This is a genomic window from Microbacterium sp. 3J1 (assembly GCF_001049495.1).
Taxonomy (GTDB): domain Bacteria; phylum Actinomycetota; class Actinomycetes; order Actinomycetales; family Microbacteriaceae; genus Microbacterium.
This window is the reverse complement of record NZ_CDWI01000008.1, coordinates 223986-279895: the sequence shown is the minus strand read 5'-3', so window position 1 is coordinate 279895 and position 55910 is coordinate 223986. Positions and strand designations below refer to the sequence as shown.

General features: G+C 69.7%; 54 protein-coding genes and 1 pseudogene (2 of these 55 cut by a window edge). 25 read left to right on the top strand and 30 right to left on the bottom strand.

What is annotated here, in order from left to right; genetic code table 11:
* A protein-coding gene (locus BN2660_RS06335; protein WP_091228698.1) for an AI-2E family transporter crosses the window boundary here: on the top strand, positions 1-36 show its final stretch. Its footprint begins 1218 nt before the window's first position; the window shows 36 of its 1254 coding nt (coding positions 1219-1254); the start codon falls outside the window, past its left edge; it ends in the stop codon at positions 34-36.
* Positions 37-118: 82 nt separating this feature from the next.
* Here the strand turns inward: BN2660_RS06335 and BN2660_RS06330 are convergent, their stop codons facing one another.
* From BN2660_RS06330 to BN2660_RS06295, 8 genes are all read right to left on the bottom strand, one after another.
* Positions 119-1042, bottom strand: coding sequence for an ABC transporter substrate-binding protein (locus BN2660_RS06330; protein WP_091228694.1), 924 nt, complete (start codon positions 1040-1042; stop codon positions 119-121).
* A gap of 51 nt (positions 1043-1093) precedes the next feature.
* Positions 1094-1843, bottom strand: coding sequence for an ABC transporter permease (locus BN2660_RS06325; protein WP_091228691.1), 750 nt, complete (start codon positions 1841-1843; stop codon positions 1094-1096).
* Positions 1840-2520 carry an ABC transporter permease gene (locus tag BN2660_RS06320; protein WP_091228688.1) on the bottom strand — a complete coding sequence of 227 codons (681 nt, stop codon included), beginning with the start codon at positions 2518-2520 and terminating at the stop codon, positions 1840-1842. Before BN2660_RS06320 ends, BN2660_RS06325 begins: the two co-directional genes overlap by 4 nt.
* Entirely contained in the window at positions 2517-3404 is an 888-nt protein-coding gene (locus BN2660_RS06315) for an ABC transporter ATP-binding protein (protein ID WP_091228684.1), read from the bottom strand. Before BN2660_RS06315 ends, BN2660_RS06320 begins: the two co-directional genes overlap by 4 nt.
* Before the next feature lie 64 nt (positions 3405-3468).
* Positions 3469-3771 (bottom strand): DUF427 domain-containing protein, encoded by a 303-nt coding sequence (locus BN2660_RS06310; protein WP_091228680.1) that lies wholly within the window; start codon positions 3769-3771, stop codon positions 3469-3471.
* A 166-nt stretch (positions 3772-3937) separates the two neighbouring features.
* On the bottom strand, positions 3938-5371 hold the full coding sequence (locus tag BN2660_RS06305; protein ID WP_091228676.1) for a dihydrolipoyl dehydrogenase family protein: 1434 nt from the start codon (positions 5369-5371) through the stop codon (positions 3938-3940).
* A 303-nt stretch (positions 5372-5674) separates the two neighbouring features.
* Positions 5675-6784: a lactonase family protein gene (locus BN2660_RS06300; protein ID WP_091228672.1), complete on the bottom strand. Its 1110-nt coding sequence runs from the start codon at positions 6782-6784 to the stop codon at positions 5675-5677.
* Positions 6785-6788: 4 nt separating this feature from the next.
* Positions 6789-8075, bottom strand: coding sequence for an adenylosuccinate synthase (locus BN2660_RS06295; protein ID WP_091228669.1), 1287 nt, complete (start codon positions 8073-8075; stop codon positions 6789-6791).
* A 220-nt stretch (positions 8076-8295) separates the two neighbouring features.
* Between BN2660_RS06295 and BN2660_RS06290 the strand changes: the two genes are divergently transcribed.
* The 9 genes from BN2660_RS06290 to BN2660_RS06250 all read left to right on the top strand — a co-directional run bounded on the left by BN2660_RS06290 (position 8296) and on the right by BN2660_RS06250 (position 16583).
* Positions 8296-9228, top strand: coding sequence for a DMT family transporter (locus BN2660_RS06290; RefSeq protein WP_091228665.1), 933 nt, complete (start codon positions 8296-8298; stop codon positions 9226-9228).
* 64 nt (positions 9229-9292) lie between these two features.
* Positions 9293-9988 (top strand): Pr6Pr family membrane protein, encoded by a 696-nt coding sequence (locus BN2660_RS06285; RefSeq protein ID WP_091228662.1) that lies wholly within the window; start codon positions 9293-9295, stop codon positions 9986-9988.
* Between the two features lie 122 nt (positions 9989-10110).
* Positions 10111-11208, top strand: a complete 1098-nt coding sequence (locus tag BN2660_RS06280) for an AAA family ATPase (protein ID WP_255305057.1) — start codon at positions 10111-10113, stop codon at positions 11206-11208.
* 11 nt (positions 11209-11219) lie between these two features.
* Positions 11220-12173, top strand: coding sequence for a DUF58 domain-containing protein (locus tag BN2660_RS06275; protein ID WP_091228659.1), 954 nt, complete (start codon positions 11220-11222; stop codon positions 12171-12173).
* Complete coding sequence (locus BN2660_RS06270; RefSeq protein ID WP_091228656.1) at positions 12160-12651, top strand: hypothetical protein; 492 nt, start codon at positions 12160-12162, stop codon at positions 12649-12651. The genes BN2660_RS06275 and BN2660_RS06270 overlap by 14 nt, the downstream gene beginning before the upstream one ends.
* Positions 12642-13628: a vWA domain-containing protein gene (locus BN2660_RS06265; RefSeq protein WP_255305056.1), complete on the top strand. Its 987-nt coding sequence runs from the start codon at positions 12642-12644 to the stop codon at positions 13626-13628. The genes BN2660_RS06270 and BN2660_RS06265 overlap by 10 nt, the downstream gene beginning before the upstream one ends.
* Positions 13625-14710 (top strand): VWA domain-containing protein, encoded by a 1086-nt coding sequence (locus BN2660_RS06260; RefSeq protein WP_091228653.1) that lies wholly within the window; start codon positions 13625-13627, stop codon positions 14708-14710. Before BN2660_RS06265 ends, BN2660_RS06260 begins: the two co-directional genes overlap by 4 nt.
* On the top strand, positions 14707-15477 hold the full coding sequence (locus tag BN2660_RS06255; RefSeq protein WP_091228650.1) for a hypothetical protein: 771 nt from the start codon (positions 14707-14709) through the stop codon (positions 15475-15477). Before BN2660_RS06260 ends, BN2660_RS06255 begins: the two co-directional genes overlap by 4 nt.
* Positions 15471-16583, top strand: a complete 1113-nt coding sequence (locus BN2660_RS06250) for a DUF4064 domain-containing protein (RefSeq protein WP_091228647.1) — start codon at positions 15471-15473, stop codon at positions 16581-16583. The genes BN2660_RS06255 and BN2660_RS06250 overlap by 7 nt, the downstream gene beginning before the upstream one ends.
* A 20-nt stretch (positions 16584-16603) precedes the next feature.
* On the opposite strand, the gene BN2660_RS06245 is transcribed toward BN2660_RS06250, so the two are convergent.
* The 5 genes from BN2660_RS06245 to BN2660_RS06225 form a co-directional block, all read right to left on the bottom strand.
* Complete coding sequence (locus BN2660_RS06245; protein ID WP_255305055.1) at positions 16604-17599, bottom strand: helix-turn-helix domain-containing protein; 996 nt, start codon at positions 17597-17599, stop codon at positions 16604-16606.
* A gap of 73 nt (positions 17600-17672) precedes the next feature.
* The gene (locus tag BN2660_RS06240; protein WP_091228640.1) at positions 17673-18641 is read right to left on the bottom strand and encodes an alpha/beta hydrolase; all 969 of its coding nucleotides are present in this window, start codon (positions 18639-18641) and stop codon (positions 17673-17675) included.
* Between the two features lie 136 nt (positions 18642-18777).
* Positions 18778-19485, bottom strand: coding sequence for a ZIP family metal transporter (locus BN2660_RS06235; protein ID WP_091228636.1), 708 nt, complete (start codon positions 19483-19485; stop codon positions 18778-18780).
* A gap of 114 nt (positions 19486-19599) precedes the next feature.
* A complete protein-coding gene (locus BN2660_RS06230; protein WP_091228633.1) occupies positions 19600-20388 on the bottom strand; it encodes an NAD(P)H-dependent oxidoreductase in 789 nt (262 codons plus the stop codon).
* 14 nt (positions 20389-20402) lie between these two features.
* Positions 20403-21803 (bottom strand): MFS transporter, encoded by a 1401-nt coding sequence (locus tag BN2660_RS06225; protein ID WP_141651252.1) that lies wholly within the window; start codon positions 21801-21803, stop codon positions 20403-20405.
* Positions 21804-21902: 99 nt separating this feature from the next.
* On the opposite strand from BN2660_RS06225, the gene BN2660_RS06220 reads away from it, so the two are divergent.
* The 6 genes from BN2660_RS06220 (at position 21903) to BN2660_RS06195 (ending at position 29936) form a co-directional block, all read left to right on the top strand.
* Positions 21903-22283: a winged helix-turn-helix transcriptional regulator gene (locus BN2660_RS06220; protein ID WP_091228918.1), complete on the top strand. Its 381-nt coding sequence runs from the start codon at positions 21903-21905 to the stop codon at positions 22281-22283.
* Between the two features lie 35 nt (positions 22284-22318).
* Positions 22319-23764, top strand: a complete 1446-nt coding sequence (gene argG / locus BN2660_RS06215) for an argininosuccinate synthase (protein ID WP_091228628.1) — start codon at positions 22319-22321, stop codon at positions 23762-23764.
* 220 nt (positions 23765-23984) lie between these two features.
* Positions 23985-24608: a TetR/AcrR family transcriptional regulator gene (locus tag BN2660_RS06210; RefSeq protein WP_091228625.1), complete on the top strand. Its 624-nt coding sequence runs from the start codon at positions 23985-23987 to the stop codon at positions 24606-24608.
* Positions 24605-25309 carry a hypothetical protein gene (locus BN2660_RS06205; RefSeq protein ID WP_176697107.1) on the top strand — a complete coding sequence of 235 codons (705 nt, stop codon included), beginning with the start codon at positions 24605-24607 and terminating at the stop codon, positions 25307-25309. Before BN2660_RS06210 ends, BN2660_RS06205 begins: the two co-directional genes overlap by 4 nt.
* Complete coding sequence (locus tag BN2660_RS06200) at positions 25306-27153, top strand: YhgE/Pip family protein (RefSeq protein ID WP_091228620.1); 1848 nt, start codon at positions 25306-25308, stop codon at positions 27151-27153. The genes BN2660_RS06205 and BN2660_RS06200 overlap by 4 nt, the downstream gene beginning before the upstream one ends.
* Positions 27154-27287: 134 nt before the next feature.
* Positions 27288-29936 (top strand): penicillin acylase family protein, encoded by a 2649-nt coding sequence (locus BN2660_RS06195; RefSeq protein WP_255305054.1) that lies wholly within the window; start codon positions 27288-27290, stop codon positions 29934-29936.
* Between the two features lie 37 nt (positions 29937-29973).
* On the opposite strand, the gene BN2660_RS06190 is transcribed toward BN2660_RS06195, so the two are convergent.
* Positions 29974-31332: an MFS transporter gene (locus tag BN2660_RS06190; protein WP_255305053.1), complete on the bottom strand. Its 1359-nt coding sequence runs from the start codon at positions 31330-31332 to the stop codon at positions 29974-29976.
* 112 nt (positions 31333-31444) lie between these two features.
* Here BN2660_RS06190 and BN2660_RS06185 point away from each other — a divergent pair, with 112 nt between their 5' ends.
* Complete coding sequence (locus BN2660_RS06185; protein WP_091228613.1) at positions 31445-32206, top strand: alpha/beta fold hydrolase; 762 nt, start codon at positions 31445-31447, stop codon at positions 32204-32206.
* Between the two features lie 68 nt (positions 32207-32274).
* On the opposite strand, the gene BN2660_RS06180 is transcribed toward BN2660_RS06185, so the two are convergent.
* The 9 genes and pseudogenes from BN2660_RS06180 to BN2660_RS06140 all read right to left on the bottom strand — a co-directional run bounded on the left by BN2660_RS06180 (position 32275) and on the right by BN2660_RS06140 (position 41437).
* Complete coding sequence (locus tag BN2660_RS06180) at positions 32275-33177, bottom strand: type IV toxin-antitoxin system AbiEi family antitoxin domain-containing protein (RefSeq protein WP_141651251.1); 903 nt, start codon at positions 33175-33177, stop codon at positions 32275-32277.
* 360 nt (positions 33178-33537) lie between these two features.
* Positions 33538-33927, bottom strand: a complete 390-nt coding sequence (gene mnhG / locus BN2660_RS06175; RefSeq protein WP_091228607.1) for a monovalent cation/H(+) antiporter subunit G — start codon at positions 33925-33927, stop codon at positions 33538-33540.
* A complete protein-coding gene (locus tag BN2660_RS06170) occupies positions 33924-34193 on the bottom strand; it encodes an MrpF/PhaF family protein (RefSeq protein ID WP_091228603.1) in 270 nt (89 codons plus the stop codon). The genes mnhG and BN2660_RS06170 overlap by 4 nt, the downstream gene beginning before the upstream one ends.
* The gene (locus tag BN2660_RS06165; protein WP_091228600.1) at positions 34190-34801 is read right to left on the bottom strand and encodes a Na+/H+ antiporter subunit E; all 612 of its coding nucleotides are present in this window, start codon (positions 34799-34801) and stop codon (positions 34190-34192) included. Before BN2660_RS06165 ends, BN2660_RS06170 begins: the two co-directional genes overlap by 4 nt.
* Positions 34798-36351, bottom strand: a complete 1554-nt coding sequence (locus BN2660_RS06160; protein WP_091228597.1) for a Na+/H+ antiporter subunit D — start codon at positions 36349-36351, stop codon at positions 34798-34800. The genes BN2660_RS06165 and BN2660_RS06160 overlap by 4 nt, the downstream gene beginning before the upstream one ends.
* Positions 36352-36656: 305 nt before the next feature.
* Positions 36657-37151 (bottom strand): annotated as a pseudogene (locus tag BN2660_RS06155) (Na(+)/H(+) antiporter subunit C); the annotation flags it as partial.
* Complete coding sequence (locus BN2660_RS06150; protein WP_091228595.1) at positions 37151-40093, bottom strand: Na+/H+ antiporter subunit A; 2943 nt, start codon at positions 40091-40093, stop codon at positions 37151-37153. The pseudogene BN2660_RS06155 and the gene BN2660_RS06150, both read right to left, overlap by 1 nt.
* Positions 40094-40211: 118 nt before the next feature.
* Positions 40212-40928 (bottom strand): GntR family transcriptional regulator, encoded by a 717-nt coding sequence (locus BN2660_RS06145; protein WP_091228592.1) that lies wholly within the window; start codon positions 40926-40928, stop codon positions 40212-40214.
* A 5-nt stretch (positions 40929-40933) separates the two neighbouring features.
* Positions 40934-41437 carry an aldo/keto reductase gene (locus tag BN2660_RS06140; RefSeq protein WP_369690538.1) on the bottom strand — a complete coding sequence of 168 codons (504 nt, stop codon included), beginning with the start codon at positions 41435-41437 and terminating at the stop codon, positions 40934-40936.
* Between BN2660_RS06140 and BN2660_RS06135 the strand changes: the two genes are divergently transcribed.
* The 3 genes from BN2660_RS06135 to BN2660_RS06125 all read left to right on the top strand — a co-directional run bounded on the left by BN2660_RS06135 (position 41436) and on the right by BN2660_RS06125 (position 44244).
* The gene (locus tag BN2660_RS06135) at positions 41436-42323 is read left to right on the top strand and encodes an alpha-L-fucosidase (RefSeq protein ID WP_218054100.1); all 888 of its coding nucleotides are present in this window, start codon (positions 41436-41438) and stop codon (positions 42321-42323) included. The genes BN2660_RS06140 and BN2660_RS06135 overlap by 2 nt on opposite strands.
* A 14-nt stretch (positions 42324-42337) precedes the next feature.
* Entirely contained in the window at positions 42338-42664 is a 327-nt protein-coding gene (locus BN2660_RS06130; protein WP_091228583.1) for an L-rhamnose mutarotase, read from the top strand.
* Positions 42665-42741: 77 nt separating this feature from the next.
* Complete coding sequence (locus BN2660_RS06125) at positions 42742-44244, top strand: hypothetical protein (RefSeq protein WP_091228578.1); 1503 nt, start codon at positions 42742-42744, stop codon at positions 44242-44244.
* Between the two features lie 23 nt (positions 44245-44267).
* Here BN2660_RS06125 and BN2660_RS06120 read toward each other — a convergent pair whose 3' ends face one another.
* Positions 44268-45332 carry a LacI family DNA-binding transcriptional regulator gene (locus BN2660_RS06120; protein ID WP_091228574.1) on the bottom strand — a complete coding sequence of 355 codons (1065 nt, stop codon included), beginning with the start codon at positions 45330-45332 and terminating at the stop codon, positions 44268-44270.
* A 59-nt stretch (positions 45333-45391) separates the two neighbouring features.
* On the opposite strand from BN2660_RS06120, the gene BN2660_RS06115 reads away from it, so the two are divergent.
* The 3 genes from BN2660_RS06115 to BN2660_RS06105 all read left to right on the top strand — a co-directional run bounded on the left by BN2660_RS06115 (position 45392) and on the right by BN2660_RS06105 (position 48103).
* A complete protein-coding gene (locus tag BN2660_RS06115; RefSeq protein WP_091228571.1) occupies positions 45392-46642 on the top strand; it encodes an MFS transporter in 1251 nt (416 codons plus the stop codon).
* Between the two features lie 31 nt (positions 46643-46673).
* The gene (nucS, locus tag BN2660_RS06110) at positions 46674-47369 is read left to right on the top strand and encodes an endonuclease NucS (protein ID WP_091228568.1); all 696 of its coding nucleotides are present in this window, start codon (positions 46674-46676) and stop codon (positions 47367-47369) included.
* A gap of 68 nt (positions 47370-47437) precedes the next feature.
* Entirely contained in the window at positions 47438-48103 is a 666-nt protein-coding gene (locus BN2660_RS06105) for an HAD hydrolase-like protein (protein ID WP_091228565.1), read from the top strand.
* Between the two features lie 811 nt (positions 48104-48914).
* On the opposite strand, the gene BN2660_RS06100 is transcribed toward BN2660_RS06105, so the two are convergent.
* Entirely contained in the window at positions 48915-49121 is a 207-nt protein-coding gene (locus BN2660_RS06100; RefSeq protein WP_017203899.1) for a cold-shock protein, read from the bottom strand.
* Between the two features lie 587 nt (positions 49122-49708).
* On the opposite strand from BN2660_RS06100, the gene BN2660_RS06095 reads away from it, so the two are divergent.
* The gene (locus BN2660_RS06095; RefSeq protein ID WP_255305062.1) at positions 49709-50506 is read left to right on the top strand and encodes a shikimate 5-dehydrogenase; all 798 of its coding nucleotides are present in this window, start codon (positions 49709-49711) and stop codon (positions 50504-50506) included.
* On the opposite strand, the gene BN2660_RS06090 is transcribed toward BN2660_RS06095, so the two are convergent.
* Positions 50490-51683, bottom strand: a complete 1194-nt coding sequence (locus tag BN2660_RS06090) for an MFS transporter (protein WP_091228560.1) — start codon at positions 51681-51683, stop codon at positions 50490-50492. The two genes, BN2660_RS06095 and BN2660_RS06090, sit on opposite strands and share 17 nt — an antisense overlap.
* 112 nt (positions 51684-51795) lie before the next feature.
* Between BN2660_RS06090 and BN2660_RS06085 the strand changes: the two genes are divergently transcribed.
* Positions 51796-52245 (top strand): MarR family winged helix-turn-helix transcriptional regulator, encoded by a 450-nt coding sequence (locus tag BN2660_RS06085; protein ID WP_091228558.1) that lies wholly within the window; start codon positions 51796-51798, stop codon positions 52243-52245.
* A gap of 3 nt (positions 52246-52248) precedes the next feature.
* On the opposite strand, the gene BN2660_RS06080 is transcribed toward BN2660_RS06085, so the two are convergent.
* The 4 genes in view from BN2660_RS06080 to BN2660_RS06065 are tightly spaced (at most 28 nt apart) and all read right to left on the bottom strand, a layout consistent with a single transcriptional unit that may run on beyond the window.
* Positions 52249-53109, bottom strand: a complete 861-nt coding sequence (locus tag BN2660_RS06080) for a phytanoyl-CoA dioxygenase family protein (protein ID WP_091228554.1) — start codon at positions 53107-53109, stop codon at positions 52249-52251.
* A 28-nt stretch (positions 53110-53137) separates the two neighbouring features.
* Complete coding sequence (locus BN2660_RS06075) at positions 53138-54133, bottom strand: glycoside hydrolase family 43 protein (protein ID WP_091228549.1); 996 nt, start codon at positions 54131-54133, stop codon at positions 53138-53140.
* Positions 54130-54999 (bottom strand): carbohydrate ABC transporter permease, encoded by an 870-nt coding sequence (locus tag BN2660_RS06070; RefSeq protein WP_091228545.1) that lies wholly within the window; start codon positions 54997-54999, stop codon positions 54130-54132. The genes BN2660_RS06075 and BN2660_RS06070 overlap by 4 nt, the downstream gene beginning before the upstream one ends.
* Positions 54996-55910, bottom strand: the 3' portion of a protein-coding gene (locus BN2660_RS06065) for a carbohydrate ABC transporter permease (RefSeq protein WP_091228540.1). It continues 60 nt past the right edge of the window; only the last 915 of its 975 coding nucleotides appear in the window; the start codon falls outside the window, past its right edge; its stop codon occupies positions 54996-54998. Before BN2660_RS06065 ends, BN2660_RS06070 begins: the two co-directional genes overlap by 4 nt.

Genomic DNA, 55910 nt, shown 5'->3' with positions numbered 1-55910 from the left:
CAGGTGCTCGTCCCCCGACAGGATGCGCGCGTCTGAGGCCCCTTGACCTCTGAGGCGCTGAGACGCAGAAGTGCCCGGACCCTGAGGGGCCCGGGCACTTCGTCGAGACGACTCGCGATCAGACGAGCTCGTTGTCCTCGAGCCACTTCGTCGCGATGTCCTCCGGCGACTGCTGCTCGACCGTGCTGAGCACGTTGAGCGAGACCAGCTCCTCGGCGGTCAGCTTCGCGCTGATCGCGTTGAGCACGTCGGAGACGTCTTCAGCGATGTCGCTGGAGACGATCGGCACGACGTTCGAGGAGATGATCAGGTTCTCCGGGTCCTCCAGAGCGACGATCTCCTCGGTCTCGAACGCGGGGTCGGCGGTGTAGATGTCGGCCACCTGGATCTGACCGGCGAGCAGCGACTCGAGCGTGGTCGGGCCGGTGGCCGAGAACGCCAGGTCGACGCCGTAGACCTCCTTGGCGGCCGCGGGGCTGTACGGACGCTGCTCGAACTCCGGAGCCGCGCCGATCGTGACCGGGGTGCTCACCTTGGAGAGGTCGCCGATCGTCGTCAGGTCGTTCTCCTCGGCGAAACTCTTGAGCACCGTGTAGGAGTCCTGGTCCGACGCCTCGGCGAAGTCGAGGGCCGTCAGGCCCTCGGGCAGGGCGTCCTGCAGAGCCGCGTAGACGTCATCGGGGCTGGTGACGTCGACCTCGTCCTCCGAGATGTACTCGAGCAGGCTGCCCGTGTACTCGGGGAAGACGTTGATCTCACCCGACTCGACGTCGGGCATGTACGCATCGCGCTGCCCGATGCTGAACTGGCGGTCGACGGTGAAGTCGGCCGCCTCGAGCGCCTGAGCGTAGATCTCGGCGATGATCTCGTTGGAGTAGTACGCCTGCGAGCCGACGACGATCGTGCTGCTGTCGCCGGACGATTCGCCGGAGTCGGCCGGCTCGCCGAGCGACTCGCTCGATCCGCAGGCCGTCAGGGCGAGTGCCGCGGCGGCGACAAGGCCGACGGCGGCGACGGAGCGCTTGCCTCGTGCTGTGAACATGACTTCCTCTTCTCTGGAACTGCTGTGTGGGACGACTCGGAGTGCGGGGGATCAGGCCGGTGCGGGCGCCGGGTTCGACGCTGTCGGCGCTGTCGCGGAAGCGGACTCGCGGGGGCGGCGGCGCGATGGGCGACCGGTGCGCAGGCCCGCGGGGACGGCGGCGTGCTGTGCGGCGGCGAGGAGCAGGTCGACGATGAGGGCGAGGACGGCCACGAGGATCGCACCCGCGAGCACCTGGTCGAACCTCTGCAGGGGGATCCCCTGGAGGATCGGGTACCCCAGGCCTCCGAGGCCGATGTACGCCGCGATCGTGACCGTCGCGATGACCTGCAGGAGCGCCGAACGGATGCCGCCGACGAGCAACGGGAGTCCGAGGGGCACCTCGACCTTCCAGAACACCTGCCAGCCCGTCATGCCCATCGCCTTGGCCGCGTCGAGCACGCGGCGGTCGATGGCCTCGAGGCCGGTGTACGCGCCGGCGAGCAGCGACGGGATCGCGAGGAGCACGAACGTCGTGATCGCCGCCTCGGGAACCCGGAGGACGCCCAGCAGCAGCACGAGCAGGATCATGAGGCCGAAGGCCGGGATGGCACGCGCCGCACCGGAGACCGCCACCGCGATCTCACGTCCCTTGCCCGTGTGGCCGATCAGCCACCCCAGCGGCACGGCGATGAGGGCGGCGATCAGCACCGAGACGGCGGTGAGGGTCAGGTGCTCGCCCAGGAGCTTCGGCAGCGCGTAGTTGCCCGTCCACTGCTCGGGCGCGACCATCCAGGCGAGGGCGTCGAGGAAGAGGTTCATGCGGGTGCCCCCACGGCGATCGCACGGGCGGCCGTCGACTTCGAGGCCGCCTTGGTCCACGGCATGAGAGCGCGGCCCACGAGCAGGAGGATCAGGTCGATGATGAGGGCGATGACGACGACCGCGACGACACCCGCGAACACCTCGGCGATGATGCGACGATCGAGGCCGTTGGTGAAGAGGTAGCCGAGGTTGGAGACGCCGATCAGGATGCCGACCGTCGCGAGTGAGATCGTGCTGACCGCCGTGACACGGAGACCCGCGAGGATCACCGGCCCCGCGAGCGGGAACTCGACCGCCCAGAACCGCCGGAACGACCCGAAGCCGGTGGCGGTGGCCGCCTGGCGCACGTCGTCGTCGACCGAGTCGAGTCCGTCGGAGACCGCGCGGACGAGGATCGCGATCGCGTAGATCGTCAGCGCGATGATGAGGTTCTGCGGGCTGCGTGCCGAGTACCCGGCGACGGACGGGAGCAGGATCAGCAGCGCGAGCGAGGGGATCGTGTAGAGGAGCCCCGTGAGCACGATGATCGGGCCGCGGACGAGACGGAACCGCCAGGCGACCCATCCGAGCGGGAGCGACAGCACGAAGCCGAGCACGATCGGGATTGCGCTCTGCTGAAGGTGCACCAGGGTCAGACCGAGGATCAGATCCAGGTTGTCGGAGACCCAGCTCACGTGAGACCGCCCTGCACAGCACCCAGCGCTGCGGCATCCGGACCCGCCAGGGGCCCGTCGGACCGCTCGACATCCGCGACGATCGCGCCCTGCGTGCGCCCCTCGGAGTCGACGACGACGGTGCCCTGCGGGGTCTTCTTCAGGTGCAGCGCCCTGCGGCCTCGGTCGGCACCGATGAATGACGCCACGAAGTCATCGGCAGGGCTCTCGATGATCTCGCTGGGACTGCCGACCTGCACGATCCGGGCACCCTTATCGAGGATCACCACCTGATCGCCGAGAAGGAACGCCTCATCGATGTCGTGCGTGACGAACACGACCGTCTTGTCGAGCTCTCGCTGCAGGCGGAGCGTCTCCACCTGCAGGTCGGCGCGCACGATCGGGTCGACGGCTCCGAACGGCTCGTCCATGAGGAGAATGTTCGGGTCGGCCGCCAGGCCGCGTGCGACTCCGACGCGCTGCTGCTGCCCGCCGGACAGCTGGCTCGGGTACCGGTCGGCGAGCGACTGGTCGAGTCCGACGGTGTCGAGGAGCGTGCGTGCGCGCTGGTGGGCGTCGGCCTTCTTGACCCCGGTGAGGCGGAGAACGGTGGAGACGTTGTCGATCACCGTGAAGTGCGGCATGAGGCCGGAGTTCTGCATCACGTAGCCGATGCGGCGGCGGAGCTGCACCGGGTCTCCGGCGAGGACGTTCTCGCCGTCGATCTCGATGTCCCCGGAGGTCGGCTCGACCATCCGGTTGATCATGCGCAGAAGAGTGGTCTTCCCGCAGCCGGAGGAGCCGACGAAGACCGTGGTCTTGCGAGACGGGAGCACCAGGCTGAAGTCGTTCACGGCGAGCGTGCCGTCGGGGAATCGCTTGGTGACGTTACGGAATTCGATCATGGCTGTTCTCCAGGCATTCGATCGACGAGACGGGCATCGGCGCCCCGGCGCCGCCAGACGGAGCTCACTGCTCGATCTCGACGCCCGGTGCGAAGGCGACGTACCCCGAGAAGTCCTTGCCCACGCGGTCGAACGCGCTCGGATACGGGTTCGGATACGACCAGGCGAGGTCCTTATGGACACCTCCTCCGGCGTTCACGGAGTAGTACTGGCACACGCCCTTCCACGGACACGTGTACGGCGTGGGGCTCTCGACCAGCGCTCCCTCCGCGACGGATGCCGGCGGGAAGTACCAGTTGCCCTCGATCTTGATGAGATCCTTCTCATCGGCTTCGGCGATGACGGTTCCTGCGAGTACAGCCTTCATGGTCCTGCCTCCTCGGATGTGGGTTCGAGCGTATAAGAGGTGTGCGACATCCGTCTCGAGCTTCCGCTCTCGGACGTCAACAGCGGAAACAATCGGGTCGCGGGCGCGCCCGGCGTGCCCTTCTCCGTCTGTTCGGAGCGGTGGCGGGATCGGATGGGAGAGACCGTCACGCGGAATCCCGCCCGTAGCCCTCGAGCAGTCGCAGCCAGACCTCGCTCACGGTCGGATACGCCGGAACGGCGTGCCACAGCCGGGCGATCGGCACCTCGCCGACGATCGCGACCGTGGCCGTCTGCACGAGCTCGGCGACCTCGGGACCGACGAAGGTCGCGCCGATGATCACGTCGCGCTCCGTGTCGATCACGAGCCGCGCCTGTCCTTCGAAGCCATCCTCGTACAGGCTCGCGCCGGCGACCGATCCGAGGTCGTAGTCGACGACCTCGACCTCGTGGCCGGCCTCGCGCGCCTGCGACTCGGAGAGCCCCACCGAGGCCACCTCGGGGAACGAGAAGGTCACCTGCGGCACCGCCGCGTGATCGGCGGTCGCGACATGACGCCCCCACGGAGCATCGTCGACGGCATCGCCCTTCGCGCGGGCGACGATCACGTCGCCGACCGCCCGTGCCTGGTACTTGCCCTGGTGGGTCAGCAGCACCCGGCCGTTCACATCGCCGACGGCGTACAGCCAGTCGGATCCGGGGACACGCAGGGTGTCGTCGACCTGGATCCAGCGACCCGGCTCGAGGCCGACGACGTCGAGGCCGATGTCGCCGCTGCGCGGCGAGCGCCCCGTGGCCGCCAGGACCTCGGATGCCGTCACGGTCGAGCCGTCGGAGAGCACGATCTCGACGCCTTCGGAGGTGCGGGTCACGCTCGTCGTGCCGGTGTCCGTGCGCACGTCGACGCCGAGTTCCTCGAGACCCGCCGTCACACGCTCGCCGGCGAAGGGCTCCATGGTGCCGAGCAGCCCGCTGCGTGCGATCAGGGTGACCGTCGCACCCAGCGCCGCATAGGCGGTCGCCATCTCGACCGCGACGACACCGCCGCCGATGACCGCCAGCGAATCGGGCAGCTCCTCGGCGCTCGTCGCCTCGCGGCTGGTCCACGGCGACGCCTCGCGAAGGCCGTCGATCGGCGGGATGACGGCATCCGACCCCGTGCTGATCGCGACGGCATGACGGGCGCGGAGCACGCGCGTGCCGCCGTCGGCATCCGTCACGGTGACCTCCCGCTCGCCGGTCAGGCGTCCGTGGCCGCGGGCGAGATCGATCCCGGCCGAGTCGAGCCACTTCACCTGTCCGTCGTCCGACCAGTTGCTCGTGAACGAGTCGCGCCGGTCGAAGACCGCGCGCACGTCGAGCTTTCCGGTGACAGCCTCCTTGGCGCCGGCCACGTGCTGCGCCGCCCGCAGGGCCTGCGCCGAGCGGAGCAGCGCCTTCGACGGCATGCACGCCCAGTACGAGCACTCACCGCCCACGAGCTCGCTCTCCACGATGATCGCGGTCAGTCCGCCCTGGACGGCGCGGTCTGCGACGTTCTCGCCGACCGGACCTCCGCCCAGCACGATCAGGTCGTATTCGTCGGTTCTGTCAGCACTCATGCGTCGCACCTCTCCGTCACCCAGTCTTGCCTATGACCAACGCCGAGTCACGGGTGTGTTGTTCCGCGGGCGCGCGGCCCGGGCGGGTCGGTCGCCCGCTCCGGAGAGCCGACGCGAGGAAGCCGGAAGCCGGCCGATCGGGCCGGGCCGCGGCATTCCCGGGAGCCGCGGCAGGCGCGGCGCCCGTGCACAACTCAGCAAGAACGGGCCGTTCCGGCCCGGAACGCCGCCGATCCGGCCGGTCCCGGCCATCCGTGCTGAATTGTGCACACCAGCCGGCGCACACCGGAAGGCCAGCCCGCGTCAGCGCACGGGCAGGAAGTGCGTCGGCGTCGGCGCCGGGGCCTGATGACGGATGCCGAGCGGAGCGCCCGTGCGCTCATCGAGGTCGAGCAGGGCGATCGTGTCTGAACGCTGCCCCGCGACGAGCATCTTGCCCTCGTGCACGAGGTGATGACGCGGCCAGTCCACGCCCGAGTCGGCCAGCGCGAACGGCTCGAGGCTCTCGCCCGCGCCGCGCACCCGCAGGGCGGCGATCGTGTTGCTGCCGCGCAGCGCCGTATAGAGGAACTGTCCGTCGCGACTGCGCGCGAGCTCGGCCGGGAAGTCCGTGCCGACCTCGGCGATGGGGCTCGACAGCACCGATGACACGATCGCCCAGGTGCCGTCACGGCCCGCCGCGAGCGTGAACACCTCGCACGAGTACTCGGTGACGACGTGCAGATGCCCGCTCGGGTGCACGACCATATGCCGGGGGCCGGTGCCCTGCGGCAGCACGACCTCGTGATCGAGCGCGAGGCCCGACGCGCCGGGTCGCCAGATCCGCACGAGGTCGAATCCCAGGTCGGTCGTCGCGATGCGTCCGTCGCGCAGGAACGCGGCGGCGTGCGCGTGCGAGACGCGCTCGGCGTCGGAGGATGCGCGCGACGTGGCCCACGGATCGGATGCCGCGGCGGCGACGCCCGCCGGGGCCGACGTCTCGAGCGGCTCTCCGAGGAGCGCCGCGCGCAGATCGGCCGCCTTGTTCACGGCGTCCGGGATCAGACGCCCTTCGGAGTCGATGCCGATGCGCACGACCCGGCCGTCGCCGTAGCAGCTCGCGACGAGGAAGTCGCCGCGCGGCGAGACCGCGACGTGACAGACCGAGTCCCCCGCCTCGACGGGTTCGCCGAGGGGCCGCAGCGTCGATTCGCCGGTGCGCACGAACGCCTGCACCGCGGCATCCCCCTCCAACGCCGCGTAGACGACGTCGAGGGTCGGATGCTGCGCCAGCCAGGAGGGTGAAGGGGTCTGCGTCACGGCGCCCCGGTACGAGAGCGCCGTCGCCGCGGTCTCGTCACCCGAGAGCAGGCCGATGCCGTCGGCGGATCCGTCCATCGCGGCACCGTAGCCGCCGAGCCAGAAACGGGTCACGTGCTCAGTCGACGAGGTCGTGGCGAACGACGACCTGGTCGCGCTCGGGGCCGACGCCGATCACGGAGATCCGCGTGTTGCTCATCGACTCGAGTGCGAGCACGTAGTCCTGTGCGTTCTTCGGCAGATCGTCGAAGGTGCGTGCCGTCGAGATGTCCTCCGACCAGCCGGGGAGGTACTCGAGGATCGGCGTCGCGTGATGGAAGTCCGTCTGGTTGACCGGCACCTCGTCGAAGCGCTCGCCGTCGACGTCGTAGGCCACGCAGACCGGGATCCGCTCGAGGCCGGTGAGGATGTCGAGCTTCGTCAGCACCAGGTCGGTGATGCCGTTGACGCGGGTCGCGTAGCGCGTGATCGGAGCGTCGTACCAGCCGACGCGACGCGGACGACCGGTGGTGGTGCCGAACTCGAAGCCGCGCGAGCGCAGCCATTCGCCGTTCTCGTCGAAGAGCTCGGTCGGGAAGGGACCGGAGCCGACGCGGGTCGTGTACGCCTTGACGATGCCGACGATGCGGTCGAGCGCTCCGGGTCCGACGCCCGAACCGGATGCCGCGCCGGCGGCCGTCGCGGTCGACGACGTGACGAACGGGTAGGTGCCGTGGTCGATGTCGAGCATGGTCGCCTGACCGCCCTCGAACACGACGACCTCTCCTCGATCGAGCGCCTCGGAGATCAGGTAGCCCGTGTCGGCGACCATCGGACGCAGGCGCTCGGCGTACGAGAGCAGCTCCTCGACGATCTCGTCGACGGTGACCGCGCGACGGTTGAAGACCTTCACGAGCAGGTGGTTCTTCTGGTCGAGAGCGCCCTCGACCTTCTGGCGCAGGATGTTCTCGTCGAAGAGGTCCTGCACGCGGATGCCGACGCGGTTGATCTTGTCGGCGTAGGCCGGTCCGATGCCGCGGCCGGTGGTGCCGATGTTGCGCTTGCCGAGGAAGCGCTCGGTGACCTTGTCGAGGGTGCGGTGGTACTGGGTGATGATGTGCGCGTTGGCGCTGACCTTGAGCCGGGAGACGTCGATGCCGCGGGCGCCGAGTGCTTCGAGCTCGTGGAACAGCACCTCGAGGTCGACCACGACGCCGTTGCCGATGACCGGGGTCACACCGGGAGAAAGGATGCCGGAAGGCAGCAGGTGCAGGGCGTACTTCTCGTTGCCGACCACGACGGTGTGACCGGCGTTGTTGCCGCCGTTGAACTTCACGACCCAGTCGGTGCGCTCGCCGAGCAGGTCGGTGGCCTTGCCCTTGCCCTCATCGCCCCACTGGACGCCGACGATAACGATTCCTGGCATGGGTATCCCCCTTGCTTCCGCCGGGATTGCACCGGCTGATGAGCTGGCCCTTGTCGGGCCACACCATCCTATCGAAGGGGTGTTTCCGCACCGTTTCGGTCGCTCCCGCGCCTCTCCTGGGGGGCGGATGCGACGGACCGACGGATGCTGGCCGGATTACGACGGATGCTGGCGCTTGCGCGCATCGACGGATGTCGGTGGCAGGTGCCACGATCGGAGGATGCCGGACACGACTCCCCGAGACACCGCCGCGCTCGTGGCGCCTGCGACGAAGAAGCAGGCGCCGTTCGTGCTCGTCGCGGCCCTCGTGACGGTCGTGCTGTGGGCGTCGGCGTTCATCGGCATCCGAGGAGCCGGACCGCACTTCGACCCCGGCGCACTCGCGTTGCTGCGGATGGCGGTCGGCAGCGCCGTGCTCGCGATCATCGCGGTGCGTCACGGCATCCGTCTTCCCGAGCGTCGACACTGGTGGCTCGTTGCGGTGTGGGGCGTCGGCTGGTTCTGCGTCTACAATCTCGCACTCAACGCCGCCGAGCGCACGCTCGATGCGGGCACGGCGGCGATGGTCGTCAACCTTGCACCGCTCATGGTCGTGATCTTCAGCGGTCTGTTCCTGCGCGAGGGGTTCCCCAAGCCGCTGATCATCGGAGCGCCGATCGCGTTTCTCGGCGTGGTGCTGATCGGCATGAACTCGTCGACCAGCGAGGGCCCCGACATCACGGGTCTGCTGCTCGCCCTGCTCGCCGCCATCATGTACGCGGGGTGCACGCTGCTGCAGAAGCACCTGCTCAGTGCGGGTTCCGATGCGACCACGCTGACGTTCCTCGGTGCGCTCGCGGGCACGGTCGCCCTGCTCCCCTGGGTGGGCAGCCTGATCGGGGCGCTGCAGACGGCTCCGCTCGACTCGACCCTGTGGGTGGTCTACCTCGGCATCTTCCCGACCGCCGTCGCGTTCACGACCTGGGCGTACGTCCTGCAGCGCAGCACCGCGGGCCAGACCTCGGCGACCACCTACGTCGTCCCGGCGCTCGCGATCCTCATGTCCTGGGCGATCCTCGGCGAGATGCCCACTCCGCTGATGTTCGTCGGTGGCGCGCTCTGCCTTCTCGGCGTCCTCGTCACCCGGATGCGCTGGGGCCGCCGAACCGCGTGACATACCGGCATTGCGGTCTAGCGTCGGAACGCGTACTGACCGATAAGGTGTGCGCGGAGGCGATATGACGACCTGGTGGCCCTACGCGCGACTGGCAGCGGCCGCACTCGGCATCGCTGCGATCATCGCCCAGCTCGCGCGCAGCGTCGAGAACGCTCTCGCCGCCACCACCGAGTGGGGTCAGCACCTGCCGACGGTCGCCGCGAACTTCCTCAGCTTCTTCACGATCCTGTCGAACCTGCTCGCCGCCATCGTGCTGATCATCGCCGCGGTCTGGGCCCTGCGCCACCGTGGCGATCACGAGCCGGAGCCGAGCTGGCTCGCGGTGCTCCTCGTGTGCGTGAGCACCTACATGATCGTCACCGGCATCGTCTACAACACCCTGCTGCGCGGAGTCGAGCTGCCCCAGGGCGTCACGGTCCCGTGGTCGAACGAGGTGCTGCACGTGGTCTTCCCGCTGTTCCTGCTCGTCGACCTGCTGTGTGCCCCGCGGCGGCGCGCGCTCGGCTGGCGTGCCGTGGCGATGGCGACGATCTTCCCCATCGTGTGGGTCGTCTACACGATGATCCGGGCCGACCTGATCATCGCCCCCGCCACCGGCGAGGCCTGGTGGTATCCGTACCCGTTCCTCAACCCGCACATGATCCCCGGCGGCTATCTCGGCGTCACCGGGTACATCATCGGCATCGCGATCGCGATCATCGGCGTCGCGACGCTGGTCGTGTGGGTCGGCCGCCGGCGCGGCATCCGCTCGACCTGATCCCACTCCTCCTCCCCAGCGGATGCAGGGGAGAACGCCCGGGGCGGCAGAGGCGGATGCGGTTACGCTGGACGACGGGGGGAACATCGCCGCGTCCCCGACGGGAACGAGGAGAGACACTGATGACCGAGCCGTATGCCGCCGGCCCCTCCGCAGGTCCGGTGCCGCCCCCGCCCGCGCCACCGGCCCCCTCGGCGGCGAGCGCGCCCCCGGCACAGAGCGGCCGCCGCACGGAGGCTCCGTCAGACTCCGAGCTGCGCCGCGCGAGCGCGGTGCTGAAGACGGTCTCCGACGCGTACTCCGCGAAGATGGTCGGCCAGGAGCGGCTGCGCATGAGCCTGCTCATCTCGCTGATCGCGGGCGGGCACATCCTGCTCGAGAGCGTCCCGGGGCTCGCGAAGACCACCGCCGCGAGCACCCTCGCCGACACGGTGAAGGCGCAGTTCAAGCGCATCCAGTGCACCCCCGACCTCCTGCCCAGCGACATCACCGGCAACCAGATCTACGACGCGGCGACCGGGTCCTTCCGCACGGTGCTGGGTCCGGTGCACGCGAACTTCGTGCTGCTCGACGAGATCAACCGCTCGAGCGCGAAGACCCAGAGCGCCATGCTCGAGGCGATGCAGGAGCACCAGACCACCATCGGCGGCGAGATCCACCACCTGCCGAAGCCGTTCCTCGTGATCGCGACGCAGAACCCCATCGAGCAGGAGGGCACGTACGAGCTGCCCGAGGCGCAGATGGATCGCTTCCTCCTCAAGGAGATCGTGGAGTATCCGAGCCCCGCCGAGGAGTTCGAGATCCTCGGGCGCATCGACTCGGGTGTGCTCGATCCCGACCGCCACGTCTCGAGCGCCATCACTCTCGACGACGTGCACATGCTGCAGGACGTCGCGAGCCGCATCTACGTCGATCCGGCGATCCGCAACTACATCGTCTCGATCGCGTACGTCACGAGGAACCCCGCGCCGTACATCGGCGAGGAGCGCGCCCGCTACATCAAGTACGGCGCGAGCCCCCGCGCGAGCATCGCGTTCCTGCAGGCGTCGCGCGCGCTCGCGCTGCTGAACGGTCGCAGCCACGTGCTCCCTGAGGACATCAGGGCGCTCCGCCACCTCGTGCTGCGGCACCGTGTGCTGCTGACGTTCGAGGCCGATGCCGAGGGCATCCGCAGCGAGGAGATCATCGATGAGATCTTCGCCTCCGTCCCCACACCCTGACTGACCCTGCCATGCCCAGCCTGATCACCCAGGTGAAGAGCAAGCTCTTCATCCACTCGTCGCGCACGTCGCTGCACGCGCTCGACGGCGCGTACGCGTCGCTGCTGCACGGCCGCAGCCTCGACTTCGAGGACCTGCGCAAGTACGAGTACGGCGATCAGGTGCGCGACATCGACTGGCGTGCGACGGCGCGACTGGGAACTCCGCTGGTGAAGCGGCACCGGGCGATGCGGATGCACACGATCCTGTTCGTCGTGGACACCGGGCGATCGATGGCCGCGCTCGCGCACGACGAGAGGTCGAAGAAGGACCTCGCGATCCTCGCGACCGGGGTGCTGGGCGTCCTCGCCCTCCGGCACGGCGACGACTTCAGCGTCGTGTACGGCGACGCCGATCGGGTGCGCCGCCGAGCGCCCGGCCGCAGCGAGGGCGCGCTCGAGCACGCCCTGCGCACGATCGACCAGGCGATCGACGCCAGCACCGCCCCGAGCGACCGCGATGCGCTGCTCTCGTTCGTCACCCGCACGATCTCGCGGCGGATGATCGTCGTCGTCATCAGCGACGAGGCACCGGTCACGGCCGGGACCGAGCGGATGCTGCGCCGGCTGCGCGTGCAGCACGACGTCCTGTGGCTGACCGTGCGCGATGCAGACCCCGTGCTCGACCACAGCACCGCGACGGTCCGTGCCGACGTCGACAGCATGTGGGAGGTGCCGGACTTCGTGCAGGGCGACCTCGACATCGTCCGCGAGCTCACGGCCCAGACCGAGGCGGACGCCGCGCATCTCGCAGAGGTGCTCAAGCGACTGGAGATCAGCCACAGCGTCCTCTCCGGTCAGGACGACGCGGTGACGCAGCTGCTGAAGCTCCTCGCCTCCCGCCGGTACGGTGGCGCGACCTCGGCGTCCGCCGCCGGTGGGTCGCCGAGCCCGTCGAAGGGTCGGAGGTCGGATGCCCGGCTCTGACGAGCTCTATCCTCCGGCGCAGTACGGGTGGGGCTGGATCCTCCTCGCCATCGGCATCCTGCTGCTGCTGATCGTCGCCGCCTGGATGGTGGTGCTGCTGACCCGCCCCCGCCGTGATCTCACGCTCACCGGGCAGACCCAGGGACCCGTGCTCCAGACGATGGACGTGCTGTCGCAGCTGCGGGTCGAGTACATGGAGCGGATCCAGCGCATCGAGGACGACTATCGCGGCCGCACGCTCTCGGCGCGTCAGGCCAACCTCGAGCTGAGCCGGGTCGTGCGCACGTTCGTCAACGAGTACAGCGGCCTCGAGGCCCCGGTGCTGGCGCTCGACGACCTCGTGGCCCGGGGAGTGCATCCCGCGCTCATCGACGCCGTGCACCGCCACTACTACCCCAGCATCTTCCGCCAAGGCCCCGCGATCGACCCGGTCGCGGGCGCCGAGGCCGCGAGAACGGTGGTGCGCACATGGCACTAGCGAACGGGTGGATCCTCCTCATCGCCGCCGCTGTCGTGGTCATCGCGATCACGCTCGGCGTCGTCCTCGGGCTCCGTCGAACCGGCCGCACCGAGGCGCACGAGCGCGCCCGCATCGCGCGTGCCGAGCGACTCCGCGCCCTGCCGACCTTCCGTCACGCGCTGAATCGGCGCGTGCTCGCCCTCTCGGCCGTCCTGCTGCTCGGCGTGCTCGCGACGCTGGCGGCGGGAGTCGTCGCCGCGCGCCCCATGTCGTCGCAGACGATCCAGCCCGTGAACACGAGCCGCGACATCATGCTGTGCCTCGACGTGTCCGGCTCGATGAGCGAGGTCGACGTCGAGATCCTCACGGTGTTCGAGGAGCTGCTCGAGGACTTCGAAGGGGAGCGGATCGGGCTGACGATCTTCAACAGCTCCCCGGTGCAGATCTTCCCGCTGACTGACGACTACGACTTCATCCGCGGTCACCTGCAGAGCATCCGCGAGAGCTTCCTCCTGAACGAGCAGGTCCCCGAGCACTGGGTGGGCACGCTCAACGGCAACGGCGCCTCGCTGATCGGCGACGGCCTCGCGGCCTGCGCGATGGCGTTCGACCACCCCGACGACGAGCGCTCGCGATCGATCATCTTCGCGACCGACAACGAGATCAACGGCGCCTCCATCGTCACACTGCCCGAAGCCGCCGCCTACGCGAAGTCGGTGGGGGTCCGCGTCTTCGCACTCAACCCCGTGCAGGGCAAGGACGCCGAGGTGAGCGCCGAACTCTCGCAGGCGGCCGAGACCACGGGCGGAACCGCCTACGGTCTGCGCGACACGACGACGGTCGCCGACATCGTGACGCAGGTGCAGGAGCAGGAGGCGACGGAGCTCAAGGGGCAGGCCCAGGTGGTCTGGACCGACGATCCGAACCTGTGGATCGTCGTGCTCCTCGTCTCGACGCTGACGTTCATCGTCGTGCTCTGGAGGGTGAGACTGTGATCTTCCAGCCCGTGCTCAACGTGTTCCTCCTGCTGCTCCTCTGTGCGCCGGTGGCGGCGATCGCTGTCCTCGCGCTGGTGAAGGCGCGGGGCCGCGCACGGGCGCTGTGGGTCATGCGTCTCGTGATGCTGCTCGCGTGCTTCACGATGCTCCTGCGCCCGGGCATCCCCGGCGGGGCGACCGAGACCCTCGCGACGGACACCGACATCGTGCTCGTCGTCGACACGACGGCCAGCATCGTCGCAGAGGACTGGAACGGCGAAGAGCCGCGCCTCGACGGTGTGCGCGCCGATGTGCAGGGGATCGTCGACCGGTATCCGGGTGCCCGATTCGCGCTGATCACCTTCGACGCCACCGCGGATCTGCGGATGCCGCTGACCACCGACACGACGTCGTTGATCTCGTCGCTCGAGGTGCTGCGCCCCGAGGTGACGAGCCAGTCGCGGGGAAGCTCGATCGGTATCGCGGCTCCGCTGCTGGCTGAGACCCTGACGAATGCTGCGGCGAACTCGGACGACCGCTCGCGCATGGTGTTCTACTTCGGAGACGGCGAGCAGACCGCGAGCTCCCCGCCCGAGCCCTTCGACGGGAGCGCGAGCCTGACCGACGCGGGCGCCGTGTTCGGATACGGCACCGCCGAGGGCGGCCCGATGAAGCTGACGACCGGCTCCGTCGATCCGTCAGACGGCGGCGGCTACATCGAGTATCAGGGCGCCGAGGCGCTGTCGGTCATCGACGAGCCGAACCTCGAGGCGATCGCCGCAGACCTGGGCGTCGAGTACCAGCATCGCACCGCGGATGCCGAGCCGACGCTGCCGGAGGCGCCGTCGACGACCGTCGGCTATGCGGAGTCGGGGTCGGTGGGCACGGTCACCGAGCTGTACTGGATCGCTGCGCTCGTCGTCGTCGCGCTGCTCGGCGTCGAGCTCGCGCGGGCGAGCATGCTCGTGGCCAGGTTGCGTCATCTGCGGGCACCGCGTGTCGACTCGGTCGCCGGCGCGTCGTCGCCCGACGACAGGAAGGGCCGTGCCAGGAAGAGATCCTCGCGCCGCTCGGCGCCGACCGAGGGAGGTGCCGCATGACCGACGTGCGCACCGCAGACGATGTGACGGCCGCCGCGACCGCGCTGATCGCGTCGAACCGCCGCCGACGCCGCATCCGCCGCTGGATCGCGATCGCGACCCTCCCGCTCACCCTCGCCGCCCTCCTGTTCGTCGGCAAGCTGCTGAGCATGTACGCCTACGCGCACCAGTCGATCACGGCATACGTCGCCGACGACTACGCGGGTTCTGAGGCGTCGGCCCGCGGCCAGGAGTTCCTGAACTGGTTCGAGCCGTACAAGGCGCCCTTCAACGTCGGCACCGCCCTCGCCGGGGCCGAGAAGCTGCCCGAGGCTCGCGCGAAGCTCGAGGAGTCGCTGGGTCTCGCGACCGGCCTCGAGGTGTGCGGTGTGCGCATCAACCTCGCGCTCGTGATCGAGCGGATGGGCGACTCCGCCCGCAGCGACGGCGACGGACCGGCCGCCGCCGAGCTGTACGGCGAGGCGCTGACGATCACGACCGAGATGCCGGAGGAGTGCGACAGCGAGGAGGCGCAGGAGCAGTCCTCCGACCCCGAGCGCGACATGCAGCAGAGCCGCGAGGACCTCGAGGACCGCCTCAAGCAGAAGCAGCAGCAGGAGCAGGCGCCTCCGCAGGAGCAGGAGCCTGAGCAGCCGCAGGAGGAGGAGCCCCAGCCGTCGGACGACCAGCTGGAAGACCTCAAGGAGCAGCTCGAACAGGGCACCCAGGAGCGCGATCAGCAGCAGGACGACGACGGCGGCGGGTCGGGAACGGACAAGCCATGGTGATGGACCACGAGAAGCAGCGGGCCCGCTACGTCGCGGGCTCCGAGGGCGCTCCGCCCGTGCCGCCTCCCGGCGGCTACCGGAACGCGCGACGACAGGCCGGACCCGTCGTCTCGCCGCCGACGCTCCCGGGCGCGGTCGCCACCGTGACGCAGGAGGACGCGAGGAAGCCGGCGAACGCGCTCGGCTGGATCGCCCTCGTCACCGGCATCCTCTTCGCCGTCATCCTTCTCGTCACCCTCGCCGTCGGCGGCACGGACATCCTGTACGGCGTCACGATGCTCGCCCTCCAGCTCGTGGTGGTGGCGGTGATCGTCGGGTCTCTGTTCTCTCCGCGCGCCCGTCTGCTGGGTGCGATCGCCCTGGCCGTCACGCTCGTGTTCAACGTCGCGACGGTCGGAGGGATCGGCGCGCTGCAGACCTCCGCCTCGGGCGCGTACGACGGCATGAAGACGGAGGAGCAGAAGCACGAGGAGGCGTACCCCGGCATCAAGGACACCGACCCGCAGGATGCTCTGACGCAGCAGTCCCTCGAAGAGGTGCGCGCAGCGTCGGAGGAGCTGTTCGCCGACGTCCGCGCGCGCGTCACCGAGGAGTTCGGGTACGAGTGGGTGCCGGTCGGCGACGAGGACCTCCGCCCGGAGCGCAACGGGTTCGGCGGCGAGTCGATGCTCATCGAGTACACGTCCGCCGGCTGGGCGACCACCGAGCCGATCCAGGACTACTCCGTCAAGCTCGAGGTGATGGACGTGATCGACTCCGTCATCGCCGAGCACGGGATGTCGTACCTCTACTCGTTCAATGACGAGTACTCGGGCATGGATCCCACGCTGATCGCGAAGCTGTACGGCAGTGCCGACCCGCGCGAGCAGCACACCTGGGAGTACTACGCGGAGAACTACCCCGAGCCCATGCGGTTCTATGCCAACATCTTCGACCTCTCGAACGACCCGACCGGCGACTTCCTGAAGGCTCGGGAGGCGCAGAGCGCCCGCACGGGCGAGCCGCTGGAAGGGCTGCAGATCGTCGTCATCGCGAGCGCCCTGCTCAGCGACGCCGACCGCGCCGAATACGAGGAGCGGCTGCAGGAGTACCCCGGATTCTTCTGATCGCCCCGATCCCGGGGCGCTCAGCGCGCGAGGGTGAAGAGCATCCTCGCCAGCGCGTAGCGGGTGCGTCCGCGCGGGGTCCTCACGTCGTAGCCGAGCACGACCTGCAGCGCCGTCAGCCGGTCCTGAACGCTGGAGTGGTGTCTGCCGAGACGCAGTGCCGCGGCCCTGACGCTCTGCTCCTCGGCGATGGCATCGAGGAGCGCGAGGCTGCGCACGTCCAGGCCGGCGAGGGCCGCCGCATCGGGGTGCACCGGGCCCGCCTCCGCCGCCTGGGCCACGAGCAGCGCGGCTCCGAGATCGGCGGCCGCGACGGTCGGGTCGACATCGGTCGTCAGACGCACGGCGACCAGCGCCGCCGACCAGGACCGCGGGAGGTCACGCACGGTCCCGGCGAGGCCGACCCCCAGACGCTGATCGGTCGTCGACGGCCAGGCGTCCCCGGCGTCCCCCGACGCGTCGATGATCGTCGCGCGCGTGAGCCCGTGCCGCGTCGCGACGACAGCAGACGGATGCTGCGGCAGCGGCGCCGGATCCGGCAGGGAGGCGATGACGGCGAGCGACGTGTCGGGCAGGCGGAGGCGACTGAATGCCGCGACGCGCTCATCGGCGGTCGCGTACGAGCTGATGACCAGTTCGACGGCGCTCTCGGGTCCGACCGAACGCCGGGCGCGGATGATGCCCAGGGCGAGAGCGAGACGCTCGAGGATCATCGCGTCGTTCGTGTGGGGCGGACCCTCGCGCTCGATCCAGGTCACGGCGTCCGCACTCACCTCGCGCGTGGGCCAGGTGCCGTCCGCAGCGGTCGGGTCGGTGCGCACGCCGTCTGCCCTGACCCTGATGCTCTGCGCTCCGTCTCGGTGCCCGACGGTCGCGCCGCTGAGCACCGCCGCACCACGCAGCATGCTCTCGACACCGACAGACCTGGCGACGAGCGCGTCGAAATAGGAGACGACCTTGAGCGTCTCGCTCGCGTCGGGGTCGAGGGCGGTGAGACGCCCCAGCAGATCTTGCATGTCGGGCTCCATCGCGCGGGAGTTCCACCCTATGGGGTCGCGGCCCGGCGCCCCCAGAGGGTGGGACGACGGGTCAGGCGAGGAGCCGGCCGACCCAGTTGTCGCGAGCGGCGAGCATCGCCTGCGCGACGGCGGTGTGCGGGGCGAACATGTCGAACCCGTGGAAGCCTCCGGCCCACACGTGCAGTTCCGCCTGAACTCCCGCCTCCCACAGCCTGGTCGCGTAGGCGACGTCCTCGTCACGGAAGACCTCGGCGCTTCCGCAGTCGATGAACGCCGGGGGGAGGCCTGCGAGATCGGTCGCGCGGGCCGGCGCGGCGTAGATCGAGACGTCTGCGGTGCCCTTCCGGTCGCCGAGCAGCGCCGTCCAGCCTGTGACGTTGGAACCGCGGTCCCAGACGCCGATGCCGTCGATCTGATGGGTCGAGACCGTCTCGTCCCGGTCATCGAGCATCGGATAGATGAGGAGCTGTCCGATGAGCGCCGGTCCGCGGCGGTCCCGCGCGAGCAGGGCGGTACCGGCGGCGAGGCCGCCTCCCGCGCTGGCTCCTCCGATCAGAATCCGGTTCGGATCGACGCCGAGGTCGGCGGCGTTCTCGGCGGTCCACTGCAGGGCCGCGTAGCAGTCCTCCACCGGGTACGGATCGGGGAACTCGGGGGCCAGCCGGTACTCGACCGTCACGATCACGCCGTTGAAGCGCTCCGCCCAGTCCAGGAATCCGACGACACCCAACCACCGGTTCCCGATGATCATCCCGCCCCCGTGGGTGTGGAAGAAGCCGGGCCCGGTGCCGGTCCGGCCCTCCTTCTCGATGACGGAGATCACGATGCCGTCCCCCTCGTGTCCGGCGATCGTCACGTCTCGCCGGGTGAAGCCGCGCTCGGCGAGCGTCGCGAAGATCTCCTCATCCGCGCTCACCGGAGACTCGCGGAGCAGGGGGATCATCTCGGCGGTGAGCGTCGACGGCAGCTGATCTGCGACCAGGGCGAGTGCCGCCTCCAGCTCGGGATCGAAGGGCGGGCGCAGGGTCACGGTCGTCATCAGAACTCCTTTGTTCTCGGCCGTCGGTGCGACGGCGCCCCGCCAGCATCCTGCAGGTCTCGTCCGAGGGTAACCCGCCAGCCGGGGCCGTTCCGCGCGGGATCCGCCGCCGGATGGCGGGTCCGTCGCGCGGTTCTCAGGACGTGAGCGCGAGGCCGGCGGCGAGCGCGAAGCCCAGCACGGTCGCGAGACCGGTGGACTCCTTGGCCTTGGACTGCGCCTCCGGCACCATCGAGTCGACGAGCATCACCAGCAGCGCCCCGGCGGCGAAACCGCTCGCGGCTGAACGGAACCCGTCGCCGGTGACGCTCGCGAGCGCGAAGCCCGCGACGGTCGCGAGCGCGCACACCACGGCGACTCCGGCCCAGAGCAGGAGGACGCGCGACTTGGCCATCCCGCCCTCCAGCAGGTCGGCGGCGGATCCGATCGACTCCGGAAGGTTCGAGACGAGGATCGCGACGACGAGGGCGACGCTCACCGGCTCTCCCGATGCCAGCCCGATGCCCAGCACGAGCTGCTCGGGGATGCCGTCGAGCAGGGCCCCGACGGCCAGCTGCCCGCCGCCCGCAGCGCTCTTCGCCTTCGCGGCGCGCGCATCGAGGATGCGATCGGCGACGTAGTAGCTCAATGCCCCCAGAGCGACACCCACCACGAGCGGGAACGGCCCCGCGAGATCGAGCCCCTCCTCCCAGAGCTCGAAGGCGATCGACGCCATGAGCGCGCCGGCTCCGAAACCGAGAACGATCCCGAGCCAACGAGGCGGCCAGGTGCGAAGCAGTGCGAGAGCGGCACCGACGAACAGCGGGGATGCCGCGACCACGCCCCACAGCACCGCTTCGCCCATCGCGCACCTCCGTCACGGCCACTCTGCCACTGTCGGCACGGGAGCATCAGGAGGCATGCGGATGCCGGGCGAGCCCACGGCATCCGCTCTCCTCCCCGCCGGAGCGGGACGTGTTCAGCCCGCGACGCGGTGGATGCCGAGATCGGTGCGTCCGGGCAGGAGGTCGGTGCGCAGTGCGCGGGTTCCGCGGTAGTCGCCGTCGCGGAGGCGGCGGAACGGGCGGCTCGGCGACTCGCGTTCGATCCCCGCGAGCCGCTCCACCAGCCGGTCGCTCTCGCGGTCGACGGTGGTCGCGTCCAGCCCGTCGGCGTCGTGCACGACGTGCAGGTCGAGCGGCTCGATGCCCGTGTACCAGAGCGTCCCGTGCGTCACCGGGAACAGCAGCGAGTCGAGGTCGCCGCTCACGCCGCGGCTGCCCACCGAGCGATCGTCCTCGCCGGCGGTGACGATCACCAGGGCGCGGCGTCCCGCGAGCGGACCGTCGCCGTAGCGGAGCGGGAGACCGGTGTCAGGGTCGACCGTGCCGTACGCGAAACCGTTGGTGAGCACCCGGTCGAACCACCCCTTGAGGATCGCCGGGGGCCCGTACCACCAGAGCGGGAACTGCAGGACCACGAGATCGGCGCTCGCGAGCTTGCGCTGCTCCTCCGCCACGTCCGCGGGGACCTGTCCGTCGGCATGGGTCTCGCCCAGCAGGTCGACGATGTTGCCCGGCCGCCCGAGCGGCTGCCCGAAGTCCGCCGCCGCGAGCACCGGATCGAATCCCTGCGCGTGCAGGTCGGTGATCTCGAGGTCATGGCTGCGGGAGAGCGCCTCGGCGCCCTGCCGGAAGAGGCGGGCGTTGAAGGACGTCGGCTGCGGGTGCGCGTAGATCCAGTGGGCGGTCGGACGACGTTCTGACACGGATGTGCTCTCTCTCAGTTCCGGGTACGGGGTGCGGCATGGGTGTCGGCGTCGGTGTCGGCGGCCGCCGCTGCGGAGGCCCTGCTCCACAGCGGCAGGATGGCGGCGGCGACCACCGCGACCGCCGCGACGATCAGGGCGACGGAGAAGCCGGCGGCCCCGACGATCGAGGCGACCGTGCCGAGCACCGCGACGCCGAGACCGCTGCCGAGGGAGAACCCGACCTCCTGCACCGCACCGACCTGGCCCGCGTCGTCCTCGGTTGTGACGTCGAAGAGGGTGGTCGCGGCGAGTGTCGCGGCGACCCCGAATCCCGCTCCCACGAGAACGAGCGGAAACACGACGAGATCCGTGCCGAGCGCGAGCCACCCGAGGCCGACGCCCTGCACGACGAGCGCGAGCACCGTCAGCGTGGGTGAGCTGAGCCAGCGCAGGAACACCGGGGCCAGCACGCCTCCGAGCGCGATCGCGACCGCCTGCGGCAGGATCGCGATGCCCGCCTCGGCCGCACTGTGCCCTCTCGCGTCCTGCAGGTGCAGGCTCACGAGGAGGACGGATGCCGACGCGACGCCGCTGCTCGCGAGGATGCGGACGATCGCCGGACTGAACCCGGGAACACCGAACAGCCGCATGTCGATGAGCGGATCACGCAGCCGGCGCTGTCGACGGATGAAGTACACGAGCGTCACCACCGCCACGACTCCGGCGACCGCCGCGGGGATCGGGGCCGCCAGCACCTCGTGCAGGGCGAAGACGAGAGCACCGAGGGCCACGATCGACGACACGATGCTGAGGACGTCCCACGACGAGGGACGTGAACTGCGGGAATCCGGCACGAGCCAGATCGCGAGCACGCCCGCGAGCACCGCGAGCGGCACGCTTCCGAGCAAAAGCCAGCGCCATCCGGGCCCCTCCGCGACGATCCCGCCGAGCACGGGGCCGAGCGCGCTCCCGGTGCCGAACGTCGCCGTCCAGAGTCCGTATGCGAGCACTCGCTGCCTCGCCTGGTAGTGCGCGCCGATCGTGGCGACGACGCCGGCGACGACGAACGCCTCGGCGACACCGAGCAGAGCACGGACGACGATCAGCAGCACGCCGTTCTCCGCGAGCCCGCCGACGAGGTTGAGCGCGGCGAAGCCGGCGAGACCGATGAGCACGATCCGCTTGCGACCGAAGACGTCACCGATGCGCGCGGCGAGGATCAGCGTCGCCGCGAGCGACAGCGCGTACACGTCGACGAGCCACAGCGCGCCGCTGTCGGAGAGCGTCAGATCGCCGCGAATCGCGGGCAGCGCGGTCGAGACGCTGCTGATCGCGAGCGCTCCGATGAGGATGCCGAGGAGCAGCGGCACCATGGCGAGCCAGGGGTGGGGCTGGCGGCGCGTTCGAGTCGACGGCGATGCGGGGAGGGTCACCGTCACAGTCTTGCGGGGCAGGTACTGTTGCGGCAAGTACGGTCATCGATGGTACATACTGACGATTCGGATACTATGGGAGCGAAGGAAGGCGGCCCGATGAGGGAGAAGACGGCGCGGATCATCTCCGAGTGGGCTGACGCCTGTGACGCGGAGATCTCGATCGCGGTGCTCGGCGGCGCGTGGAAGCCCAGCATCCTGAGTCTTCTTGCCGAGCACGAGGTGCTCCGTTTCGGTGAGCTCGGCAGACTGCTCGACGAGCCGACCGCCCGCGTGCTCACCCGCCAGCTGCGCGAGCTCGAGGACGACGGCCTCGTGACCCGCACCGTGTACCGACAGGTGCCCCCGAAGGTCGAGTACCGGCTGAGCGACCTCGGACGAGGTGCGCTGCCGGTCGTCGACGCACTGACGGCCTGGGGCGGCGGGTACGCCGCGCACCAGCGCGGGGCGGTGGCCCCGGTCGCGGCGGCGCCGGCCTGAAATGCGACACGCCGCCCGCCGATAGACTGGGAGCCATGTCCAAGGTCCTCCAGTCCCTTCCCGTCGGCGAGCGCGTCGGCATCGCCTTCTCCGGAGGACTCGACACCTCCGTCGCCGTCGCCTGGATGCGCGACAAGGGCGCCGTGCCGTACACGTACACCGGCGACCTCGGGCAGTACGACGAAGACGACATCGAGTCGATCCCCGGCCGCGCCCTCGAGTACGGCGCCGAGGCATCGCGACTCGTGGACTGCAAGACGGCGCTCGTCGAAGAGGGCTTCGTCGCCCTGGCATGCGGCGCCTTCCACATCCGCTCCGGCGGCAAGACGTACTTCAACACGACGCCACTCGGACGTGCCGTCACCGGCACCCTGCTCGTGCGGGCCATGAAGGAGGACGGCGTCGACATCTGGGGCGACGGCTCCACCTACAAGGGCAACGACATCGAGCGGTTCTACCGCTACGGCCTGCTCGCCAACCCGCGCCTGCGCGTATACAAGCCCTGGCTCGACGCCGACTTCGTCACCGAGCTCGGCGGCCGCAAGGAGATGAGCGAGTGGCTCGTCGCCCACGACTTCCCGTACCGCGACTCGGTCGAGAAGGCGTACTCCACCGACGCGAACATCTGGGGGGCGACGCACGAGGCGAAGACCCTCGAGCACCTCGACGTCTCGCTCGAGACCGTCGACCCGATCATGGGCGTGAAGTTCTGGGATCCCTCCGTCGCGATCGAGACCGAGGACGTCTCGGTCACGTTCGAGGGCGGCCGCCCGGTCGCCGTCAACGGCGTCGAGTTCAGCGACCCGGTGGCCCTCGTGCAGGAGGCCAACACGATCGGCGGACGCCACGGCCTCGGCATGAGCGACCAGATCGAGAACCGCATCATCGAGGCGAAGTCGCGCGGCATCTACGAGGCCCCGGCCATGGCGCTGCTCTTCATCGCGTACGAGCGTCTCGTCAACGGCATCCTGAACGAAGACACCCTCGCGACGTATCACGAGCAGGGTCGCCGCCTCGGTCGCCTGATGTACGAAGGACGCTGGCTCGAGCCGCAGTCGCTCATGCTGCGCGAGTCGATCCAGCGGTGGGTCGGCTCCACGATCTCTGGCACGGTCACGATCCGACTGCGTCGCGGCGACGACTGGACGATCCTCGACACGGTCTCGCCCAACCTGTCGTACGGCCCCGAGAAGCTGTCGATGGAGCGCGTCGGCGACGCCGCCTTCGGCCCGGTCGACCGCATCGGACAGCTCACCATGCGCAACCTCGACATCGCCGACTCGCGCGCGCGCCTCGAGCAGTACGCCGGAATGGGCCTGGTCGGCGGAGCGACGGGCGAGCTGGTGGGCCGCGTCACCGCCGGCGAATCCGCAGAGATCACGGGCGCGGTCGAGGGTTCGGTCTCCGAGTCCGACGAGACGTTCACCCACGCCGTCGACTCGGCCTCCGAGGGCGCGGCCTTCGACTCCGGCACCGACTGACGGTCCGGCTTCAGAAGGGGGCGGATGCTGCGGCATCCGCCCCCTTCTCTGCGTTCTGGCCCGTGCACAATTCAGCAGGGATGCCGCCGCGTTGCCGGATCAGGGGCGATCGGCGGGTGTGGAGCCCATCCATGCTGAATTGTGCACGGCGGCCCGCCGAGGCCTGTGAGTCTGCTGACTTATCTTGCACATGTTTGTGCACGATAAGTACGATGGACCCATGACATCCCGTGCACCCCGCCGCGATTCCGTCGAGAACCGCGCCGGCATCCTCGACGCCGCCCGGTCGACGCTGGCGAACGACCCCCGCGCCTCCATCGACGTCATCGCGCGCAGCGCCGGCCTCTCGCGCCGCACCCTCTACGGCCACTTCGACGATCGCGACGCGCTGATCCGCGAGCTCATCTCCTCGGGCGCGCAGCGCTTCAACGCCATCGCCGAGTCGGTGACCGACGCCGACGCCCGCATCGCGCTCGCCCGCCTCGCCGCTCGACTGTGGGAGCAGGCCGCCCATGTGCAGGTGGCCGCGGCACTCGCCCTCGACGAGGCCCACGTCGAGCACACCGCCGATGCCCTGGCGCCGCTGCGCCGCGCGGTCGCGGCACTCGTCCGGCGGGGCCAGGACGACGGGAGCTTTCGCACAGACCTCGCCGCCCCGACTCTCGCACGCCTGATCGAGGAGGTCGCCCGCACGGTCGTCGCCCGTACCGACGCCAGCAGCTCCGGGGCCGCGAACCTCGCCGTCCGCACCCTGCTCAGCGTCGCCGGGCTCTCGTGGCGCGAGGCCGACGACCTGCTGCGTGCGCACCCCGACATCGTCGAGACGGCGGAGGTCGACGCATGAAGGTGACACTGCACGAGGTCAGCAAGGGTCGCGGCGGCCAGGCGCTGCCGACGACCAGCCTGGAGTTCCACACCGGCGCCGTGCGATTCGCCATCGCCGAGACCGAGCAGCGCCCCACGGTGCTAGGGCTCATCGCGAGCGGGCGGATGAAACCCGAGACCGGCCGCGTGACCATCGACGGATCCGCCGACAACCGGCGCCTGCGCCGCACGATCGCGCTCGTCGACGCACCGGACGTCAGCGACCCGCATCCGGACATCGCGCTCGCGGGTGTCGTCGGCGAAGAGCTCATGTTCGCCGGCGTCGGGGCGACTCCTTTGCACGCCCGCCGCTGGCTGAACCGGCTCGGATTCGGTGAGCTCGCCGGAGTGCCGATCGGCAACGTCGACCCCGCCGCGCGCGTGCGGATCCTGTGCGAGCTGGCGATCCTGCGGGAGGGGACCGAAGGCATCGTCCTCGTGTCGCCCGACCGCCACGGCGGCAGCCCCGACGGATGGTGGCGCATCGCCGGCGAGTTCGCCGACCGCGGCTACGCGATGCTCGTCGTCGTCGGCGGGTCGGCCGCCGTCGCGCTGGAGCGGATGCATGAGCTCGAGGCGATCAACGCATCCGGTCCTGTCGAGCCGCTCGCCCTCGCCCCGGACCCCGCTCACGACGACACGCACCCCTCAGATCCCACACAGAACGGAGCCGATCGATGAAGGTCCCCGCCATGATCGCCGCCGAGCTGCGGCGCCTCACCGCGAGCAGGATGGGCGTCATCGCCCTGATCGCCCTCGTCTGCGTGCCGATCCTGTACGGCGGTCTGTACCTGTGGGCGAATCAGGATCCGTACGCGAAGTTCCCCGACGTCCCCGTCGCGCTGGTGGTCGACGACGAAGGCGCCCCGGCCCCGTCGACAGGCCCGTCGACGGACGCCACGGCCGAGGCCGCCGAGCCGGTGAACTACGGCGCGGACGTCGCCGACAACCTCATCGACGGCAACGCCTTCGACTGGCAGCGGATGACGGCCGCAGAGGCGGCGGATGCTCTCCGCGACGGCTCCGTCGACTTCACCGTGACGATCCCCGCCGACTTCTCGGCCGCTCTCACCTCGGCGGCGGGCGATGATCCCCACCGGGCGCGCATCGAGCTCGAGACCAATGACGCGAACAACTACCTGGCCTCGTCCATGGGCACGCAGGCGGTCGAGAAGATCCGCAGCTCGGTGGCCGAGATGGTCGGCAGCGAAGCGGCCGAGCGGCTGCTCACCGGTCTCAGCGACGTGCGCGACAATCTCGTCACGGCGGTCGACGGTGCGACCCAGCTGACCGACGGCGCGAACACGGCGGCGTCGGGCAGCGTCTCGTTGGCCGACGGCACCTCCCAGCTCGCGGCCGGCACGGCCCAGCTGGCCGACGGCGCGAGCACCCTGGCATCCGGCGCCCAGCAGGTCAGTGACGGCAATCGCCAGCTCGCCGACGTGGCCGACCGGGCGGGATCCGTCGTGCAGCAGGCGACGAACGCACTGCCTCAGGTGCGCGACGACATCCGGTCCCTGCTCACGGAGCAGGGACTCACGCAGGACGAGATCGACCAGGTGCTCGTGCGCCTCGACCCGGTCGCGACCCGTCTCGAAGAGGGCAACACGACGGTGCAGGATGCCGTCGGCAAGGTCGACCAGCTCGCCGCCGGCTCTGCGTCGCTGGCCGCGGGCGCATCGCAGCTCGCGTCCGGCGCTGCCACCGCCGCGACCGGTGCCGCTGCGGCGAACGACGGCGCGGCGCAGCTGCGCGACGGACTCGGCACCCTCGCGAACGGCACGGCCGAGCTGCGCGACGGCCTGTCGAGCGGAGTCGACGCGATCCCGGCATCCACCCCCGACCTGCGGTCGCTGCAGGCCGACACCATCGCCGATCCCGTGCAGGTGTCGAGCGACAAGGTCGCCTCGGCTGAGGACTACGGCGCAGGGCTCGCCCCGTTCTTCGCCGCACTGTCGGCGTGGATCGGCATCTACGCGCTCTTCCTCATCGTGAAGCCGATCTCCCGTCGAGCGGTCACCGCCCTGCATTCCCCGCTTCGCGTGACCCTGGCCGGCTGGCTGACGCCCGCCATGCTCGGCGCCGTGCAGATGCTCGGGCTGATGGGCATCCTCGCGATCACCCTGGGCTTCACGTTCGACAATCCGATCGGGACGCTCGGCGTCATGGTCGTCGCCTCGGCGACCTTCGCGGCGATCATCCTGGCCTTGAACGTCTGGCTCGGATCCGTCGGCCAGTTCATCGGACTCGTGCTCATGGTGCTGCAGCTCGTGACCGCGGGAGGCACCTTCCCGTGGCAGACGCTGCCCGTGCCGCTGGCCGCGCTGCACCACGTGCTCCCGCTGGGATACGTGGTCGATGCGATGCGTCAGCTGATGTACGGCGGTGATCTCGCGCGCGCCGGCTGGGATCTCGCGGTGCTCGCGATCTGGCTCGTGGGGGCTCTCGCCCTCGCCGCCGTCGGGGTCACGCGCATGACGCACCGGCGCACCCTCCGCGATCTGCAGCCGAGCCTGATCGGGTGATCCGCTCTCGTGCGGGGAGCAGATCGCTCCCCGCACGACGGCCCCTGTGGATAAGATGCCGGAAGTGCGTCTCTGGGACGCGCTCTGGGGCTCGCTGGGACTGAGTCCCACCATGCCTCCCGAAAGAGTTCTCGATGATGACAACCGATTCGACCGTGATCGTCGACCCCGCGCGCCCGTCCATCGCCGCACGCGTCGGACGCATCGCGTTCCTCGTCGTGGCTGCGATCGTCGTGGTCGCGGTCGCGGCCGCCTTCTTCGTCACCTGGACGATCCAGCGCTCCTTCCCCCAGACCGAGGGGACGGTGACGCTCGACGGGCTGGCGGCCGAGGTCACCGTGCAGCGCGACGAGCGCGGCATCCCGACCATCACCGCGGACTCGACCGACGACCTGTTCTACGCCGAGGGTTTCGTGCACGCGCAGGACCGCTTCTTCGAGATGGACTTCCGCCGTCACGTCACGGCGGGGCGCGTGGCCGAGATGTTCGGCGAATCCCAGGCCGGGACCGATGCGTTCCTGCGCACCCTCGGCTGGCGCACGGTCGCCGAGGCCGAGGTCGCGGCGATGGACGACGTCACCCTGAGCTACTACGAGGCCTACGCCGACGGGGTGAACGCCTACCTGGCATCGCGCTCGGGCGCCGAGCTCTCGCTCGAGTACGGGGTGATCGGCCTCCAGAATCCCGACTACGCCCCCGAGCCGTGGGAGCCCGCGGACTCCGTGGCGTGGCTGAAGGCGATGGCGTGGGACCTCCGCACGAACCTGGAGGACGAGACCGAGCGCGCTCTGCTCTCGGCGCAGCTCGCCGACGCCTCGGCCGGTTCCGCAGACGCTCCGCCCACGCTCGAGCAGCTGTACCCGGGGTATCCGTTCGATGAGAACCCCGTGATCGTCCCGAAGATCTCCACCCTCTCGGCTCTCGAGACGGATGCCGAGCCCGCGGCGTACACCGGCGACCCGTCGGGCGAGATGCAGCAGGCCGTCACGACGATCGACTGGCAGGAGGCGGACGGGGTCATCGAGGCCGCGAGCCTGCTGGTCGGCGACGTCGGAGAGGGCATCGGGTCGAACTCCTGGGTGGTCTCGGGCGACCTCACCGAGACGGGCATGCCGCTCCTCGCCAACGACCCGCACCTCGGGGCGTCCCTTCCGTCGGTCTGGTACCAGGTGCAGCTGAAGTGCGCGGAGGTGACCGACGCGTGCCCGTTCGACATGGGCGGCTTCTCGTTCTCGGGCCTGCCGGGCATCGTCATCGGCCACAACCAGAGCATCGCGTGGGGCTTCACCAATCTCACCACCGACGTCACCGATCTCTACATCGAGAAGATCGAGGGTGACCAGTACTGGCGTGACGGCGCGCTCGTGCCGCTCGAGGAGACGACAGAGACGATCAAGGTCGCCGGGGGCGACGACATCGAGCTCACGATCCGGTCGACCGTGCACGGCCCCATCATCTCGGGCCTCACCGACGACCTCACCGCGATCGCCGACGACCCCGAGCCCGGACTCGCGGCGGGCGGTTCGACGAGCACCGCCCCGGCCGGCGACGGTGCCGAGTACGCCGTGAGCCTGCGGTGGACCGCACTCGATCCCGGCACCGCCGCGAGCGCCGTGTTCGCCCTGTCGGCGGCGCAGGACTTCGAGGAGTTCCGTCTGGCGGCGGCGCTGTTCGACGTGCCCGCCCAGAACCTCGTCTACGCCGACGTCGAGGGCAACATCGGCTACCAGACCCCGGGGCGGCTACCGATCCGCGGAGCCGGCGACGGCTGGATGCCCCAGCCCGGATGGGACAGCGCGTACGACTGGGCCGGGTACATCCCGTTCGACGAGCTGCCCGTGTCGTTCAACCCGAGCTCGGGGTACATCGTCACCGCCAACAACGCGATCGTCACCGACGACTACGAGCACTTCCTGTCGCGCGACTGGGACTACGGCTACCGCGCGGCGCGCATCGTGCACCTGATCGAGCGGAAGGCCGCGGCCGCGCCGCTGACGGCCCAGGACATGCGCGACATCCAGATGGACAGCGAGATGTGGATCGGCACGCGCCTCGCGACGGCGCTGGCCGACGTCGACGTCGACGGGTCGGGCGCTCAGGAGGCCGTCGAGCTCCTGCGCGACTGGGATGCGCAGAACGACGCCGCGTCGGCGAGCGCCGCGTACGCGAACGTCCTCTGGTCGAACCTCGTGCAGAATCTCTTCGCAGAGCGCGAAGAGCCCCTGCCGATCGACGGGCAGGGTCGCCTGTTCACGGTCGTCGACGAGCTGCTCGACGACCCGGCCGACCCGCTCTGGACGAACGCCGCGATCGACGTCACGAGCATGGAGGACATGCTCGCACTCTCGGCCGAAGAGGCCTACGACGAGCTGTCCGCCCTGCAGGGCACGACCGTCGCCGCCTGGAACTGGGGAGACCTCCACGCCATCACGCTCACCAGCGACACGCTGGGGACGTCGGGGATCGCGCCCGTCGAGATGCTCTTCAACCGCGGACCGTTCCCGGTGAGCGGCGGCGCGTCGATCGTCAACGCCACCGGCTGGGCACTCGGTACGTCGTACGCGACGACCACGGTTCCGTCGATGCGCATGGTGGTCGACCTCGCCGACTTCGACGACTCGACCTGGATCCACCTGACGGGCGCATCCGGGCACGCCTTCCACGAGCACTACATCGACCAGACCGAGGACTGGGCCGCAGGAGTGCAGAGGCCCTGGGCCTTCTCCGCGAAGGCCGTGGATGCCGCGGCGACGCAGACGCTCGTGCTGACCCCGGAGGGGTGAGCGGAGCGGGGAGGCTGCGTACGGCGGTCGCCGCCGGTCAGGCCGATGTCGGAGCGGTTGTCGCCATGGATGCCGCCGCGCGGCGCGCGATGAGCCAGATGCCCACCGCTGCGGCGAGGAAGATCCCGGCCAGCACGACCCATCCGGCGAAGCCGAAGCTGATCGCCGTGGCGTTCACGACGATCGGAGACGCGAGGGCACCGACCGAGAAGCCCATGCCGAACACTCCCTGGTAGGCCCCCGCGCGCACCGGGTCCGCGAGCTCGAAGCTCAGCCCCCAGGCTCCCGCCTGAGACAGGATCTCGGCGAAGGTGTGGGCGATCATGCCGACGATCAGGATCGCGATCGCGGCCCAGGCCGGCACCCCCGCAGCGAGCGCGTAGAACACGCAGGCGGCGACCATGATCCATCCGGCGATGAGGGTCACCCGGCCCGCGACCCGGACATCGTGCGTACCGCGAGACGCGCGGACCTGGAACAGCACCACGAGAGTCGTGTTGACGATCAGCAGGACGGCCACCATCACGTCGGGCGCGTTCGTGCGCTCGGTGATCCAGAGGGGGATGCCGAACTCGGCCACACCGAACTGCATCCCGAAGATCGCCGACAGGCCGCTCAGCAGCAGGTACCGCGGGTCGCGCCACGGCGATCGGCGGTTCCAGTCCCGGCGTTCGGCGAGGGCGGTCGCCGCGGCATCCGTGTCGATCGAGCCCGTCTCGGTGAGCACCGGTCTCGTGCGGGCGCGTGCCGGCGCATCGACCGCGTCGGTGAGGCGCAGGAGCGGCAACGACCCCAGCGCGCAGATCAGCCCGGCGCACACGATGACGATGCGATACGCCTCCGCGGTGCCGAGGGCGAGCGCGATCGCGCCGATCCCGGACCCCGCCGCGATGGACAGGTTCGTCACGGTGCGGAGCACCGCACGCGCATGGACCCGCCGGTCGGGCGCGAAGCCGCGGGCGATGATGGCGGACCGAGACGAGTGGCCCATGCTGTCGAAGAAGCCCGCAAGACTCGCGAGCACGAGCGCCGAGACGAAATCCGCTGCGAACGCATAGCTCGCGAGAAGAAGCCCGCCCGCGATCTCGAAGGCGAAGGCGAGACGTCGGGCGCTCCAGCGATCCGAGAGCCACCCGCCGAGGAAGGACGCCACGACACCGCATCCGCTCGAGATCGCCAGCACGACCGCCGCCTGCGCCGGTGAGAGCCCGATGACCTGAGTGAAGAAGAGCACGGTCACGGCGAAGAACACCCCGCGACCGATGCGCGACACCGCCGTGGCCGTGAAGAGAGCCCGCAGCACCGGATCGCCGAGCGCCGCCGCGAGCCGGGCGCGGACCCCGCGCAGACCCTTCGCCGTCTCGGTCGGGTCGGTGTCGGGCTCGGCAGAAGTCACCCTCCATCCTCACACGGACGCGCGCCCCCCTCGGTTCGCGCGCAGGCGCTGCACACCGCCCCGCACCCGGCGCCGATTCGCCGAGGGGTCGGCGCTCCATTAGCGTTGGCGGGTGGCATCCAGTTATCTCGCACCGAAGGGCACCCCCGTCACGCTGCTGGAGTACGAGCACGGCGGCGCGACGCTCATCGCCGAGTCCTTCGGCGAAGGGCCGCACACCTTCCTGCTTCTGCACGGGATCGGGATGGGCCGCAGCGTCTACCTCGACGTGGTGCAGCGTCTCGAGGGGCGGGTGATCGCGCTCGACCTGCCCGGCTTCGGCGAAGCGCCGGAACCCACGCGCACCCTCACGATGGAACGCCACGCCGACCTCGTCGCGGCCTACCTGCGCCACGTCGACGCCGGCCCTGTCGTGGTGATCGGCCACTCGATGGGCAGTCAGATCGCGGCGGAGCTCGCCGCACGACATCCGTCTCTCGTGGAGGGCGTGGTGCTCGCCGGTCCGACCGTGAACAAGGCAGCGCGGAACATCGGCGCGCAGGCGCGGTACCTCCTCACCGACCTCGTCGGCGAGCGACCGCTGGTGATCTGGCGGGGCGCTCGCGAGTACCTCCGCGGTGGGCCTCACCTGTTCCGCAAGATGCGCGCCACCATCGCGCATGAGCCGGAGGACGCCTTCGCGCGCATCGACGCCCCGGTTCTGGTGCTGCGCGGCGAGAGCGACCCGCTCGCCCCGATGAGCTGGTGCCGCGAGATCATCGACGCGATCCCGGGCGCCGACCTCCAGGTCATCCCCGATCACGGCCACGGCACGCTGATCAGCGACTCCGGGCCCGCTGCGCGGCTGATCCAGTCCTTCGCGGACGGCCTCTGAGCGTGGTGCCGGGTGCACAATTCAGCATGGATGGCACCGAGCGGCGCATTCTTGCCCGCTTTCGGCGATCAGCTCGACTTCTTGCTGAATCGTGCACGCCCGGACGGCGCGAGACGCGGCCCGAACGCCTCGATGATCTGCTCGAACACCTCCCGCACCCCCGCGTGATCCCCCAGGATGTCCTGAGCGAGCGGCCGCACGGTGATGTACCCGAGCCGCGCGGCGGCGATGTCTCGTCTCCGATCGTCCACCTGCTTCTCCCATCCCTGATGGAACCGCCGGCTGTCGCACTCGATGATCAGCCACCCGTCGACGAGGAAGTCCACCCGGCCGACGGTCTCGATGTGCACCTGCGTGGCGAATGGCACACCCATGGCGCGCAGGATCAGTCGCATGTAGGTCTCCGGGCCCGAGGCCGACGAGGCATCGACGAGCGAGAGAAGGGGCCGGTAGCGCGCGGGAAGCGCGGCGAACACGGCCGTCAACTGCGTGAGGCTCATCAGTCGGTGGTGCACGACGCTGTCCACTGTGGCGAGCGCCTGGCGCGGAGCCTGGCACCTCACCGCGTGGGCGACGGCGTCGGCCAGCTGAGCGATGTGCAGGTGGGGCTGTCTCGCGGAGTTCGTCGTCCAATGGGACACGACCCTTGTGCTTCGCGGGGCGCGGAGCCGCGACGTCCCCGGTGTCATCAGCACATGCAGCTCGTCGCAGTCGTGCACGAACACGCCGAGGAGGGTCAACAGCGACAGGCACGTCAGTCTGCCGCCGATTCGCACCGCCTCGAGGATGCCGGTGTCGGTGAGCGGAAGAGCGTAACGATCACGGCGGACGTGGATCAGGTGCCCGCGGCGGACCATCGCGGCCACTTGTCTCCGAGACGTTCCCGAAGCGATCAGGTCTGACAGCGTGAACACCGTCCGGGCGTAGGTCTCGGTCGCTCGGTGAATGACGCTCGTGTCGGGGAAATTCATCACTGCAGTGTGCGGATACGGCGAAGACCGCGGGGCGGCGATCGGGGCGAAGTGCAGAACTCTGCCGCTTTCTGCGTCTGTGCAGGAGAGGTGGCGCGACGCGGGTGCCGTGCAGGATTCAGCACGGATGGGCGGATGCCGGGCCTGCGGCCAGCCACAGCGGCTGACAGAGCCGTTCTTGCTGAATTGTGCACGCGGCGGCGCCGAACGGGGTGGGCAGAACAGCGCGCGGGTGCCGTGCAGGATTCAGCACAGATGGGCGGATGCCGGGCCGCAGGCCAGCCACAGCGGCTGACCGAGCCGTTCTTGCTGAATTGTGCACGCGGCGGGACCGAACCGAGACCGAACCGGACGCGCAGATCAGCCGGCGGCGGGCGGGGTCTGCTTCGAATCGGCCAGTTCGTCGACGACGAGACTGCGCTCTTCGGTCGTTCCGTTGCGGTACGCCTGCCGCCCCACGATGTGCGCCGACAGCGGAGCGGTCGCGAACTGCATGAGGACGATCGGGGCGACGAGCGCGAGCCCGACGAGGATCCCGCCGACCGTACGCAGCGACAGCGCGATCGCGAGGCAGATCAGCACGAGTCCGAGCACCTGCGGCTTGGTCGCCGCGTGCAGGCGCGAGGGGACGTCGCGGAAGCGGAGGAGTCCGACGGCGGCCGACAGGCACAGGATCGCCCCGAGCAGGATGAGCACGAGCACCGCGACGTCGACCACGGCGTCGGGGATGCTGAGACCGAAGACGTTCATGGCGTCGTGTTGTCCCTTCTCGCGACGAAGCGGGCGACGGCGATCGAGCCGAAGACGCCGACCGCTGCGATGATCAGCATCACCGGAATGTTGCGGGTGTGCCCGTTGATCGCCATCTCCGCGCCGAGCACGCACATCACCTCGGTGAGCAGCACGTCCGACGCGACGGCGCGATCGAGGATCGAGGGCCCCCGCACGATGCGGATGATCGTGAGGATGGCGGCGACGCCGAACACGACCATGATGGCCAGCAGCAGCACGTTCATCGGACACCGCCCTTCGGCGATCGAGGACCCTGGGCGTCGGCGCGAGCCGCGCGCTGGTCGGCTTTGAGAGCACGGTACTGATCCGGCGCGCCGAGCGCACGGACGACCCGTCGCTCCCACCGGAGCACCCCTGCGCGCTGCTTCTCGACGTCCTCCATACTGCGCACGCCGATCACGTGCAGGTACAGGATCTGACGGTCGCGGTCCGCCTCCACGACGAGCGAACCCGGAACCAGCGACGACACGACCGACACGTGCGTCATGATCAGGTCGTCGGCGTACCGCAGCGGCACGGCGACGATCGCGGCGCCCGGCTGCCGACGGAAGTCGAACACCTGCACCGTGACCGCGAGAGCACCACGCAGCACCGCGAAGAGGAACTGCACGACCAGCAGCGCGGCGTACCAGATGTTGATGCGCCCCGAGAGCTCGACCGTCGGCAGCCGGAACACGCGGGTCACGAACACGGCGACGACGAGCCCGCTGAGGAACGCCAGCACCGTGAACTGGCTCCACAGCAGCATCCACAGCACGACCAGCCACGCGAGGAACGGCAGCTGCACGCGGATGTCCCGCCAGAAGTGACGGCCGGTCTCGGTGGGGGTCATCCGTCCACCTCGTCTTCCAGCTGCACCAGGTTGACCGGGTCCAGGAGCCCGGCGCCAATGCGGTCGCAGAGGGCGTAGAGGGGTCCGGCGAACACGGTGAGGGCCACGGTGACACCGACCATCCCCGCCGTGGCGACGGTCATGATCCTCGGGATGCGACGGCGCTCCTGCTGTTCGTCGGCGGCCGGGGCGTTGCCGAGGTGCGAGATGCGACCCTCGGTCTCGCTCGAATCCTCCTCCTCGCGCCAGAACGCGAGGTTCCATGCGCGCATCAGCGCGTAGAGGGTGAGGAGGGAGGTGACGATTCCGCCGAAGATCAGCACGATCATGAGCGGCGTGCCGACGGATGCCGCCGCCTCGAAGAGCGCGAATTTGCCGATGAATCCGGAGAAGGGCGGGAGGCCGCCGAGGTTGATCGCCGGGATGAAGTAGAGCACGGCGATCACGGGAGCGACCTTGAGCAGGCCCTTCACGCGGAGGATGGACGTGCTGCCGGCTCGACGCTCGATGAGGCCCACGGCGAGGAACAGCGTGGTCTGCACGATGATGTGGTGGACGATGTAGTACACCGTGGCGCCGATCGCGGCCGGCGTCGCTATCGCGAGACCGAAGATCATGTAGCCGACGTGGCTCACCAGGGTGAACGACAGGATCCTCTTGAGCTCCGCCTGCGCGACGGCGCCGAGCACTCCCACGATCATCGTCGCCAACGCGATGATGAGGAGCAGGGTGTCGATGCTGTTCTCCGAGAAGAGCTGGGTCTCGGTACGGATGAGCGCGTACACGCCGACCTTCGTCAGCAACCCGGCGAAGACCGCCGTGACGGGCGCCGGCGCGGTCGGATACGAGTCGGGCAGCCAGAACGACACCGGGAAGATCGCGGCCTTGATGCCGAAGGCGATCACCAGCATGAGATGCAGCACGAGCTGCGTCTCCTGCGGGAGCTCGGTCATCCGCTCGGCGATCTGCGCCATGTTCACCGTGCCGAGGGCGCCGTAGATCATCGCGATCGACGCGAGGAACAGGATCGACGAGACGAGCGAGACGACGATGTACACGGCGCCCGTGCGGATGCGGGATTCGGTGCTGCCGAGCGTGATGAGCACGTACGAGGCGACGAGGAGGATCTCGAAGCCCACGTAGAGGTTGAACAGGTCTCCCGCGATGAAGGCGTTGAAGATGCCCGCCGCGAGGATCAGGTACGACGGGTTGAAGATCGAGATGGGGGTCTCGTCCGTGCCGTCGGCGGCGCCCTGGCCGATCGAGAAGAGCAGGACCGCGAGCAGCACGATGCTGGAGATGAGCACCAGCAGCGCGGCGAGCCGGTCGACGTACAGGACGATGCCGAAGGGCACCGGCCAGCCTCCGACCGACACGGCGAGCGGGGCGCCCGCATCGACGGCGAACAGCAGCACCGCCGCGATGACCGACACGACGGCGAGCGTCACGACGGAGACGACGGCCTGCAGCCGCGCGTTGCGGCCGAAGATCAGTGTGATCGCGGCGCCGAGCAGAGGCAGGCAGACGAGGAGGGGGACGAGAGCGCTCATCGGCGGTCCTCCCCTTCGTCGGTGTGGTCGGGTGCGCTGTCGTCGGAGGCCGTATCCGATGCCGTGTCTCGGGCGGCATCCGCGGCGTCGGTCTCGTGGGCGTCGGAGGCGTGCGTGTCCGCGTCGGTCTGGAAGCCGGACGGGGTGCGTTCGTCGTCGCCGTCTCCGCGCCGATCGTCATCATCGGGCGGAGCCGACTCGTCGGTGAGCACGGATGCCACAGCATCCGACCGCGCGTCCGCGTCCGCATCCGACCGCGCATCCGCATCCGCATCCGCATCGGACGGGGAGGACCCGGATGCCGCCGGTCGATCGACCGGGGCATCGTCGTCGATCGAGGGGTGGTCGCGCATGTGCAGCACGGTGATGGGGGCCGTCTGCACGCCGACGAAGTCGGTGGTGGCCTCGTCCTCGAGGTCGGACTCGTCGTCCATGAGGTCCTCGTCGGCATCCGTGCGCTCGCGGAGCGCGATGTCGGCCTCGTCGTCCTCGACCGTGTCGGCCTGGCCGAGCTGCCAGGAGCGGTAGATGAGGGCCAGGAGGAACGCCGAGACGGCGAAGGTGATCACGATCGCGGTCAGGGTGAGCGCCTGCGGCAGCGGATCGCTGATCTCGCCCTCCGTGCCGAAGAACGGGGCGTTCCCAGGCACCCCCATGACGATGAGCAGCAGCAGGTTCGTGGCGTTCCCGAGCAGCAGGAAGCCGATGAGCACTCGGGTCAGGCTGCGCTCGAGCATCGCGTACACGCCGCAGGCGAAGAGCACGGCCATGATGACGATGAGGGTCAGGGAGACATCCATCAGAGGGTCACCCCCCGCTCCCGGAACTCCTGCGCCTGGCGGTCGACCTCAGCGCCGAGGCTGCGGAGGACGTCGAGCACGAGGCCGATGACGACGAGGTAGACGCCGACGTCGAAGATCGTCGACGTCACGAACTCCATGTGGCCGATTCCGGGGATCTCCCACTCCCAGAAGTGGCTGGTGAGCGGCGCGAGACCGAAGAACAGCGGGACGACAGCGGTGCCGACGGCCAGGATCAGACCGGCTCCGAGCAGACGCCCGGCATCGGTCGGAGTGGCGGCGCCGAGTTCCCAGCGCCCGCCGGCGATGTAGCGCATGACGAGAGCCATGCCGGCGACGAGCCCGCCGGCGAAGCCTCCGCCCGGCAGGTTGTGGCCGGAGAACAGCAGGAAGATCGAGACCACGATGATGGTGTGGAAGAGGATGCGGACGACGACCTCGAGCAGGATCGACCTGTTCTCGGGCTTCATCTTCGGCCCGCCGACCAGCCAGGCGCGGGGGTTGCTCTCGTTCTCGGTGGTCTGGAATCGCACGCCCTCCGTCGTCTCGACGAGCGGGCGACGGAGCGTGCGGCGGCGTCGGGCCTTGGGCAGCGTCGTGGTCGCGGCGAGCATGTCGGCCCGGTGGGTGACGAAGACGAGCGAGGCGACTCCGGTCGCGGCCAGGACGAGCACGGACAGCTCGCCCATCGTGTCCCAGCCACGCAGGTCGACGAGCGCCACGTTGACGACGTTCTTGCCGTGGCCGATCTCGTAGGCGAGCCTCGGGAAGGCGGCGGAGATCGGGTCGGCGACGCGGGACTGTGTCGCCACGATCGCGACCAGCGCCATCGTGAGGCCCACTCCGATGCCGAGAAGGGCACGGGGGATGCGACCGACCGATGCGTTGTGCTCGCCCATCCGCGCCGGGAGGCGACGCAGCACCAGCGCGAACGTGACCATGGTCACGGTCTCGACGAGGATCTGCGTGAGGGCGAGGTCGGGGGCGCCGCTCGTCGCGAACAGCACGACCATGCCGAGGCCGGTGATCGAGACGAGGACGACGCCCGTGTAGCGCTTCTGAGCTCGAACGGCCAGGACACCGGCGACCGCCATGAGGGGCGCGACGACGAGCTGGGCGGGCGTGTGCCAGGCGGAGAGCTGGAACCGGTCGATGTCGCTCGCGAGCAGCGCTGTGATCTCAGCCGCGACGAAGACCACGAAGATCGTGCCGACGTATACCGGGAGCGAGCCTCGCTGGGTCACGGTGGTGCTCAGGACCGACAGACGGTCGACGCCGCGCACGACCAGGTAGTAGGCGTCGGCGGCGGTGAAGGGCAGGACCCGTGACCTGCGATCCCAGCCGGTGCGGACCGTCATCAGGAAGAGCGCGGCGCCCAGCAGGACGGTGAGGATCGAGATGCCGAGTGCGGGTTCGAGTCCGTGCCACAGCGCGAGGTGGCCTGGTCCTTCGACGGCCTCGCCTGCGGCGTCGAGACCCGGTGTCGCGGTCAGCGCGTAGCCCTGGAGGGCCTTGTCGAGGGCGGGGGCGCCGATGCCGGCGGCGATGGTGACGCCGGCGAGGATGATCGGCGCCGAAAGGAATCCGACCGGCGGATCCGGCCATGCCGTATCGGGCATACGGTCGCCCTTCGCATCGCGCTTCGTCCAGAAGGCTCCCCAGAGGAATCGGATGCCGTATGCCGCAGTGAGAATGGATCCCAGGCTCACGCCGATGATCGCGACGAGACCCCAGGGCGAGCCGTGCAGGGCATCGTCGAGGAGGGCCGTCAGCGTCGACTCCTTCGCGACGAATCCGATGGTGGGGGCGATGCCCGCCATCGACGCGATCGAGATGAAGGCCGCGGTCGCCATGACCGGCGCCTGTCGTCCGACGCCGCTCAGCTCCGTGATGTCTCGGGTCGACAGCTGTCGGTCGATCACTCCGACGATGAGGAAGAGGGCCGACTTGAACAGGGCGTGTCCGATCACCAGCGCGAGTCCTGCCAGCGCGCTGGCCTGCGTCCCGTATCCGACCACCACCGTGAAGAAGCCGAGCTGGCTGACTGTGCCGAACGCGAGGATGCGCTTGAGGTCTGTCTCGCGCAGCGCCTGGATGCCGCCGAGCAGCATCGTCACGATGCCCAGGGAGATGACGATCGGACGCCAGGGTCCGGTGAACGCGAAGATCGGCGCGAACCTCGCGATGAGGTAGATGCCCGCCTTGACCATCGCCGCCGCGTGCAGATAGGCGCTCACCGGAGTCGGGGCCGCCATGGCACCGGGCAGCCAGAAGTGGAACGGGAAGATCGCGGACTTGCTGAGCGCGCCGACCAGGAGCATCACGACCGCCGCGTCGACGATCGGGCCCGACGGCACGATCTCGAGGATCTCCCGGATGCTCGAGGTGCCGGCGTCGACCACGAGCAGCACGACGCCGACGAACATCACCAGGCCGCCGAGTGTGGTGACGAGCAGCGCCTGCAGTGCGGCGCGTCGGCTCGCGGCGCGGCGGCGGTAGTGCCCGATCAGGAGGTAGGAGAGGATGCTCGTCACTTCCCAGAACATGACGAGCATGACGAGATCGTCGGTGAGCACGAGGCCGTACATCGCTCCGGCGAAACCGAGCAGGACGGCGGAGAACTGGCCGATGCCCGCGGTGTCGTCGAGGAAGTACCAGCGGCAGTAGAGGAGCACGAGCGCGCCGACGCCCGTGACGATGAGCGTCAGGACCCAGCCCAGCACGTCCATGTGCATCGACAGGTCGAGCCCCAGCTGCGGAATCCACTCGACCGACTCGAACGGTGCGGGGCCGTCGAGCACCTGAGGCGTGAGCACGAGGGCGTGCACGAATGCCGCCGCGGGAATGAGAGCGGCGAACGCGAATGCCTGGGACCCCAGCCAGCGCACCAGAACGGGCATCAGCAGAGACCCGAGGAGGAACACCGCGAGGAGCGTCAGCATATACGCGGCTCCTCAAGGCTCGTCGGCCGAGGAACGGCACAGGCGGGCGGGTGTCAGAACCCAGTTTACCCGGCGTTAGGGAAACGTAAGGCCCCGAGCGCGAGAAAGGGTCGGTCCGCTACTCGGATGCGCCCTCGGCGCGACGCGCGAGCGCGGGACCGAGCCGGGCGTAGGAGTTCTCGATGTGCGCGCGCATCGCGGCGGCGGCGGCATCCGGATCCCGCTTGCGCAGGGCCTCGAGGATGCTGTCGTGCTCGCTCACGGTGTCGTCCTCGAAGTCATGACGGAAGTTCAGTCGATACAGGTGCATGTGCGAGCGCAGGCGCACGATGGCCTCGGAGAGGAGCGGACTGTCGGCCTGCTCCGCGATCAGGTGGTGGAAGTGCAGGTCCTCGTCGATGAACCGACGGTAGTTGCGGAAGCGCTCGTCCTCGTCGGGGGCGGATGCCGCGCGCATCTGCGCGACCGAGTCGGCCAGCTCCGCCTCGGCATCGCCACGGAGATGCACCGACGCGCGTCGCGCGGCCTCCGGTTCGAGGATCTCGCGCATGTCGTACAGGTCTCTGAGGCCCGCCGCGTCGAGCAGCGGCGCCGCGACGTACCCCTTGAGAGCGCGCTTCGCGACGAGCCCCTCCGCCTCGAGCCGCGTGAGCGCCTCGCGCACCGGTGTGGGCGACACGTCGAGGTCGCGCGCCACCGCATCGATGTTCACGCGGGCACCGGGCTCGATGACCCTGTCCATGAGCAGTCCGAGCACGGCGTCGTAGACGTCATCGACGAGGGCCCGACGCGCCGGCAGTGGCCGGGGTCCGCGTGCCTCGTCGTCGCTGAACATGAGTCTCATCGTACGGGGTGCCCTTTCGCGGCAGAGGCGGACCGGACCTGGGGTACGGACCCGCTGATCAGACCCTCTTCCCGCAGCTCCGTCCACACCTCGTCGGGGACCGGTCGGCTGCCGAGGTCCGCGTTCCTCGCCATCTGATCGGCGCTCGCGCCCCCGAGCACGACGGCCCCGACGGCGGGGTGCGTGAGCGGGTACCGCACGGCGAGCTCGGGGAGGGTGCATCCGTGGCGCGCCGCAACCCGGGCGATCCGCTGCGCTCGGTCGACGACAGCATCGCCCGCGGGGCCGTAGTCGAAGAAGGATCCGGTGCCGGGAGCATCCGTCGCGAGGATGCCGGAGTTGAAGACGGCCGCGGCGAGAACCGTCACCCCTCGCTGCTCGGCGAGGGGCAGCAGGTCCTCGGCCGCCGACTGGTCGAGCAGGGTCCAGCGACCCGCGACCATCATCACGTCGGCATCCGTCTCTCGGACGAACCGCGCGAGCATCGCGCTCTGGTTCATGCCCGCGCCGAACGAGGAGATGACGCCCTGGTCGCGCAGCTCGCTCAGGGCGGGGAAGGCGCCCTCGAGCGCCTACTCCGGAGGCCTGGACTGGCACTTCTCCGACCTCCCGCCCATCGACCACGACGCCGCTCCCGCCCCCGACGACGTCGCGTACGCCGAGTACGCGCACGACCATGTGATCGACCTCGTCGACCGCTATCGTCCCGACATCCTGTGGGGCGACATCCGCTGGCCCGCCGGCGGTGTCGATGCCGGCCCGAAGAGCCTCGCGCACGTGTTCCGCACGTTCTACGACGCCGTGCCCGAGGGCGTGGTGAACGACCGCTGGGGCGAGTCGCACTGGGACTTCCGCACCAGCGAGTACGTGCACGGAACCGCTGTCAAGGTCGGCGAGGCGTGGGAGAACACCCGCGGCATCGGGCTGTCGTTCGGGCACAACCGCAACGAGACGAGTGAGCATCTGCTGTCGGCCGACGACGCCGTGCGTCTGCTCGTCGACGTGGTCTCGCGCGGCGGCAACCTGCTGCTCAACATCGGGCTCGAGGCGTCCGGCCGCATCCCGGAGCTCCAACGGCGAACGCTCGAGGGCATCGGCGAGTGGAACCGGATGCACGGGCACGCCGTGTTCGGCGCGAGGCCCGAGCCGCGCCTGCACCCGTCGGACGACCCGTGGCTCCGATGGACCCGGACCGACGACGCGGTGCACGCCGTGGTCGACGCCCACGGCAGCATCCGCCTGCCCAATCCCGACGGTCTGATCGACGAGTCGACCGCACGCGTCGGCGAGACGCGAATCCCCGCGGAGCGTCGCGACGGTGCCATCCTGGTCGATGTGGCGGATGCCGCGACGCCGATCGCGATCTCGTTCCGCCCGCAGGACTGACGAAGGGCCGCACCATGCGCATCGCTCTGCACTCCGAGATCCGCGACGGCGCGGTCGACGACTACCGCTCGGCCCACGCGGCGATCCCGTCTGCTCTCGCCGCGACCTTCGCGCGCGTCGGCATCCACGACTGGACCATCTGGCGCTCCGGGCACCGGCTGTTCCACCTCGTCGACTGCGACGACTGGGATGCTGCGGTGGCGGCCCTCGCCGACGACCCGGCCGACCACGCCTGGCAGGCGGACATCGGCCGGTTCGTGGAGCTCTTCCGCGACGCCGACGGCGACGAGGGCACCGCTCCGCTCGAGCAGATTTGGGACCTGCGCACCCAGGTCTCCTGACCCCTTTCCGGGTTGCTGAGCCGGTCCCCCTGAGTTGCCGAGCCTGTCGAAGCACGCACCCGTGGCAGAGTGAACCCGTGACGCGAGCATGGGTGCGGGAGCTGGCCGGATGGATGCTGGCCGCCGCCGCCGCTCTCGCGACGGCGGCCTCGGTCGCGTCGTCCGCTCGCGCCGAACTCCTCTTCCGTGACGGCGATTCGCTGGTCGTGGCGCTGCTCGCTCGGTCCGCGCTGGCGGGCGAGCCGTTCGACTGGGCCCTGTCCAGTGTGCTGTTCATCCCCGAGGCGATCGTGTTCGCAGGTCTCGACGCCGGGCTGCCCCTCGGCGCCGAGGGGCTCCTCGCGGTGAGTGCCGTGCTGAACGTGCTCGCGCTGTACGGGGCGATCCGGCTGGTCGCCGGCCGGTCCCGCGAAGGACGAGCGGCCGTCGCCTGGTCGGTCGCGACGGTCATCGTGTTCGGCGTCATCGCCGCGACCGAGACGTCGTCCTCGCGAGATGCGCTCGAGCTCGCCTCGCTCCCGCTGACGACGACGTACTACGCGGCCACCGTCGTCGCGGTGGTGCTGACGATCGGCATCCTGCGCCGCGCCCTCGACGAGCCCCGGCATCTCGGACTCCTCACGATCTCGCTGGTCGCCGTCGCGACGGTGTCGACGCTGTCCAATCCCCTGTTCGCCGCGTGGGCCACCGTGCCGCTGGTCCTGATCCTTCTGGTCCTCGCCCTCCGCGCATCCGCCCTCCGGCGCCGTCTCCTCCTGCTCGGCGTCGCCCTCGTCGTCGGCACGGCTCTCGGCGGCCTCGCCCGTATTCCGTTCGCGGCATGGATCGCGAACACCGGCGCGTCATACGCGCAGCCCGAGCAGTGGCGGGAGTCGCTCATCTACTACGGCGATCTCGCCGTGGAACGCCTGCAGTCGCCCCTCGCGCTCATCGCCGCGCTGATCGTCGTCGCGCTCCTCGGGTTCGCGATCCTGACGACGATCCGGGCGCGCGACGCGGGGGAGCGACTCGTCGCCCTCGCTGCGTGGGCTGCACCACTGGTCGTGCTCCTGGGGGCCATCGCGCTCGGCACGCACGCGGCGCGCTATCTCCAGCCTCTCGTCTTCCTCCCGGTCCTCGTGCTGGTCGCCGCGCCGCGGGCGCTGACCCTCTCCGTCCGGCTACGGCGAGCGGCGGCGGGGGTCGCGGGCGTCATTCTCCTCGTTCTCGGTTTCGCCGGCATCCCTCGTCTCGCCGCGGCGGCGACGCAGCCCGACCCCGACCTCTCCTGCGTGACCGAATGGGTGGATGCATCCGGGCGAACCGGAGCCGGGCAGTTCTGGACGGTTCGTCTGCCCAAGCTGCATCTGGCGGATCCCGCACAGCTCGTGCAGGTCGATCACCGGCTGAACGGCTACGCCTGGCTGGTGAACCGCGCGGACTTCGCCTCCGGCGAGGTGACGTTCCTCATCGAGGACGCGCAGACCGTTCCGTGGGATCTGCCTGACGCGCGCGAGCCCGACGAGCTGATCGACTGCGGGCGGTATTCGATCCTCGATCTGGGCGCCGACCCGCTCCCCCTGGGGCCTGTGCACAGCTGAGGTCGCGACCGACGCGGGGACGATCAGCGAGCGGCGGGGGGCGCTGTCGTGGTGCCGACGCGGAAACGGCAGGTGAGGTGCAGGGTGGTGCCGGGTTCGCCACCCAGCATCCGGGCGACCTGCTCCCCCGCAGCCTTGCCCTTCTCGACCGCCGGCTGCACGCTGGTCGTGAGCACGAGGTCGCCGAGCCCGTCTGCGGCGATGCCGTCGAAGCCCGCGACCGACAGATCCTCCGGCACTCGGAGCCCCGCCTCCTCGGCCGCGCGGATGACGCCGACCGCCAGCAGATCGCTCTGCGCGAGGATCGCCGTGGGGCGCGACGCGGGGTCGGCCAGCAGCATCCGCCCGACGATCAGACCTTCGTCGATGAGACTGCCGGCCGCCGAGATCGCGGGCGCCTCCGGGAAGACCTCACGCATGCCGGCGAGGCGATCGCGGGTGACGTCGACCGTCGCCGCCGCGAGCCGCTCCGGAGTCACCGGGCCGCGTTCCCGCTCGCTGTCGAGCGACAGCGTCACGAGGGCGACGTCGCGATGGCCGAGGTCTCGCAGGTGCCGCGCGACGTCGGCGGCAGCCGCCGCGTTGTCCAGCGTGATGCGCGGGATGCCCTCTCCCGCGTCTCCCTCGATCACGACCACGGGCAGCCCGCGGCTGCGGACGACGTCGAGCGATGCCCGGGTGCGTCCGGAGCATCCGATCAGCACGACGGCGTCGACCGGAGCACTCGCCAGAGAGGATCCGTCGTCACCCGGCTCGTCGCGCATGAGGAGGATGCCGGCGCTGAGGTCGGCGAGCCCGTCGGTCAGGCCGTCCATCATCGCGGTCGTGACCGGATCGAGGAACGCCGTGCGCAGGTGGCCTTCGAGGACGACCGCGACGATCCCGCTGCGTCCTCGACGGAGGGAGGCGGCCCGCGGGTCGGGGCCGGCGTACCCGAGCTCCGCCGCGGCGGCCAGTACGCGCTCCCGCGTCGCCGGTGCCACGTTGGCCTTGCCGCTGAAGACGACCGATGCCGTGGAGGTCGCCACTCCCGCCTCACGCGCGACGTCGGCGATGGTCGCGCGGCGCGGCGTCTCGTGGCTGCTCATACTCAGAGGATAGCCGCCCTCGTTCCCGAGGATCGAATCGATTCGATATGCTGTGCCTCATGGACACCGCCCTCACTCGCTCCCAGTACGTGCGCTGGCGCACCGCGATCTTCGCGATCTTCCTCGCCAGCGGCCTGTCGATCGCGACCTGGGCATCGCGCGTCCCGTCCATCAAGGTCGCCCTCGAGGTCGACAAGGCGCAGATCGGCATGCTTCTTCTCGGAGGCGGCATCGCGTCGATCATCGGCATCTCGTCGAGCCCGGCGATCATGGCCCGCACCGGTGCGCGACTGGGCATGATGATCTCGATCTTCACGTTCGCGACCGGTGTCGCTCTCATCGGCATCGGCGCCAACGTCCTCGGCTCCTACGCCGTCGTCCTCATCGGACTCGTGCTGTTCGGCCTCGGCAACGGCTGCGTCGACGTGATGATGAACGTCGAGGCGACAGCGATCGAGCAGCAGTCGGGCAAGACGATCCTCCCCCTCTTCCATGCCTTCTTCAGCTTCGGCACCGTCATCGGGGCCGCGCTGGGAGCCCTCGCCGCCCAGCTGCGGATCGACGTGTTCACCCACACGCTCGTGATCGCCATCGCGATCGCCGCGATCGGCGTCGTCAGCATCGCCAACGTGCCCCGGCGCGATGAGGCGCTCGACCCCGAGTCCGCCAAGGGCGAGAAGGTGCACTGGCGCGAGCGGATGCATGTGGCCCTCGCCGCCTGGCGCGAACCGCGCACCTATGCCATCGGCGTGGTGATGCTCGGCATGTCGTTCGCCGAGGGCGGCGCCAACGACTGGCTGGCTCTGGGGGTCGCCGAGGACCACGGCGGCGGTTCCGCTCTCGGAGCCGCGGCGCTCGCGACGTTCTCGGTCGCGATGACCGCCGTGCGCATCTTCGGCGGGCCCCTGGTCGACCGGTTCGGACGCGTCCTCGTGCTCCGGGTGCTCGCCGTGGCGGCGGCCTCCGGCATCCTGCTGTTCATCCTCGCGCCGAGCCTGCCGCTCGTGTTCGTGGGCGCTGCGCTGTGGGGCGTCGGCGCCTCGCTGGGCTTCCCGCTGGGCATGTCCGCGGCGGCCGACGATCCTGCGAAGGCAGCCGCCCGCGTCAGCGCGGCCGCCACGATCGGCTACATCTCGTTCCTCGGCGGTCCGCCGGTCCTCGGGTTCATCAGCGAGCACATCGGACTCCTGAACACGCTGTACATCCTCGTGGCGCTGGTCGTGATGTCGGGGCTGTTCTCCGGTGCGGCCCGACCGCTGCGCGCAGACGAGATGTCGTCGCGACCCGTGGCCCCGACGACGGCACGCTAGGTCAGGTCGCTCGACGAAGTAGGCTCGACGGGTGCGTCTCGTCATCGCCCGCTGCTCCGTGGACTACACCGGACGGCTCAATGCCCACCTTCCCCTCGCCACGCGTCTGCTCGTGCACAAGGGGGACGGAAGTCTGCTCGTGCACTCGGACGGCGGCAGCTACAAGCCGCTGAACTGGATGAGTCCTCCCTGCTCGCTCTCCCCCGAGGAGCCGGGCGAGGAGGAGGCGATCGCCGGAGTCGTCGAGGTCTGGCGCGTCACGCACAAGAAGACCGGCGACGCGCTGCGCGTGCAGATCTACGAGATCCTCCACGACTCGAACCACGACCTCGGCGTCGATCCGGGTCTGCAGAAGGACGGCGTCGAGGCCGACCTGCAGCGTCTGCTCGCCGAGCAGGTGGATCTCATCTCCGACGGCGCGACCCTCGTGCGCCGTGAGTACCCCACGGCCATCGGTCCGGTCGACCTCCTCGTGCGGGATGCCGACGGCGTGGCCATCGCGGTGGAGGTCAAGCGCCGCGGCGACATCGACGGCGTCGAGCAGCTCACCCGCTACCTCGAGCTGCTCGGCCGCGACCCGCACCTCTCTCCGGTGCAGGGCGTCTTCGCCGCTCAGGAGATCAAGCCGCAGGCGCGTGTGCTCGCCGAGGATCGCGGCATCCGCTGCCTCGTGCTCGACTACGACGACATGAAGGGCATCGAGTCCGGCATCCCCCGACTCTTCTGAGCCTCTCGTCGGTGCACGTCCTCCCACCGTTTTCCGGGCACGCTCCCCGTGCCCATAGGGTGAAGGACATGGCTGATTCCCCATACTCCTGCGTGCTCTGGGACGTCGACGGCACCATCGTCGACGCCTCGGTCGGCATCCTCCGCCGGCTCAACGTCGCGCTCACCCACTTCGGGCACCCGGCCCCGACGCGCGAGGAGCTGGTGCACTGGATCGGTCCGCCCATGTTCCAGTCGTTCCAGTCGCAGGCGGGGATGACCCCCGAACAGGCGACCGAGGCCGTCGCCTTCTACCGCACGCTCGGCAAGGCCGACGGCTACACCACCGATGTCGCGACCTACCCGGGGATTCCCGAGCTCATCAGGGACCTGCACGACGGCGGCGTGCCTCAGGCGACGGCGAGCTCGAAGCCGGAGATCCAGGTCGACGCCATCGTCGACCACTTCGGTCTGCGCCCGTACTTCCTCACGACCGTCGGAGCGACTCCCGACGAGGCGACGCTCGCCTCGAAGACGGACATCGTGGCCGAGGCGCTGCGACGGCTGGCCGAGCACGGGGTGGATGTCTCGCGACCGGTGCTCATCGGCGATCGGCATCACGACGTCGCCGGGGGCAACGCGAACGGCGTCCCCGTGATCTTCGTCGGGTGGGGCTTCAGCAACCCTGACGAAGGCGACGAGGCCGCCTTCCGTGCGGCATCCGTCGACGAGCTTCGGGACCTGCTGCTCGACTGAGCCTCGGGCCGCCTCCGGCGCGCCGCTCCGGCGTGCCCCCCCTGCCCGCGACCCCTGCCCCTGCCCCGCGCCCTGCGTGCCCGCCTGCCCCGCGTCGGGCGGATATCTACGTCTGGGGCGGAGTTCCCGGCCCAGAGCATCCGCCCCACAGGGAGTTCTCCGCCCAACGAGGTCCGCCATGCCGGAGCGCAGACACGTGTGTCCTCCGGGTGCGTGACCGGAGCCCCGCACGCGTCGGGCGGAGAACCACGCGTCGGGCGGAGTCCCTGGCCAAGAGCATCCGCCCCACAGGGAGTTCTCCGCCGCACGAGGTGCGCAATGCCGGGGCGCAGACACGTGCGTCATCAGGATGCGTCGCTGAGCCCCCGCGCGTCGGGCGGAGAATCACGCGTGGGGCGGAGTTCCCGGCCGAGGGTATCCGCCCCACAGGGAGTTCTCCGCCACACGGGGTGCGTCGCTCGGCACAACAGGGTGCGTCACTCGGCACAGCAGGGTGCGTCACCCGGCGGCACGAGTCACGGGCCCGCCCCCAGGCGCATCACCCAAGCCTGAGGACGGATGCATCGCCCCGGCGCCCCCACAGGTGCGTCATCAGGATGCGTGACGGGAGCCCCCGCGTCGGGCGGAGAACCACGCATTGGGCGGAGTTCCTGGCCCAGGGCCTCCGCCCCACAGGGAGTTCTCCGCCCCACAGGGTGCGTCGCCTCGAGCGCTGCCGCGAGAAAGACAGCCCCGCAAAGCACAGAACTCCCTGCCGGAGGGCCGCACATGGTGCAGACCCCCGGTCAGGGAGTTCCGAGTTCGTCCTGCCTCAGACCGGACGGATGTTCTCGGCCTGCAGGCCCTTGGGGCCCTGCGCGACGTCGAACTCGACCCGCTGGTTCTCTTCGAGAGAGCGGTAGCCGGATGACTGGATGGCGGAGTAGTGCGCGAAGACGTCAGCGCCGCCGTCGTCGGGGGAGATGAAGCCGAAGCCCTTCTCCGAGTTGAACCACTTGACCGTGCCCTGGGTGCTCATGTACTGCCTGTTCTGCTGAGAAAGAAGCCGACGCAGGTAGCACCGACGAGACCCACGCTAGTGGAGCACGCGCAGAGCGGAAGTCCTGATTTCAGCCCGTAACCCAAATGTTGCATGAGGGGTCATCTCGTGTCACATGGCGCCGGCGACGAGCATTCGCAGAGGCCCCGAAAAATGGTGTGGCCCTCACCGCGGGGGGAGCGATGAGGGCCGAAGACGACCGGAGGGTGCGTCAGATACCAGCGTAACCCCTCGCTCGACCTCCTGTCCCCCATTTGGGGGACAAAGTCCGAAAAAAGTTGAGAAACCCCGCGATAGCGGCCCCCTCGAGCGGCCCAGTGGGGACTGAGCGACTCGAGGGGGCCCAATCGCATGCACGGATCGCCGTGCCTCTGGGGAAGGCAGCCCGTCGTCTGGGGTGGACGGAGGCGATCAATCCCCTGTGCATGCCCCTACACCCTAAGTGAGGCGCTCCCCGTGCGCCACAGGGGGTTGACGAGAGGTCGCGATCGCGAGAAGCTTCCGCCCGCATCGGCACCGCATCTGCGCGCGAGTAGCCTGAGACGGTGACCATGCTGAACAAGGACATGACGCTGTGCATCTCGCTCTCGGCGAGACCGAGCAACAACGGCACGCGCTTCCACAACTTCCTCTACGAGTCGCTGGGGCTGAACTGGATCTACAAGGCCTTCGCGCCGACGGATCTGGGTCAGGCGATCGCCGGCGTGCGCGGACTCGGCATCCGCGGATGCGCGATCTCGATGCCCTATAAGGAGGACGTGATCGCGCTCGTCGATCACATGGACCCCTCGGCCACGGCCATCGACTCCGTCAACACGATCGTGAACGACGACGGGGTGCTCACGGCGTACAACACCGACTACAGCGCGATCGCCCAGCTCATCGAGCGCAACGGACTCGACGCGACGTCATCGGTGCTGCTGCGCGGCTCGGGCGGCATGGCGAAGGCGACGGCGGCGGCTTTCCGCGATGCGGGCTTCACCCGCGTCACGATCGCCGCACGCAACGAGGAGCGCGGACGCGCCCTGGCAGATCTCTACGACTTCGCCTGGATCGCGGATGCCGAGGACGCGACCGCCGACATCATCGTGAACATCACGCCGATCGGCATGGCGGGCGGCGCAGAGGAGCACACGTCGTCGTTCTCGGACGAGCAGATCGCCGCCGCCTCGGTCGTGTTCGACGTCGTCGCGCTGCCCGCCGAGACGCCGCTCATCGCCGCCGGACGCGCAGCCGGCAAGACGGTGATCACGGGCGCCGAGGTGGCCACGCTGCAGGCGCTCGAGCAGTTCGTGCTCTACACCGGCATCCGCCCGTCCGACGAGCAGGTCGCGGCCGCCGAGGAGTTCATGCGCGCGCAGTGACGGTCTGCAGGGTCCCCGTGACCACCGTCGCGGGCCGCCGCGCGAGGACCGCCGCGACCACCATGACGACGAGGGCGGATGCCGTGATCGCGGCGCCGATCCAGATGGGCGAGGTGTATCCGAGTCCTGCGGCGATCCCCAGGCCCCCAGCCCACGCGCCGAGGGCGTTGCCGACGTTGAACGCGCCGATGTTCGCGCCGGAGGCGAGGGTCGGCGCTCCGCCGGCGTACTGCATGACGCGGCTCTGAAGCCCTGGCACGGTGCCGAACCCGAACGCCCCCATGAGCACGAGGATCGCGATGGTCGCCGGCTGCGACCCCGCGAAGAAGCCGAAGAGGACGAGCACGACCACCAGCGCCGCGATGAACGCCAGAAGCGTGCGGTCGATCGAGTGGTCTGCCAGGCGTCCGCCGATCCAGTTGCCCGCCACGAGACCGACGCCGAAGAGCACGAGGAGCCACGGTACGGTGGTGTCGGCGAAGCCGGTGACTCCGGTGAGCGTGTAGGCGATGTAGGTGAACGCTCCGAACATGCCGCCGAACGCGAGGGCGGTCACCACCAGCGAGAGCCACACCTGGCCCGAGCGGAACGCCCGGAGCTCGCTGCGGATGCTCACCTGCGCGCCGGTCGTCTTCGGAGCGGTGACGAGAACCGCGATGCCGGCGAACGCGATCACGCCGATGGCCGAGATCACCCAGAACGTCGACCGCCAGCCGAACTGCTGACCGAGGAACGTGCCGAACGGAACGCCGAACACGTTGGCGGCGGTGAGCCCGGTGAACATGATCGCGATCGCACGGCCCTTCTTCTCGGGTGCGACGAGATCGGCCGCGACGACGGATCCGATGCCGAAGAACGCGCCGTGGCAGAGCGCCGCGATGATGCGGCCGATCATGGCGACCGAGTAGTCGGGGGCCAGAGCCGTGAGCGCGTTGCCCGCGACGAACAGCACGACGAGACCCAGCAGCACGGGTTTGCGCGGCAGTCGCGTGGTCGCGGCGGTCAGACCGAGCGCGCCGACGACCACGCTCAGGGCGTAGCCCGAGATGAGCCACCCTGCCGTGGCCTCGGTGACCCCGAAGTCCGCGGCGACCTCGGGCAGGAGTCCCATGATCACGAACTCGGTGAGTCCGATCCCGAAGGCGCCGATGGCGAGTGCGATGAGTCCGAGTGGCATGGGTGTGCTCCGAGGTGCTCTGGTAAGATAGTTGCAGACGCGGGATATTGCGTCAGGAGGGATAATCATTGCACACGCAAGTATCCCGCGCAAACAACTACTTGGAGGTCCCATGGGCATCTCGGACGACGCCGTCGAGATCCGCGCGCGTGGCTGGCGCACACTGGCCGCTCTCCACGGCATCATCGAGGCCGAGCTCGAGCGCGCCCTCGGCGCCTCCGTCGGCCTTTCCGTCGTCGAGTACACCGTGCTCGACGCCCTCAGCCGGCAGGACGGCTGGCACATGCGGATGCAGCAGCTCGCCAGGGCGACGGCGCTGAGCCCGAGTGCGACGACCCGGCTGGTGACCCGCCTCGAAGACCGGGGGCTGCTCACCCGCATCCTGTGCGCCGACGACCGCCGCGGCATCTACACCGAGCTCACGGCCGCGGGGCGGGAGCTGTTCGAGCGCGCGCATCCGATCCACGACGAGACCCTCGAGCGCACCCTCGGCGATGCCGTCGAGCAGCCGGAGCTCGCACCCGTCGTGCACGCCCTGCAGGGCGCGACGGTCAGCGCCTGACGATCAGGCGTCGCCCATCATCAGGCCCTCGATGGAGTGTCGCTGGGTGATCGGCGTGAGCTCCTCGACGATCGGGCAGGCGAGATGCCGCTGCACACGCGGGGGAAGCGACTCGTAGAACCCTCGAGTCACCGCCATGTCGTGGTGCTCGGCGTTGCCTGCTCCCGGCGCGTCGACGCCGAGGACGAGAACGGGTCGCGCCTTCGACGACGTGTTCGCCGTACCGCGATGGATCGTGAGGGCCGAGCGCACCGAGACATCGCCGCGCTGCGGGTACTTCCGCACCGCGAGGCCCTCGAAGCGCGGGTACAGCGCCGCCACCGGGAACATCCCGTGCTCGAAGTCGACGGGGAGGTCCCACTGCGTGGTCGGCGCGATCTCGAAGGGGCCCATGTCCTCTTCGGTGTCGACCGCGGTCACGTTGAACGCCAGCGAGGTCAACCTGCCCTCCTCGGCGGTCTCCGTCGGCATGGGGAAGTCCCGATGCCAGGGCTGATCCTTCGCGCCGGCGTTGGGCACGTCGAACCCGAGCTCCACGATCTCGTAGTCGGGCCCGAGGACCGCGGTGCAGACCTCACGCACCCACGGGTGGTCCACGAGGTCCAGCCATCCGCGCATCTGCTCGGGATGGATCTCGACGTAGTGCCGGTTCGTCCCTCGGCCCACCGCGCCGCCGGGCCGCCCGAGCGCCTCTGCGTACGCGACCTCGATGTCCTCCCGGAGCCGGTCGGCCCACTCGCTGCTGAACAGTCCGCGTCGGGCATCGACCCCCGCGTCGTACAGCGCGGCGACGGTCGACGCCGTGTCCGGGTCGAGCGTCGTCACGTCGGGGGTGTGCGCAACAGCCTGCGTGCGATCGTCCATGAAAGGCATCCTTCGGTGTCAGTCGGTGTCAGTCGGTGGTGGGGAGTCGGACGGACGGTGTGCCGCCGTCCCACTCCAACGGGAGGGCGGCGAGCCCGCGGTAGATGAAGAGGTCGTCCCAGCCGTGGAAGACGAGCATGTCGCCGTCGGGCGTGGAGACGACGTCCTGACCCCCCGGCCCGAGGTAGCGGTCGTCGGTGGAGGAGGTCGAGAGGATCGGATCCGGCTCCTTCTCGAACGGTCCGAGCAGCGACGAGGCCGTCGCCACCCCGACCGCGTAGTCCTCCGAGCCGTAGTCGTTCGCCGAGTAGAGCAGCGCGTAGGTGCCGTCGCGCTCGACCAGCACGGGAGCCTCCACCAGGTGGCCCTCCCAGTCCTCGGTCTGCATGACCAGTCGGCTCGACGGCCCCGTCAGCTGTGTGCCGTCCGCCGAGACCGGCGCGATCTGGATCCAGGTGTCGAGCTCGCAGCAGTTGCCGTCGTTCTTCCACACGAGGAACCGCGACCCGTCGTCCTCGACGAAGGCGGCGGGATCGATCGCCCCGCCCTCGTCGAGCGGACACACCATCGGCTGCTCGCCGACGGCGACGTACGGACCCGTCACCGACGCGGAGGTGGCGGCCCCGATGCACTGCCTCCCGGAGGCGGCATGCTCCGCGGAGAAGTACATCACGAAGGTCCCGTCTGCTCGCGCCGAGACGTCCGGCGCCCAGGTGCGCCCCGCATTCGCCCAGGCGGGGAGCACGGGCAGCGCGTCGTCGGTCGACACGTCCCAGGAGGACAGGTCCGTCGACGTGGCGAACTGCACGTTCGCCCCCTGGTTCTCGGTGGCGAAGGCGACGTATCCCCCGTCGGCTGCGACCACGTCGGGATCGGCGAAGTCCTGATCGATGAGGAACGGGGCACGCTCGACCACGGGTTCGGGTTCGAGTTCGGCCTCGGCGGAGCATCCGAGAAGACCGGCCGCCGCGAGCGCGAGGAGGCCGGCGACGGCGACGCCGCGCCTCGCGACGGCATCCGTCATCCCTTGACCGCCGATCCCGCCACGGATTCGACGATCTGCCGCTGCGCGATGGCGAAGAGGATCAGGACGGGGACCGACGCGATCACCGCACCCGCCATGACGATCGCGAAGTGGGTCGAGTACGCACCCTGAAGTTGGCTGAGGCCGGGCTGCAGCGTGAGGTTCTCGGGGCTCAGCAGCACGTACACCGGCCAGAGGAAGTCGTTCCAGTTGCCGAGGAACGACAGCACGGCGAGCGTCGCCAGGGCGGGTCGCGCGAGCGGGAGGACGACCTGCAGGAAGATGCGGATGTCGCCGGCTCCGTCGATCCGCGCGGCCTCCTCGATCTCGGGCGGCAGGCCGACGAAGAACTGCCTGAGGAAGAAGATCCCGAAGGCCCCGGCGGCGCCGGGCACGGTGATGGCCCAGATCGTGTCGAGCCACCCGAGATTCTGGACGATCAGATAGTTCGGGATGAGAAACACGACCGGGGGGACGAGGAGCGTCGCGATGATCACGCCGAAGACGATCTTCTTTCCCGCGAACTCGAGTCGTGCCAGCGCGTAGGCACCCATGGATGCAGTGACGAGGATCAGCACGGTCTGCAGCGTCGCCGCGGCGAAGCTGTTCCACACCCAGAGGAAGATCGGCTGCTCACCCGAGCCGAGCAGGCTCTGGTAGGCCTCGATCGAGAACGGATCGGGCAGCGAGAAGGGCGACCTGATCGCATCCGCATCGGTCTTGAACGAGGTGATCAGCATCCAGACGAGCGGGAGGACGATCACCAGGGCGAGGGCGATGAGGATGGCGTAGAGAGCGGCCCTCCCCCACAGGCGGCGGGCGGACGGTCGACGGACGGCGGGTCTCTGGACGGATGCTGTGGTCATGACGCCTTCTCGACTCGTTCGCGCTGCAGCCGGAAGTTGATGACGCTGACGATCGCGAGCGCGAGGAACAGGATGTAGCTCATCGCCGCGGCCGGCGCCATGTTGTTCTGCGACAGGCCCTGATCGGCGATGTACATGATGACGGTCTTCGTCTCGGTGCCCGGCCCTCCCTTGGTGAGGAGGTACGACTGACCGAACATGTTCGCCGACGCGAGGATCGTGGTGGTGGTGATGAACGTCATGACCGGCCGCAGTCCGGGGAGCGTGACGCTGGAGAACTTCCTCATCGTGCCGGCGCCGTCGAGCGAGGCCGCTTCGTACAGGTCGCCGTTGATGCCCTTGAGGCCGGCGAGGAAGATGATCGTGTTGAGGCCCATGGTCCACCAGACGGTGACTCCGACGATGGAGACCCACACCCAGGGGACGTCGACGGTCCAGGGGATGTCGCCCGGGAGCCCGATGAGGCCGAGCAGGTGGTTCAGGATGCCGGACTGCGTGTCGAAGATGTATCCCCAGATCACGCCGATGACGGCGACGCCCAGCACGTAGGGGGCGAAGAAGATCGTGCGGAAGGTGGTCGCCGCGCGGATGCGCTGGTTCAAGAGGATCGCGACCAGCAGCGGGATGACGACGAGGAACGGGACGCTGATCACGATGAAGAGCCCGGTGACGCTCATCGACTTCCAGAAGTCGCTGGAGAGCACGTTGCCCGGGGTGAACAGGTCGATGTAGTTCTGGAAGCCCACGAACTCCTGGACGTCGCGGAACGGACTCCAGTTGGTCAGGCTCATCCAGATGCCGAAGATGCCGGGACCGGCGACGAACGTGAGGAAGAGCACGAGGAACGGCGCGAGGAACAGATAGGCCGTCAGAGTGCTCCGACGCGACGACGGAGAACCCGTCGAGGTGCG

What these genes read in the sequence shown, in the direction of transcription:
- BN2660_RS06220 (WP_091228918.1), top strand. Translation starts at nt 21,903, where the DNA reads ATGAGGGAGAAGACGGCGCGGATCATCTCCGAGTGGGCTGACGCCTGT.
- BN2660_RS06330 (WP_091228694.1), bottom strand. Translation starts at nt 1,042, where the DNA reads ATGTTCACAGCACGAGGCAAGCGCTCCGTCGCCGCCGTCGGCCTTGTC.
- BN2660_RS06325 (WP_091228691.1), bottom strand. Translation starts at nt 1,843, where the DNA reads ATGAACCTCTTCCTCGACGCCCTCGCCTGGATGGTCGCGCCCGAGCAG.
- BN2660_RS06145 (WP_091228592.1), bottom strand. Translation starts at nt 40,928, where the DNA reads ATGTTCAGCGACGACGAGGCACGCGGACCCCGGCCACTGCCGGCGCGT.
- BN2660_RS06195 (WP_255305054.1), top strand. Translation starts at nt 27,288, where the DNA reads ATGATGACAACCGATTCGACCGTGATCGTCGACCCCGCGCGCCCGTCC.
- BN2660_RS06315 (WP_091228684.1), bottom strand. Translation starts at nt 3,404, where the DNA reads ATGATCGAATTCCGTAACGTCACCAAGCGATTCCCCGACGGCACGCTC.
- BN2660_RS06265 (WP_255305056.1), top strand. Translation starts at nt 12,642, where the DNA reads ATGGCACTAGCGAACGGGTGGATCCTCCTCATCGCCGCCGCTGTCGTG.
- BN2660_RS06240 (WP_091228640.1), bottom strand. Translation starts at nt 18,641, where the DNA reads ATGACGACCGTGACCCTGCGCCCGCCCTTCGATCCCGAGCTGGAGGCG.
- BN2660_RS06210 (WP_091228625.1), top strand. Translation starts at nt 23,985, where the DNA reads ATGACATCCCGTGCACCCCGCCGCGATTCCGTCGAGAACCGCGCCGGC.
- BN2660_RS06285 (WP_091228662.1), top strand. Translation starts at nt 9,293, where the DNA reads ATGACGACCTGGTGGCCCTACGCGCGACTGGCAGCGGCCGCACTCGGC.
- BN2660_RS06105 (WP_091228565.1), top strand. Translation starts at nt 47,438, where the DNA reads ATGGCTGATTCCCCATACTCCTGCGTGCTCTGGGACGTCGACGGCACC.
- BN2660_RS06250 (WP_091228647.1), top strand. Translation starts at nt 15,471, where the DNA reads ATGGTGATGGACCACGAGAAGCAGCGGGCCCGCTACGTCGCGGGCTCC.
- BN2660_RS06270 (WP_091228656.1), top strand. Translation starts at nt 12,160, where the DNA reads ATGCCCGGCTCTGACGAGCTCTATCCTCCGGCGCAGTACGGGTGGGGC.
- BN2660_RS06180 (WP_141651251.1), bottom strand. Translation starts at nt 33,177, where the DNA reads ATGAATTTCCCCGACACGAGCGTCATTCACCGAGCGACCGAGACCTAC.
- BN2660_RS06120 (WP_091228574.1), bottom strand. Translation starts at nt 45,332, where the DNA reads ATGAGCAGCCACGAGACGCCGCGCCGCGCGACCATCGCCGACGTCGCG.
- BN2660_RS06090 (WP_091228560.1), bottom strand. Translation starts at nt 51,683, where the DNA reads ATGCCACTCGGACTCATCGCACTCGCCATCGGCGCCTTCGGGATCGGA.
- BN2660_RS06070 (WP_091228545.1), bottom strand. Translation starts at nt 54,999, where the DNA reads ATGACCACAGCATCCGTCCAGAGACCCGCCGTCCGTCGACCGTCCGCC.
- BN2660_RS06135 (WP_218054100.1), top strand. Translation starts at nt 41,436, where the DNA reads ATGCCCGCGCCGAACGAGGAGATGACGCCCTGGTCGCGCAGCTCGCTC.
- BN2660_RS06115 (WP_091228571.1), top strand. Translation starts at nt 45,392, where the DNA reads ATGGACACCGCCCTCACTCGCTCCCAGTACGTGCGCTGGCGCACCGCG.
- BN2660_RS06245 (WP_255305055.1), bottom strand. Translation starts at nt 17,599, where the DNA reads ATGCAAGATCTGCTGGGGCGTCTCACCGCCCTCGACCCCGACGCGAGC.
- BN2660_RS06305 (WP_091228676.1), bottom strand. Translation starts at nt 5,371, where the DNA reads ATGAGTGCTGACAGAACCGACGAATACGACCTGATCGTGCTGGGCGGA.
- mnhG (WP_091228607.1), bottom strand. Translation starts at nt 33,927, where the DNA reads ATGAACGTCTTCGGTCTCAGCATCCCCGACGCCGTGGTCGACGTCGCG.
- BN2660_RS06085 (WP_091228558.1), top strand. Translation starts at nt 51,796, where the DNA reads ATGGGCATCTCGGACGACGCCGTCGAGATCCGCGCGCGTGGCTGGCGC.
- BN2660_RS06310 (WP_091228680.1), bottom strand. Translation starts at nt 3,771, where the DNA reads ATGAAGGCTGTACTCGCAGGAACCGTCATCGCCGAAGCCGATGAGAAG.
- BN2660_RS06280 (WP_255305057.1), top strand. Translation starts at nt 10,111, where the DNA reads ATGACCGAGCCGTATGCCGCCGGCCCCTCCGCAGGTCCGGTGCCGCCC.
- BN2660_RS06100 (WP_017203899.1), bottom strand. Translation starts at nt 49,121, where the DNA reads ATGAGCACCCAGGGCACGGTCAAGTGGTTCAACTCGGAGAAGGGCTTC.
- BN2660_RS06080 (WP_091228554.1), bottom strand. Translation starts at nt 53,109, where the DNA reads ATGGACGATCGCACGCAGGCTGTTGCGCACACCCCCGACGTGACGACG.
- BN2660_RS06160 (WP_091228597.1), bottom strand. Translation starts at nt 36,351, where the DNA reads ATGAGCGCTCTCGTCCCCCTCCTCGTCTGCCTGCCTCTGCTCGGCGCC.
- BN2660_RS06290 (WP_091228665.1), top strand. Translation starts at nt 8,296, where the DNA reads ATGCCGGACACGACTCCCCGAGACACCGCCGCGCTCGTGGCGCCTGCG.
- BN2660_RS06150 (WP_091228595.1), bottom strand. Translation starts at nt 40,093, where the DNA reads ATGCTGACGCTCCTCGCGGTGTTCCTCCTCGGGTCTCTGCTGATGCCC.
- BN2660_RS06235 (WP_091228636.1), bottom strand. Translation starts at nt 19,485, where the DNA reads ATGGGCGAAGCGGTGCTGTGGGGCGTGGTCGCGGCATCCCCGCTGTTC.
- BN2660_RS06140 (WP_369690538.1), bottom strand. Translation starts at nt 41,437, where the DNA reads ATGAACCAGAGCGCGATGCTCGCGCGGTTCGTCCGAGAGACGGATGCC.
- BN2660_RS06200 (WP_091228620.1), top strand. Translation starts at nt 25,306, where the DNA reads ATGAAGGTCCCCGCCATGATCGCCGCCGAGCTGCGGCGCCTCACCGCG.
- BN2660_RS06170 (WP_091228603.1), bottom strand. Translation starts at nt 34,193, where the DNA reads ATGAACGTGCTGCTGCTGGCCATCATGGTCGTGTTCGGCGTCGCCGCC.
- BN2660_RS06095 (WP_255305062.1), top strand. Translation starts at nt 49,709, where the DNA reads ATGACGCTGTGCATCTCGCTCTCGGCGAGACCGAGCAACAACGGCACG.
- BN2660_RS06165 (WP_091228600.1), bottom strand. Translation starts at nt 34,801, where the DNA reads ATGACCCCCACCGAGACCGGCCGTCACTTCTGGCGGGACATCCGCGTG.
- BN2660_RS06075 (WP_091228549.1), bottom strand. Translation starts at nt 54,133, where the DNA reads ATGACGGATGCCGTCGCGAGGCGCGGCGTCGCCGTCGCCGGCCTCCTC.
- argG (WP_091228628.1), top strand. Translation starts at nt 22,319, where the DNA reads ATGTCCAAGGTCCTCCAGTCCCTTCCCGTCGGCGAGCGCGTCGGCATC.
- BN2660_RS06205 (WP_176697107.1), top strand. Translation starts at nt 24,605, where the DNA reads ATGAAGGTGACACTGCACGAGGTCAGCAAGGGTCGCGGCGGCCAGGCG.
- BN2660_RS06130 (WP_091228583.1), top strand. Translation starts at nt 42,338, where the DNA reads ATGCGCATCGCTCTGCACTCCGAGATCCGCGACGGCGCGGTCGACGAC.
- BN2660_RS06275 (WP_091228659.1), top strand. Translation starts at nt 11,220, where the DNA reads ATGCCCAGCCTGATCACCCAGGTGAAGAGCAAGCTCTTCATCCACTCG.
- BN2660_RS06255 (WP_091228650.1), top strand. Translation starts at nt 14,707, where the DNA reads ATGACCGACGTGCGCACCGCAGACGATGTGACGGCCGCCGCGACCGCG.
- BN2660_RS06295 (WP_091228669.1), bottom strand. Translation starts at nt 8,075, where the DNA reads ATGCCAGGAATCGTTATCGTCGGCGTCCAGTGGGGCGATGAGGGCAAG.